The organism is Tautonia sp. JC769 (assembly GCF_040717455.1).
GTDB lineage: Bacteria > Planctomycetota > Planctomycetia > Isosphaerales > Isosphaeraceae > Tautonia.
In genome coordinates this window covers 1-57,671 of record NZ_JBFEFH010000002.1, presented here as the reverse complement: position 1 = coordinate 57,671, position 57,671 = coordinate 1, and the positions used below count along the sequence as shown (strand labels likewise).

The following is a 57,671-nucleotide window of genomic DNA, read 5'->3' as shown; positions in this document are numbered from 1 at the left end:
AGCCACCAGATTTACAGTCTGGCCCCTTTGACCGCTTGGGTAACCACCCGATCGTCGTTTTAAGTCGTCGTCGTTTTGAGTCGTCTCTGCTCTGCGAGTCTGGGCTGCGTGCGAATGTTCGATGTTTCGACCGACCCGGATCGCCTCGACGCGATCCGGCAGAGCTGGCGGTGAGAGTCGAACTCACAACCTACGGTTTACAAGACCGTTGCTCTGCCAGTTGAGCTACGCCAGCGAGATTCCGGGCAGCGGAAAAGTCAGAATTTACCGTGACTTCAGGCCGATTGCAAGCGATTTTCTCCGCTGAATCGTTGGAATCGTTCGGCCGGGCGGATCGACGGAGTTTTCTCGCCACGATTCCAGGGGGCATGGTACCGCGCCCGAGGCGGGGGGAGCAAGGGGACCCCCGCCGTTCTTTCGCGGCGGAGTCGCATCGAGGGGATCGACACCGCGCCGCGTCCCGGAGCCCGGGTCGTGCGGCCCGGCCGTCCTTGATCCGGCCGTCAATGCGAGCCGCCGGGGACGAGCGAGCGTCCCCGGCGGCAGGAAGGCGAGTCCCGGGCGAGGGTTGCGTCAGAACATGGGCAGTTCCATGCGCTCCTCGACGGCGATCCGGCGGAGCTTCTCCTGGGCCCGCGACTCGATCTGGCGGACGCGTTCCTTGGTGATGCCCAGCTCCCTGCCGAGCTGCTCGAGGGTCATCTCGCGGGTGCCGTCGAGGCCGTAGCGGGAGATCATGATCCGCCGCTCGCGGTCGTCGAGGCGGCCGAGCATCCCCTGCACGGCCTCGACGTTGCGGCGGTGGGCGACCTCGTACTCGTGCTCGTCGATCCGGCCGTCGGCGGCCGACTCGAACATCTCCTCGTGGCCGGTGACGAAGCGGTCGCGGCGGTAGTTCTCCTCGGGGATCGTGCGGGCGAAGTTCTTCATGATCGCCCAGCTCGCGTAGGTGGAGAACTTGTTGCCGCGGGCGTAGTCGAATTTCTCGACCGCGCGGATCAGGGACATGTTGCCGTCGGAGACCAGTTCGAAGAAGTTGTTGCTGGGGCCGACGTGCCGCTTGGCGATCGAGACGACCAGGCGGAGGTTGGCCCGGATGATCTGGTTCTTGACGGCCAGGGCCTCGTCCTGCAGCCGGTCGATCTCGTCGAGTTCGGCGGTCTTGGCCTTGTGCGGGTCGAGCTTCTCGCGGCGCAGGTGGGCCTTGTACTTCAGGAAGTTCATCTTCCGGAAGAGGTGGGCTTCCTGCTCTCGGGAGAGCAAGGGGACCTCGTACAGGCTGGCCAGGTACGGCGGCAAGCCCTTGGGGGCCTTGACCTTGCGGGGGGCCTTGCCGTCGGCCGGCACGGGCATCTCGGCGAGGATCTCGGCCGCGGCCTTCGGGTCGTCGAAGCTCTCGTTGTGCATGTATTCGAGCTTCGTCTCGAGCAGGCGTTCGGCGCGCAGCTCGTTCAGGACCCGATAGATGCTCGATCGGGTCCGGCCGTATTGCTTGGCCAGGACCTCCACGGAGGTCCCGGTGCGGAACTTCCGGTAGATCTGGGCCCGGGCTTCGGTGTCGAGCGGGCCGGTCGAGCTGGGGAAGATTGCTCGGTCCGGATGCTCCCGGTCGTAGGTCTTCAACGTCATGCGAATGGTCTCAGGAGAGCGGGACATCTTGCGTGCAATCCTCCGGGCGATCTCGGCGAGGCTGGCCTGCCGGACCGCAGCCATGCGGCGGGCGCGTCGGATGATCTCGTCGCGCTCCGCGTCGGACAACTGGCTGAAACGAGTCCCGCGATCGACCTGTTCGCGGTGCTCCGACACGAATCGATCCAAGCTGGATTCCAGGAAACCGACTTTGATGCGTCCTTCGACCCGGAAGTGCCGGGCCACGAGCCCCTGGCGCCGCCAGCGGTTGACGGTCCGGGTCGAGACCCTGTACCGCCGGCTCACGTCCTCGACCGTCAGGACCGGCTCGGTCGCCTCGTCGACGGGCTGGCCGACGGTGCGCGACAGGTCTTCGACGTAGAGCCGGAGATCATGTCGGACGTCGCGGCCGCTGATCGTCAGCAAGGAGGACGAATCGGCCCGGTAGCCGGTGATCCGGTAGCAGAGGAATTCGAACGGGTAGACCTTGCCGCCTTCGATCTCGGCCAGCAGCCGCTCGGCGCGGTCCAGTTGTTCCAGCCGACGCTCCCGGGTGGCCGAGCGCGTCTGCTGTTCCATCAACTGCCGCAGTGCTGGGTGGCGATAGGGCTGGCTCATCCGTGCTTCGCTCCCGGGCTCACGACGAATCCCGGTTGAGGACTGTTCTCACAACGTTGCGGACGACTGTAATAGTTCGGACGCTTTCGGCCGTGACGAAGGTTCCGTCTGTTCATCTTTTCGTCGAAACCGGGCATTGAGTTCGGCCTTCACCCTGGATTCTTCCCGAAGAACCCTCTGTTGTGTCTCTAGAGTTCGGAGTGGGGAATGGGGGGCGAAGTTCGCCCTCTCACCTCGATGTCAAGGCTGAACCGACTCCCGCATCCGTCCGCAAACGACGTACCCGTGACCGGATGGGGCGGGGCGTTGGAAGAGGATCGCGGGCTTAAGTCATCCATTTTCCGGGAGTTGCGTGATCCGATCGCCGCGGGTCGGGCGGGGCTCGGGCCGGCTTGCGACGCAGATTGGCATGAAGGGGATGTCGATTTGACATCTTCGGAAAGAACCTTCCCCGGATGCATCGCGATCGGGGGGGACGCCGCGGCGTCCGGCTCCTACCTATTCGAGCCTCCCTGCGGCTTTGCGGCAAAAATCCGGAAAATTTTCGGGAAACGACGGTCTTGCGGTCGAAATTCGAAGACAAAGGGGAAATGCGATCACGTTCGGCGCGTCGTTTTCGTGGTTGACTCGTCTCCGCCCGCTGCAGAGCGTGGGGGGATGGTCCGTTCCTGGAGGCGGGAGGAGAGTGATCGGGATGCGAAGCAGGCACCGGCTCGGCGGGCTCTCGGTGGCGGCTCTGATGCTGGGGACGGCCTGGTCCTTCGGGGCTCGGGCGGCCGAGGAGGGGCCGGTTGCGCTGGTCGAGCGCCTGGAGGTCGGGGATCGGCTGCGGGTGCTGGCCACCCTCGACGCCGAGGGACGCTACCGCCCCGGTGAGGCGACGGAAGACACCCCCGTGACCCCGATCGAGCTGACCGTCTCCACCCGGATCGAGTCGAGGGATCAGGTGCTCGCGGTCGATGCCGAGGGCCTCCCGGCCCGCCTCTGGCGCCAGGTCGGGCGGGCGAGCGTGGAGATCGGCGGGCCGGAACCGATCCGGCCGCAGACGATCACCCTGCGGCCCGAGGTCTCGTCGTTGGTCGTCGATCGAGCCGGCGGACCGGGCGGCCGGGTCGTCGCGGCCAGCCCCCAGGGTCCGTTGACGCGGGCCGAGCTGGACCTGGTGCACATGCCCGCCGACCCGATCGGCGTGCCTGCCTTGCTGCCCGAGGCCGGGGCCGAGGTCGCTCCCGGCGACCGCTGGCCCGTGCCCGACGCGGTTGCCCGGTCCATCAGCGGCTACGACGTGCTGGCCTCGAACACGGTCGAGGCCACGCTGCGGTCGGTGGACGACGAGTCGGCCGAGGTCGAGCTGGCCGGGGCGATCGCCGGCGCCGTCCTGGGAGGCCAGGGGGAGATGACGATCACCGGGTCCTTCCGGTTCGATCGCCGGGCCGGCCGGGTCAGCCTGGTGACGATCGAGCGCGACGAGCGCCGGGAACCGGGGCCGGTCGAGGCGGGCCTGGAGTTCCGCAGCACGATCTCGATCGAGCGGGGCGAGGCGGCCGATGAGGACGCCGGCGCATCGCCGCCGACGGTCCCCGAGGCGATCCCCGACGACTGGCTCCTGCTTCGTTACGCCTCTCCCGACGGGCGCTACACGCTGCAGCACGACCGGGCCTGGCACCTGTTCTCGGAAGACGATCAGCAGGTCGTCTTGCGGCGGGTCGAGGCGGGCACGGTGGTCGTGCAGGCCAATCTCGTGGCCGGGCCGACCGTCGAGCCGGGCGCGCAGCCGAAGGCCGAGCGATTCCGGGACGACGTGAAGAAGGCGCTCGGCGATCGGTTCGACCGGATGATCGACGCCGGGGCCGTGACCGCCCCCGAGGGGGAGTTCCGCTACCGCCTGGCCCTGGCAGGCCGGCAGGGGGAAGAGCCGATCGTCTGGTACTATTACCTTGTCTCGGACGCGAAGGGCCGTCAGGTGGTGGCGATCTTCACGCTCCGGGCGTCGCAGGTCGATCGCTTTGGCCGGCGCGATCAACGGATGATCGGTTCGTTGCGCTGGTTGCCGGGGCGCCCTTGAGGGTCGGCAGTCGATCCGGACGGCGCCGTGACGAGGCACTCCGGCCGATCCTCTCGTGGGTTCTCGCACGGTTTCGATGCAATCCGCCATTGTTTCCCGATGTTCTGATGGCCTATGCTCAATTTTGATCATGAATGGTCGGCACGCGTGTTTCACAATCACGCCCCTTCGGCCTGCGGTTGAGCGGGTGTTCGCGTGGGAAGAGGGGCGAGGCGAGGCGGATCGAATCGGATCGGATCACCCGGCGAGGTGCCTCGGCGTCTCGCCCGCACTGGTTTCTTTCTCTCGGGTGTTTGTGCGTTGATCCCGGATCGTCGGGGGTCGCCAGATCATCAAAGAACCGGCCCGGGCCCGGGCCGGAGGAGATGGGACATGAGGAGCAGGACGACCATGCCGGCGCCAGGCCGACGAGCCTTCCGACGAGCACTCATCGGGATCGCCGCCCTGACGCTCGCCCCGGCCTTCGAGCCGGCATCGGCGAGGGCCTGGCAGGCCGGGGCCGCACGCCCGGCGCCGCCGATCGAGTCGGGCAGGCCCGCCCCGCCGCTCGACCGCGGCCGACCGGAGTCGGCCCCGCCGGGGTTCTCGGACCGCCCGGCCCCCGGGGTGGGCGATCCCGGCCGGGACACCGGGCGGCGCTATCGGTTCATCGAAAGCTACGCACAGCCCGATGCCAACGACAGCGGGATCGGCCCGTATCAGGTCGCCTTCGTCGAGAACCTCGACCGGTCGTTCGAGCAGCCCGGCCAGGCTCCCGAGCGGACGCAACTGGTCGCTCGGGCCATCGTGGTCGAACGGCCGGCGCGGGTGGGAGGCGTCGAGAATCGGACCGTCTCGGCCCTGGTCCGGTACTACCAGACGGTCCAGCTGACGAAGGATGGCGTGCCCGACACGTCGGCCGACGGGCCGGCCGGGCTGGCCGGTCAGACCCTCTGGCTCCAGGATGACGGCCGGCCGGCGCCGACGATCCTGACCCTGCCGGGGTCGGCCCCGTTGAATCAGGAGCAATTCGGCTTCGCGGCCATTCAGCAGGTCGACCTGCCGAAGCTGGGGGGCCTGCTCTCGGTGCTGCACCAGGGGGTCGGTTCGAGCTGGAACGTCCCCCGAGACGCCGCCGAAGCCCTGGTGGGTGACGTGATCCTCGACGGCTCCCTGGTGGCGACCTTCGAGGAACTCCTCCCCCCGACCGAGACCGACCAGAACTCCCGGGCGGTCATCCGGGTCAGCGGCCGGGTGCAACTGGTCAGCGCCACGACGGCCGTCAACGCCCAGCTCGAATTCGCCTTCGTCGACCCGGAAACCACGCTCGACGGGCCGCAAGGGGGCGGGCAGGTCAACAGGCTCGAACCCCGGATGATCGACGCGCAGGGGTCGATCAACCGCCTCCTGCTCGCCCAGCGCGACGTGGTCGAATTCCCGGACGCGACGGGCCGGATCGGCATGCGGGCGACCCAGCTCCGCGAGCTGAACCTGGAGCGACGGCGGACCGTGCCGGCCGACCTGATCCCGCCGTTTCCGAACCCGCCCCTCGAACCGAACCGTCAGAATTCCTGGGTCGTCTTCCTCGACCCCGACGACCGCTTCCAGTTCGAGCACCCGCAGGATTACCGCCCCGCCCCGGCCGACGAACAGGCCGGCGAGGACGTCGTCTTGCAGCGCGTCCGGACGGACGGCGTGCCGGATCACATGACCTTCGTCTTCCATCCCCGGGGAGAGGTGCCGCCCGAACTGCGCCCCGACCCGTTCGTCCAGCGGATGGTCGAAGGGTGGCGGTCGATCCCCCCGCCGGGCGTCCAGGTCGGCCAGGGCTCCGAAGGCTGGCTGCCCGAACCGGAGTGGGGAGGCAAGCGGGTTTACCGGCTGGAACTCCCCCTGACCTACTCGCCCGAAGCCTTCGCCGTGCAGGATGCCGGCCGGGCCTATTCCTCCGCCTATCTGGTGCAACTGCCCAACGGCTCGGCCCTGGAGCTGATGAGCCTGACGGAGGGTTCCCCCGCCGAGTTCCGCGAACAGGTCGAGGAGATTCTCCGGTCGTTCCGGGTCGATCCCCCCTCCCCTGCGGCCCCCCGGGCGGGCGTCCCCGCTCGACGGCCGGGCGCGAACGCCACGCCGGCCCCGGCATCGGTCCCGGAGCCGGAGCCGGAGCCGGAGCCTGGAGCGGAACCTGGACCAGGGGCGGACGTTCCCCCCGTCCAGCCCGGGACAGGCATCCCGCCGGTCGAGCCGGAAGAAACACCGGCCCCGCCGCCGACCCTCGACCCCGACCCTTCGCGTCGGCCGCCCCCGCCGCCGATCGACTGATCTCCTGCCCTGCCCTTGTCCCGTCCCGTCCTGTTTTGGGGCGGGGCGAACGCCAGGGCCGAGCACGACCTCGGGGCGGGTCAGTCGGGTTCAACCGGCGCCGACCCCGCCTCCGGGGCGAGGCCCGGCCGGGTCGATCCTGGCCAGCTCGACGGCGATCTGGGCCGCCAGCGAAGCATTGGCGACGATCAGGGCGGAGTTGGCCGATTGGCTCATGCCGTCGGTCGCTTCGTGAATCCGACCGAGGAGAAACGGGGTCAGCCGCTTGCCGCGGATTCCCAGTCGGTCGGCCTCCGCCAGGGCGTCTTCGAGCGCGGCGTTCATGCGTGCTTCATCCGGCGCGTCCGGCTCGGGAACCTGCTGCGCCAGGACCACCGCGCAGGGCAAGGCGAGCCGTCGGTGCGTCGCGACGACCCGGGCGGCCTCGGCCGGGCTCTCGACCCGGTGCTCCAGCGGCAGGCCGGTGGTCCGGCTCGTGAAGCCGGGCAGCTCGTCGGTCCGATAGCCGAGGATCGGCACCCCTCGCGTCTCCAGCGATTCGAGGGTGGCGGGCAGGTCGAGGACCGTCTTGGCCCCGGAGCAGACGACCAAGGCGCCGTCGGCCCGGGCCAGTTCGTCGAGATCCGTCGACACGTCGAAACTTTCGGCCGCCTTGCGGTGTACTCCTCCAAGGCCCCCGGTCGCGAACACGCCGATGCCCGCCGACCGGGCGATCCGGAGCGTCGCCGAGACGGTGGTCGCGGCACTTTGGCCCCGGGCGAGCACGGGGCCGAGGTCACGGCGACCGGCCTTCAGCACGTCGCCGAGGTCACGGCGACCGGCCTTCAGCACGTCGCCGGCCTGGGCCAGGCGGGTCAGTTCGGTGTCACTCAGGCCGATCCGGACCCTGCCGTCGAGCACGGCGATCGTCGCCGGGACCGCCCCGGCGTCGCGCACGGCCTGTTCCGACCGCCTGGCGGTCTCCAGGTTCGAGGGCCAGGGAAGCCCATGGGCGATCAGGGTCGATTCCAGTGCCACCACGGGATGACCGAGCCGCATGGCGTGGGCGATGTCGGGGGCGATCGCCTCATTGAATGCATTCATTGCTTTGCTCGCATAACTTCATGCAGTCATTGGAAATCGGCGGTGCCGGCGAAAAACTTCCGGGCGATTTTCGGGGTGATTCCGTAGGATAGAAGAGGACACATTTCGCCGAGACCGAGACGGGGTGTCGTCACTTCACCTCACCAGGCGTCGAACCAACTTCGTGGATGTGGAATGGATTCTGCATCATGGACTGATTCGAATCATGAGTTGAATGGACCCAGTCGCGTGAGTGCTGTACCCCGAACCATGCCGGAACGATCCACCAGTTTTCGAGTGGTGCTCGAGATCGTCGAGGGGCCCCGGGCGGGCCGGTCGTTCGTGGTCGATCGCGCGGAGCCGTTCGTGGTGGGCCGTTCGCTCCTGGTCGACGGCTCCGTGCCCGAGGACGGCTCGCTCTCGCGCGACCACTTCGAGCTGCGCGTCACCAACGGCGGCGACCTGATGCTCCGCGACCTCCGGAGCACCAACGGCACGTTCGTCAACGATCGGGCCGTCGAGCGGTCTCGGCTGGTCCATGGTGACCGGATCATGGCCGGAGAGACCGTCTTCCAGGTCCAGATCGAGTCCTCGGGCGGCCTGCCGGGCCTGCTCCGGCCAGACGAGGTGGGCACGGCCGAGCACGACCGCCCGCAGATCTCCTTCGCCCCGATCGTCTGCGGCGGCTGCGGCGTCTCGGCCCCCCAGGGCACCCTGGTCGCCCAGGATCCGCACGACGGGGCCGGGCCGGAGTCGGTCTACTGGCTCTGCGACAACTGCCGGGCCGAGATGGCCATGACCCCCCAGCCCGTGCCGCACTACAAGACCCTCCGCGAGCTGGGACGCGGCGCGATGGGGGTCGTCTACCTCGCCCAGCACCAGCGGACCGGCCGCAAGGTCGCCCTGAAGCTGATCGTGCCCGAGTCGGCCGCCGCCCGATCGGCCATCGACCGCTTCCTCCGCGAGATGTCGGTCATCAGCAAGCTGAAGCACCCGAACATCGTCGAATGGCTGGAACAGGGGACCACCTCCGGACGCTTCTGGTTCGCCATGGAGTATGTCGACGGCAGCAACCTCGAGGCCGTCGCCCGAGACGCCCAGGGCCAGTACCCGATCGACCAGGGCTGCCGGATGGCCGCCCAGATCCTCAAGGGGCTGGACCATGCGCATCGTCACGGCTTCGTCCACCGGGACATCAAGCCGGAGAACATCCTGATCGGCCGCAACCCGAGCGGCCTGCTCTCGGTCAAGATCTCCGACTTCGGCCTGGCCAAGAGCTACCGGAGCATCGGCCTCTCGGGCCTGACCTTCTCCGGCGAGATGCGCGGCACGATCCCCTTCATGCCCCCCGAGCAGATGCTCGACTTCAAGACCGTCAAGCCCTCGGGAGACATCTACGCCACCACGGCGACGCTCTATTTCCTGCTCACCGGTCAGTTTATTCACGATCACGTGGGCGAAGGAATTGACGTGGTGCAACTGGTCCTGGAGCAGGCCCCCATCCCCATCCGGGAACGCCGCCCCGAAATCCCCCCGCAACTGGCCGCCGTCATCGACCGCGGCCTCTCCCGAGACCCGGCCGACCGCTTCCCCAGCGCCTCGGCCCTTCGCCAGGCGCTGCGGCCTTTTTGCTGAGGCCCGTCCCCTCGACGGGGGCACGCCCCTCGCCCCTCGGCGGGAACGGGCGTGCCGACCCGCCGGGCCGGCTCAGGCCGTGGCGGCGTCCGCGTCCTCCTCGGATCGGGGGGGCACGACGACCCGGACCGCGGCGGCCTGCAGGTGGACCTCGACCGGGGTCTCGCCGATGATCTCGCCGTCGGCCTGCACCGGGAGCGGGTTCGAGGCGCGGACCATGGCGATCGTCACGCGATGCCTGGCCTTGAAATACCGGGTGCTCGGGTCGCGTCGGGGCTCGCCTCGGAGCACGTTGATCCCCAGCCGGATCGAGTCGAGCAGCGACCGCACCCGCAGGACGCAGACGGTCAGCTCGCCGTCGTCGGGGTGGATGTCGGGCCCCCACTGGAAGGGAGGCTGGCCGAATGTGCCGACGTTCGCCACCAGCACCTCGGAGGCCCGGACCATTCGGGGCGCGTTGTCGTCGATCGTCAGCAGGAACCGCCTCGGCTGGAACCCCGACAGCCCCTTGGCGGCCGTCCAGAGGTACGCGATCCTCCCGAGCCGCTGCTTCGACTCGGTGTCGGTGTCCCGGATCATCAGGCTGTCCAGCCCGACGCCGACCTGGGTGAAAAAGGGGCGATCGCCGACCCGCATCACGTCGAGTGTGGCGGAGTCGCGCGACCGGGTCAGCAGGGCGCAGGCTTCGTCCGGGTCGAGCGGCAGCCCCAGCTCACGGGCCAGCACATTGGCCGTGCCGAGCGGGAGAATTCCCATCGGGACGTCCGAACCGATCAGTCCGTCGGCCACCGCCGCGACGGTGCCGTCTCCGCCGGCGGCCACGACGAGCCCGGCCCCCTCGTCGATCGCCTCCTTGACGAGCTGTTTGACGTCATGCCCGGCATCGAGCACGTGGATGGTGCAGGAGCCTTGCTCCTCGTCGCCGAAATGCCGGCAGAGAATCTCCCGGACCTCGGCCGCGAAACTCCCCGAGTGCGGGTTCAAGACGACGAAGACCCGACCGATCCGAAGTAGCGTATCAGGGTTCATGGATGAACGTCCCTCCTGGGGGCCGCTTCATCAGCAAGCACCGTGCCGAGGCCGGGATTTCCCCGGTCAGCGTGCCCCTGCCGGGGTCTCCTCGATTACGAGCCGGATGTCGGACACGACCGACTCAGGATCAAGAAACTGGAGGTTGTAGATTTCCCGCTGCCGGCCGTTCGGGTCGACCAGGAAAATCCGGGACGGGTGGTCGAGCGTGCCGCTGGGGCCGATCCTCGCCCACATGTCCCACGAGGCGATGACCTCGGCCACCTGCTTCGGGTCGCCCGTCAGGAAGTGCCAGCCCGAAGGATCGGCGCCGAAGATCTCGGAGTATCGGCTGAGGATCTCCGGCCGATCGGTCTTGGGGTCGAGCGAGATGGACACCAGGGCGACGCGGTCTCCCCAAAGCCCGACCCGTTTCAGCTCCTCCTGCACGCGGTACATCGTGTGGGTGGTGGCCGGGCAAGAGCCGTTACAGGTGGTGTACACGAAGCTCACCAGGGCGGCCTTCCCCTCTGATTGCAGGTCGGCCAGGCGGAACGGCTGCTCGGTGCGGGCCTCGACCAGCACCGTCTCCGGCGCCGGGCCGATGTCCGCCAGCCGGGAGTCGCCTTGCAGGGCCGCCGCGCCGCCGAACCAGGCAGTCCACGGACTCATCACGAGCAAGGCAGCGGTGAAGACCATGATCCGTTCACTCCTCTTGAAGTCGCATTGCCGTGATTTGTCGTCGTTGAAACGTATCAGTTAATCAACATGTCGTGGCCTCGGGCCGCTCCCGTTGGGAATTTGGTCAGATCGACATCGAAAAAAGGGTCGACCTTCATACCATCCGGGCCGATCCGAACAAGTCGAACGCAGAAGTTCCCCGATCGGTCGAGGGTCGAGAGCAAGGAGTTGGTCACATACATGCGCTTGCCGTCGCCGGTCAGGTGCATCATGTTCGGCTGGACGCAGGGGACGACTGTGCTGGTCAGGACCAGGTTTTCCGGGTCGGAGACGTCCCACTGCTGGATCTCATCGCCGCCGAAGCACGAGACGTACAGGAAGCGGTCGTCGGGGCTCTGCCTCAGGTCGGCCGGCAAGGCGGCGGTGTCGGCTACCTTCCGGGTTTCGTAGGTGCCGTCGCCCAGCCCCTTGAACAGATAGATCGAGTTGTCGAGCGCGCAGTTCGTGAACCCGTAATTATTTTCCGGTTTCAAGGACCAACGCACTTCCAGCGGGGCGAGCCCGGCCTCGACGACCTGGATCGGCTCCCGCTCCTTGAAATCCCAGACGATGAGCTGATTGCCGAAGTCGCTCAGGCTCATCTCGGGGAACGGCTTCCCATAATTGCGCAGGGGAGTGAAGGCGCTTGACACCATGCGGTTGAACTCGGTCTTCACGGCCACGTCGTAGCCGTACGGCGATTCCTCGGGCTGGTCGATCCGGCGGATGAACCGGCCGTCATTCGTGAATTCGGCCATCCCGGCGGGCAGGCCGCCATCCGCCGCCCCCAGGAAGGTCAACAGCATGCGTCCGGGCAGGGCGTAATAGGTATGCGGACCCGAAAGGCCCGTCTGCCCCGTCACGTCCTCCAGCACGGTCTCAATTCGAGGGGCGGCCGGGTCGGTCGCCACGTCGATGATCCAGATCCGGCTCGAGAACAGGCCGCCGGCCCAGATGCGCGTCCGGTCGTCGGTGAACCCCCAGTGGTGCGTCTCGTTCCCCTTCGAGCCGAGGTCGAGCTGGTGGAGAATCGTCCCGTAGTTCGGGCTGGTCTGGTCAACATCAATGGTGATGATGAAGTCGTTGTCCGCCGCGTCGGCATCCACGCAGAAGACATAGAGGTACTTTTCCGGCCGATCGAGCCGTGTGACGTACGGAGACAGGCACGTCTCGGCGCCGGCGACCGAGGCGATCAGCACGATCGCCAGCGTTCGGACGACCTGCACGCAGGGGAGAGCGATTCGAAGACGCATCTGCGGAATCCTCCTGGGCAAGACCGCCTTTGAAAACGGCCTCTGCGGTTCAAAATGGGTCAAGCGTTTGGGCCACCGTGTTCCGATGGGATAATGGCAATCGAATCGAGCCAGCGGCGAAAGGCCTCGGCCTCCCCGCCTCGCAGGATGGTCGCCTTCTCGGTGCTGAAGAAAATTTCGACGTCAATGCCCGTGTCGCGAACTTCCGTGATCATGTCCAGATTCAAGTAGCTTCCGCCGATCTTGACCAGAGTCATCCGATCACCTCCGATCGAGGTTCACGGCCTCTCTCCGACCGGATTCCGAGGGGGGCCTGTTCGGTCGAAGGAGCCGGGAACACGGTGCCTCACCTTACCACAATCACTCCGTTGCGGGGATCGGCCCGGCCCCCTCGGCCGCCCGGCAAACGTGGACCTCGGCCTCGGTGCCCGTCCGCCGGCGGTATGCCTCGCCGACCGAGGCGGCGAAGTCGTCGGCCCGGTCGGACACGACCAGATTGACCGTGCAGCCTGCCCAGCCCGCCCCGCACAGCTTGCCCCCCAGGAATCCGGGCGCGGCCTCGGCCGATTCGATCAACGTATTCAAAGGCGGCGAACTATTCTCGAAGTCGTCTCGGCTCGACGCGTGCGAGGCCGACATCAGGCGTCCCAGCGCCGCCAGGTCGCCACGCCGCAGCGCCTCGACCCCCTGGCGGACTCGCTCGTTCTCGGCCAGGACATGCCGGGCACGACGAAAGCCGATCGGGTCCAGCCGGTCTCGGTACGCATTCAGGTCGGCCAGCGTCACATCCCGCAGCGACGCCACCGGCGGCGGTTCCCGGTACGGATCGGACAGTGACGACGCCGGCGGATGCTCTCGGAAGTACGTGACGATGCGCTCACATTCCTCCCGGCGCCGGTTGTACATGCCGTCCGCCAGCCGCCTCGAGGTCTTCGAGTCGCAGACGACGATCGCCGGGGCGGGATCGCCCAGCGCGACCCGTTCGAATTCAAGCGAGCAACAGTCAAGCATCACGGCATGGCCGCGCTTGCCCATCAACGTGCAAACGAAATCGAGCAAGCCCGAGGCCACCCCGACGGTCTGGTTCTCGGCCTCGCGCAGGGCCTGGGCCAGGGCCATCCGGCTCGCGTCGTCGAGCGCCGCGTTGGCCCCCCCCTGCCCCTCGGCGAACAGCCCGGCGTCGAGCAAGAACACCGCGATCGCCCCCTCCAGGCTCGCCGAGCTGGAAAGGCCCGCGCCGAGCGGGACATTGCCGGCGATGGTCGCCTCAAACGCCGAACGCAGCGGCCCGAATCGAGCCGTCATCGCCTGGACGACCCCTCGCAGGTATCGTCCCCAGACACCGGGCGGATCGCTCACCTCCTCGGCGATCGGCAGGCCGTACAGATCGTCGAATGCCTCGGAGTAAATCCAGGATTCCTGCCCTCGGGTCGGCCGGCCGGCCACCACGGTCGACCGGTCGATCGCCGCGGCCAGCACCAGGCCGTTGTTGTGATCGGTGTGGTTGCCCAGCAGCTCGACGCGGCCCGGGGCCATGCCGATGCTCGTCGGCTCCGCGCCGAATCGCTCGCGGAAGGCGGCCCGGGCACGATCAATCGGGGCGGCGGAAGCGGTCATCGTCGGGGGCCCTCGGAATGGGAAGATCGGATCATCTCGCGTTGGTCGGGACGCGACCAGCCTCGGCTGCGGAGTCTCCCGTCCCCCCGGTCGATCTTCGGCGGTAGCTCCTCTCCATCGTCGGCCCATCGTCGGCCCGTCGCCGTGGTGTCAGTGTGACGCGGCGACAGGGTGCGGTGATCGGGGACCGGAAGGTGGACGCGACCCGGCCCGGGCTTCCCCACAGCCTCGCCGATCGTCGATCGATTGTACCTTACCTTGAGGTCGTCGGCCTCGCTCGGCTCTGAATCTCGATCGGTCTCGCGTGCGTGTCGAGATGGTCGGCCTCCCTCTCACGCCCCGCGGCCCCTCGCTCCCCCGCTCGCGGGAGCAGGCCATGGGATGAGGGGCTGGCTTCGCCTGCGGAGGTCGCGTCAACCCAGCAGAGGCCGCAGGAACGACGCCGGCAAGCGATCGTGGACCACCTCGGCCGGGCCGGAGAAGGTGAGCTGAGGCAGCGTTGCCAGGCCATCGCCTCCGACGGCACGGTGGACTCGACCCATGAGGGTCGCCCGACGTGCGACCGTCACCAGGCGCAGGGCAAGGGCGTCGCCGTTCGGTCGGCGTTGGAGTTCCAGCAAGCCGTGACTCATCGCCAGGGCCACCCGGTCGCCGTCGGCTTCTCGAGCGTGAAGGGTCCGCCCGGCGGAAATCAGGCCGACGAAGTCGCCGCCGGGGACGAAGTCCCCATCGCCGTCGATCGGGGCGCCGTCGGGCGTGGTCAAACCTCCCGAGCGGACCGTCACCCGGAGCGTCCTGCCCGGTGGGATCGGCCGATGGGTCTCAAGCGTGACGGTCCAGGTATTCGGGTCGTAGCTCACCGATCGCAGCGGGACCGTCCGCGCGCGGCCATTCGGATGGACGAGCTCCAGGCGGTAATTGCCCGGATCGGCGGCCCGGGCCGGTTCGAGGTCCGTCCCGATTGCCAGCGCCACGCGACGCGGGGCACGCCGGGGCAGATCCGGCAGGCTCATGGTGATGAAGGCCGCGCCGGCGTCCCTTGCGACCGTGAAACGGGCGACCGATGTGGAGTCGACGAGGTCGATGTTGGGGGATCGTACCCAGAAGTGAATCTCGAAGGGGCCAGGCTGTTCCGCCCGCACGATGGCCGTGACCGTCGCGGAAGCCCCCACCGGCAGATCGCCCAGCTCAATGGAGCCGTCGGGTTGAACCGTGCCGCGGTCGGTGGTGATCGAACTCAGCCCGATCCCCATGACATACGAGAGGTTCGAGGAGACGACGACCGAACGGGCGATCGCCGGGCCGCGATTGGTGACGTTGTATTCGATCGTCACGGACTCACCGACCCTCGGTTGATCGGGAGAAACGGTGATCTCCCGCTCCAGTTCCGCCGGGTCCACCATGACACTGGCCGTGGCCTCGTCGTTCCGGAACAGGTCGAAGACATCGGACTCGGCCCGGAAGGTCGCCTCGAACCATTGGGGGCCGTACCAGCTCTCCTCGGACGGGGGCGGGACCCGGACCGTCACGGTCGCCGAGACCTCGGCTTCGAGCTCCAGCGTGCCCACGTCGAAGATCAGGTTGGTGCCGTCAATCGCCACGGTCCCCTGGGTCGTCGAGGTCGAGACGACGACGGCCGGATCGGCAGGGAGGTTCGAATACCGGAAGTTCGGCAGCGGGACGATCACCTTGGTCCCCGTGGCGGGACCGGGCCCGTTGTTCCGAACCGTGGCCGCGAACGTGACCTCATCCCCCGATTGCACCTCAGCCGCATCGACCGAGGCCGTGACCACCAGGTTCGCGAACGTCGCCAGTGCGGCCGGGTTGGGCGAGAATTCCGACGTGCCGAACCGGGGATGACTCGCCGTCGCGGTGACCACCATCCCCGGCGGAGGAGCGGTCGGCACAACCACGTTGAAGATGGCATGCCCCTCGGCGTTGCTCGAAACCTCGGCCGTGCCGAGGAACATCCGGCCCTCTCCAAACCCCGAGGGGTCGCCCGCATCCGCGAAAAATTCGAGTTGGAACGTCAGGTTCGCCTCCGCGAGCAGGATGCCCTGGACCCGGAACCCCTCCGGGACCGCCTCGGCCTCCGTCAGCAGGGGGTAAGACATTTCCCAGACCGGGTCGGTGATCTGCGACGGCCCAGGGTCGTAGGTATGGCTGATTCCCTGCCACTCGTTCTCGAAAATGGCGTTCCGTGAGACGAGGGCCCTGCCCTGGACCCCCGCGTTGCCGTTGAACGCGATGACGTTGGCGGCCCCGGGCTCGGCCCCCCCGATCGCATTGCCGCCCATCCCGAGAGCATACGCTTGAATCCCGGGGCCGCCGTTGCCCAGCGGTCCGCTGCCCGAGGCGTCGGTCCCGATCAGGTTCCCCTGGACCACGTTCATCTCGGCATCATCGAAGAAGAAACGTCCTATCATGACATATTGAATCGAGATGCCATGGCCCTCGTTCCCCGAGATGAGATTCCGCGCCTCCGGGGTCGTTCCGCCGATGATGTTGCGGTCTCCCCCAGCGATCCGGATCCCGTAACCGTTCCCCTCCGTCTCAGGGGCCACGCGGGCACCGACGATGTTCCCCTCGATCCGGTTCTCGGCCCCACTGACGGTGATGGCCTCGCCCGAGAAGCCGTGGAAGGCCAGGCCTCGGACGACGCTCCCCGAACCGCCCAGCAAGAGCCCTCCCCCCCAGGAGATGGCGCCGCCGTCCAGGATGATCCGGATGTCGGCATCGAAGCCGTCCTCGCTGGCGTTGGGCCGGGCACCGGGCTGAGTATAGCCGTCGAGGATCACCGGGCCATCAAGGGCCGGCAGCGGCAAGGTCGGCGTGATCGCGTGCGGGCCTTCGCCGGAAATGTCGAACCGGATCTCGTCGGCCCCGGGGGAAGTATTGGCCTGCTCCAGGGCCTCCCGCAACGAGCCGGGCCCGTCGTCGTCCGTGTTCGAGACGGTCAAGGTCGCCAGCAGTCGGCGCGGTTCGAGATGGTCGAAGGCCGCCGCCGGTCGGCGTCGGCGCGATCGGCGTGGGCGTCTCGTGTCACTCATGGGAAGGCCCCCGCTGCCCCGTGCGGAATGACGCGATCGGGGAACACCCGACGACCGCGTCTCTTCAAGCATAAGGGATGACAGATGCTGGTCAAGCATCGACAGGATGCCCTTCCTTGAAGCCGCCCGTCGGCCGGTCGATTGCCCCGCACCGCCCATTCCCTCGCGTGGGAGGGGCGTGGTACAATCGGAGGGGTTCGACAAATTCTGTTTCGTTGTTTTCTGGATGAGACCCGTGCCCTGTTCCGGGGCCGACGGGCGGGGGAGCGAGGGGCGATGCCGACCTCAGGAAAACCGATCCGGCGTATTGCGATCTCGACCGGGGGGGGCGACGCACCGGGGCTGAACGCGGTGATCCGCGCGGCGGTCGTTTCGGCCTTGAATCGCGGGTGGGAGTGTGTCGGCATCCGGGACGGGTACGACGGGGTGCTGACCCCCGAGCGGTTCCCGGAAGGCGGCCTGATCCCGCTGACGGCCGACCGCGTCCGCGGCATCACCCACCTCGGCGGCACGATCCTGGGGACCACGAACAAGAACAGCCCCCTGACGTACCCGACCGTGCAGCCGGACGGCTCGGTCGTGCCGGTCGACCGCTCCGCCGAGCTGGCCGAGCGGCTGGGAGAGAACGTCGATGCCGTCATCGCCATCGGCGGCGACGGGTCGATGGGGATCGCCCACGCCCTGAGCCGCCACGGCCTCCGCGTGGTGGGCGTGCCGAAGACGATCGACAACGACCTGGACGGCACGGTCCTGACCTTCGGGTTCCTCACCGCCGTCGACTTCGCCACCGAATGCCTCGACCGCCTGCACTCGACGGCCGAGGCGCACGAGCGGGTCATCGTCGTCGAGGTCATGGGCCGCTACGCCGGCTGGATCGCCATGAGCGCGGGCATCGCCGCCACCGCCGACGCGATCCTCATCCCCGAGATCCCGTTCGACCTGGCGCCGGTGGCCCGCAAGATCGCCGAGCGCGATCGGATCGGCCGCCGCTTCTCCATCGTGGTCGTGGCCGAGGGGGCATATCCGAAGGGGGGCGAGGTCTCGCTCGTCCCCGGAGAACCGGGGCGCGTCGAGCGACTGGGCGGGATGGGCGAGAAGGTCGCCGAGGGGCTCCGGGCCGCGACCGGCAAGGACGTCCGGACCGTCGTGCTGGGCCACCTGCTCCGCGGCGGCACCCCGGTCCCGATGGACCGCCTGCTGGCCCTCCGCTTCGGCGCGGCCGCCGTCCGGACCCTGGCCGACGGCCAGCACGGCGTCATGGTCGCCCTCGACCCCCCCGAGGTCAAGTACGTCCCGCTCGACGTCGCCACCCACCGGATGAAAGCCGTCCCGCTGGACTGCGACACGATCCTGACCGGCCGCGACATGGGCATCTCATTCGGCGACTGACCCCGCTCGAGGAACTCGCCGGTCCGATCCGTCCCCGCCCGGCGCCTCGGGCCGCGCGATCGAGGCCGGTCAGCCCACTCCCGGGGCACCGACACCGGCGAGAGTCCTCAGGGTCAAGGACTCTCGCCGGTCGCCGGACTGCGCTACCGGGGCTGCAAAGCGAAGCAAACTCACAGGCGCTCGACACTCATGCAATGACGCACACGGTACAGCGTGACTCGCGACAACCATCGTTCGCGAGTCACGTGCATTCTGACAGGTGGCTGTCGCCGTCGTCAACAAGGAAGAAACCAACACGTCAATTTTTCATTATGCTTAATTCGGCGGGCTCGGGCGATGGGGCCATGTATGGCAAAAGCGAATGGCGTATGGTGATTTGATCATTCGGGCTGCGCGAGATGGCGGGGCGGGGCGGGTTCCGGGCGGCGAGCGGAGGGGGGGAACGGACGGCCCCCGCGTCCCCGATCGGTGAGAGCGAGGGGGGACGCGGGGGCGTTGCGTGATCGGTCGACGGGCGCGGGGCCGGATCAGGCGACGGCGGTGGCCGTGGCGGCCTGCCTCAGGGCCTCGGCCTTGTCGGTCTTCTCCCAGGTGAATTCCGGCTCGGACCGGCCGAAGTGGCCGCCGGCGGCGGTCTTGCGGAAGATCGGCCGACGCAGTTCGAGGTGCGCGATGATCCCCGAGGGGGTCAGCGGGAAGTGCTCGCGGATCAGGGCCTCGATCTGGTCGTGCGGGATCGTCCCGGTGCCGAACGTGTCCACGTGGACGCTCACCGGGGCGCTGACGCCGATGGCGTAGGCGAGCTGGACCTCGCATTTCTTGGCCAGGCCGGCGGCCACCACGTTCTTGGCGGCGTAGCGGGCCATGTAGGCGGCCGAGCGGTCGACCTTCGTCGAGTCCTTGCCGCTGAAGGCCCCGCCGCCGTGGCGGCCGGCGCCGCCGTAGGTGTCGACGATGATCTTCCGGCCGGTCAGGCCGGCGTCGCCGTGCGGGCCGCCGACGATGAACTGGCCGGTCGGGTTGATGTGGTAGGTGATCTCCCCCTTGACCATGTCCTTCGGCAAGACCGGCTCGATGATCTCCTTGATCACCGCCTCGCGGATCTGCTCCTGGGTGACGCCGGGGTCGTGCTGGGTGGAGACGACGACGGTGTCGATCCGGACCGGGCGGCCGTCGTCGTATTCGACCGTGACCTGGCTCTTGTTGTCCGGGCGGAGCCAGGGGATCGTGCCGTCCTGGCGCAGCTCGGTCAGGCGGTTCAGGACGCGGTGGGCCAGGGCGATCGGCAGGGGCATCAGCTCGGGCGTCTCGTCGCAGGCGTAGCCGAACATCAGGCCCTGGTCGCCGGCGCCGATCTCCTTGCCCTTGGCCGAGTCCTCGTTGACGCCCATGGCGATGTCGGGCGACTGCTTGCCCAGGGCGACCATCACGCCGCAGGTGTCGGCGTCGAAGCCCATGGCGCTGGACGTGTAGCCGATCTCCCGGACGACCTGCCGGACGATGCCCGGGTAGTCCACGACGGCCGTCGTCGTGATCTCGCCGGCCAGGACGACCAGCCCGGTCGTCACCAGGGTCTCGCAGGCGACCCGGGCGTTCGGGTCCTGCTCGAGGATCGCGTCGAGGATGCCGTCGGAGATCTGGTCGGCCATCTTGTCGGGATGGCCCATCGAGACCGATTCACTGGTGAACAGATAGCGGTTGTTCTGGGACACGGGCAGACCTCTCCTGCGGTCGGGTGACGGGGCCGGGGGACCGGATCAGACCTCCAACGGGGCCATCAGGCCAGCGTCCCCCCTTCGGGAGCTGCAAACTCCGTTTCGAGGGGCGAGTCTATCAAGGCCCCCGCCGCGCTGTAAAGCCAAGCCAGCGTTGATCGTGGGCCGGCCGACGCGGGACCGGGCGAGAAACTCGCCGATTTTCTCTGGACATTCTCGGTACACCCGTTCATACTTCGGCCGTCCCTTTCTGTTCGCGTGTTCAGTGGTGGCCGCGAGCCGGGGGACCAACGGTCGAGAACCACGAGCGGAGGACCAGCCAGTGCGACAGAAGACGCGACGGGTTCCCATCCTGGCGGTGTGGATGGTCGTGGCGGTTCCGGCGTTCGGACACACTCAGGAGGACTTTGAGGCCATGCTCCCACAACCGACGGCCGAGCATCGCAAGCTGACCGCAGAGGTCGGCACCTGGGACGCGACGATCACCTCGTCCATGAACGGCCCCGGCCAGCCCCCGACGGTCTCGAAGGGGGTCGAGACGAACCGGATGATGGGCGAACTCTGGCTCATCAGCGAGTTCGAGGGGGATTTCGGCGGCATGCCCTTCCAGGGGCACAGCCAGATCGGTTTCGACCCGAAGGCCGGCCATTACGTCATGAGCTGGGTCGACACGATGAACCCGAGGCTCGCGACGCACGCCGGATCCTACGACCCCGACTCGAAGACCTTCACCTTCCAGGGCAAGGCCTTCGACCCGATGCTCGACAAGGAGGTCGACCAGAAGACCACCAGCACCCTCACCGACAAGGATCACAAGGTCTTCACCCTCTTCATGAAGGCGCCCGAATACGGCGACGACTGGGTCGAGTTCATGAAGATCGAGTACACCCGGCGCCAGGAGTGACCGGGAGCCCCCCTCACCCCTCGGCCTCGTGCCCGAGCCGGTCAGGATCGCCCGGCGATCGCCGGGCGATCCGAAGGACCCCGGCCCACTCGAGTGGGCCCGGGGCTCGTCGGGGGTGTCGCGTCCCCAGGGGCATTCTCCGACTTGTCAGAGAGCGTCGATCCGGAGGCGTCGTTGCCCTCCTGCGAACCGGTCACTCCGGTGTCAGGAGAGCCTGAGGAGACCGACGATCGCCAGGAATATCCCGAACAGGACCATCAAGGGGCCGAGGACCTTGACGATTGCGCCGTACTGCTGATGCCACACATCCCACCGAAAGTCTGTTCCGGGCTCCTTGCCGACGACTCGATAGCTCACCAGTGTCAGGTAGACCCCCGCGACGATCGGGATGGCCGCTTCGACGATGACGGCGAAGAGATCGGGATTCCGCAGGATCGATTCGAAGACCGATTGCGTGTTCATTGATTTTCGGCGTCTCGGTTCCGGTCGCGGCGATACCAGGTCCAGAGCAGGCGGAGGGTGGTGGCGTCGAGCATCGCCTGGGAGGTCGGATAGGTGCTCGGCTCGGCCTCGGGGGTGGGCTGGCCGATCAGGGCCCGGGTCGAGTCGGTGATGGTGGCGGCGTCGGCCCGGGCGACCAGCTCGGCGAGGAAGATCGGGAAGTTCTCGGCGGCCGACGGGAGCAGCCGGTCGCCGAGGTCGCTGTAGTTCATCTGGTCGGCGACGATCCGGAAGGCGATCTGAGGGTCGGTCCGGACCAGGTGCAGCTCGGTGACGGGGTCGCGGGGGACTCGCTTCGATCGCCGGGGCCGTGGTGCCTTCGGGCCCCGGAGGATCATGGCGTTGAGGCCCGAGGCGACGGCGTTGGCCCAGCCGATCCCCTGGGGGTCGCGGAACTCGTCGTCGGCGGCGATCCGGCCGCCGTGGACCAGCTCCAGCTTCGACCAGGGGACGTAGTGGGCCGGCTCGCCCCGGAGCCCGCTGATGCTGAGTCCATCGGGCTGGATGGCCGCGCGGTGGACCGACCGGGCGGGGACGAGCTTGGGCACGGTGTCGACGCGGCGGGCCTCGGCGGCGATTCCCTGCTCGTACAGGGCGTCGAGCAGCTCGCGGACCTCCCCCTCGGCCAGGGGCCAGGGCAGGATGCCGGGGGCGCGTCTGACCCACTGCATCGCCTCGGTCGGGTGCAGGCCCATGACCCCCCGGAACAGCTCGCGCAGGGCGACCGGGTCGGCGGGGGCGTCGAAGAGGATCAGGCGGTAATCGGTTTCCGGCATGAGTTTCGATCGCCTGGGCGATCCCCCGATCGGCGTGCGGGTCGATTGGAATTGAGCTTACGCCCTCGACCGCATGGTGGCCAGGGGTGACGGCTCTGCAACACGAAGGGCCAGCACCTCGACGCGGGCGGAGCGAGGGGGTAAAGTCCCGGATCGAGGCCGGCCCGCGCCGCGGGGACGGCGAGGCGATCGGGACGGCAGACGGCACCGAGCTTCAGCGAAACCACACAAGGCTGGGCGACTCATGGCGATGGCGATCTCCGCTCGGATCAGGCGAATCCTGGGTTCGATCGGGCCGGGCTTGATTATCGCGTCGGTCTGCCTGGGGCCGGGCAGCGTGACGACGGCCTCGAAGATCGGGGCCGAGTATGGGTATGCCTTGATCTGGGTCGTGGTCTGCGCCGCGGCGGCCATGATGATGTACACGGTGATGGGGGCCCGCTTCGGGGCGACGCAGGCCCGGTCGTTCCTGCAGGCGGTGGCCGAGCGCTACGGCCGATGGTTCGCGATCCTGATCGGCCTGGCCGCCTTCCTGATGTCGGCCAGCTTCCAGTTCGGCAACAACCTCGGGGTGACGACCGCGACGGCGAGCGTGACGGACAACTGGGCCTCGCGGAGCCTCTCGGCCGCGATCGGCCGGCCGGTGGCCGAGGAGCAGATCTGGCCGTTCGTCTTCACCGGGACGGCGATCCTGATGGTCGCCTTCACGAAGAACCTGTACCGCCTGATCGAGCGGGTGATGATCGTCCTGGTGCTGGTGATGATCGCCGCCTTCTTCACCAACCTGGTGGTCGCCCGGCCGGACCTGGGCGAGGCGGCCGCGGGCCTGGTGCCCCGCCTGCCGGAAGGCGAAGGCTCGATCACGGTGATGGCGGCGATGGTGGGGACGACCTTCGTCTTGCATGCCTGCCTCTATCAGTCGTACCTGGTGCAGTCGAAGGGGTGGCGGCTGCCGGACGTCCGCAAGAGCCTGATCGACTCGGTGGTGGGGATTACCTTGCTCTCGACCATCAGCATCCTGATCATCCTGACCTCGGCGGCGGCCCTGCGGCCCCGGGGGATCGTGATCCAGGACGCCTCGGAGATGGCCCTGCAACTGGAGGCGACCTTCGGGCCGATGGCCAAGTTCATCTTCTGCCTGGGGTTCTGGTCGGCGGCCTTCTCGTCGATCCCGGTCAATGCCCTGGTCGGGGGCGGCCTGCTGGCCGACGGCCTGGGGCTCGGCTCGCGGATGGACCAGCCGTGGCCGAGGCGGTTCGCGCTGCTGATCATGGTCATCGGCATGCTCATCGCCACCCAGCCGCAGGAGAACCGGGCCAATGCCCTGGTGGTGGCCCAGGCGGCGACGATGCTGGCGATGCCGGCGGTCGGGATCGGCATGTTCCTGATCCTCAACGATCGGTCGGTCATGGGGCGGTTCGCGAACTCGTGGCGGCAGAACATCGTGGCGGGCTTCGGGTTGCTGCTGGTGGTGGTGCTCTCGGTGGCGACCTACGGGCGGCTGATCGACCAGATCGGCAAGGTCCGGGAGCAGTGGCGGACGACTTCCGAGCCGGTCGAGGCCCCGGTCGAGGGCGAGCCGCCCCCGGCGGGAGAATCGGACTAGACGCGGGGGGCATTTCCTGGCAGCATCCGCCGATCCCCTCTGGAGGAGGCGGCGTTCGTCCGCCCGACGCTTCGTCGATGTTGGTTTGACGTCTGGATCAATCGACCCGCGCCGAGCCGAGCCGGACCGGTGCGAGGCGGGCGGGTCGATGGGGGGCGAGTCTCCATGCAGCGGTGCCCGATTCGACCTGGCCTGGCGGCCGCGTTCGCCTGCCTCGTGCTGGCCCTGAGTGCCTCGGGGTGCAACGCCCTGGGGCTCGGCAAGAACAAGGACGGCGCCGACCAGCCGACCTTCTACGACGAGTTCTTCAGCGGCAAGGACGAGGCCGACGCCATCGCCTCCTCTCGCGAGTCCGACCCGGCCGCCCCGGCCCGGATGCACCGGCGGAACCGACTGCCGGGCGGCCTGAGCCCCGAGGCGAGGGAGATCGAGCGGGGTTCGTTCAACATCTACTGATCCTCCTGCGGCGGTGGGTGTGAGGGACAATTCTGGGGCCTTCGGGAGCGTGCCGGGATGTTCGGTCTTCGCCTGCCGAAGGGGTTCCGATGGGGGCGGGCGGCCGATCGGCCCTGGAACCAGTGGTTCGGCGACCGGGGGGAGCGGGCCGCGTCTCGGTTCCTGCGCCGGAAGGGGATGCGAGTCCTCTGCCGGAGCTACCGGACCCCCCGGGGCGAGATCGACCTGGTCGCCCGGGACGGCGACACGCTGGTCTTCGTCGAGGTCAAGACCCGCCGCCGGGGCCAGCCCGCCGAGGCGGTGACGCCGGCCAAGCAGGAGCGGATCACCCGGGCCTCGCTCCAGTTCCTCAAGTGGCATGGCCTGCTCGACGCGGCTCGTCCGGTCCCGTGCCGGTTCGACATCGTGGCGATCGTCTGGCCCGACGGACTCGGCCGGCCGACCATCGAGCACTTCCCCGACGCCTTCGACGCGGTCGGTCCTCGCGGCCAGTTCTTCGCGTAGTGCGCCCGATCGGGTGCTCCTGGTGCGCATCCGGGGGTTGGCGGAAGCTGTTGTTTGTTCGGAGTTTGCGATGATTTTGGCGATTCGTTTCGGGAATTGCGCCGGGCGTTGACTCTGCCTGCCGGGCTGGTCCATGTGCCCGTAAGTCCGGGGCGTGATCCTCCGGGCAGGGGCGGGGACCGATCCGGCACGGAACCCATCGCGTTCGCGAGTCGGGGAAGGCATTGGGCCGCAGCCGGCCGGCAGTGCTCGGGCGGTCGAGCCACCCGGAGATTACGGGTGTGCGCCCGCTCGGTGCGCTTGCCGAGATGGGTGAAAGTTCCTGGTGTGTTTGGGTTTGAGTCAAAACAAGCGATTCGTTTCGGGAATACTCTGTCTGCGTCTCGCGTGGCGACCTACCGGGGGATCTCACCTGCCGAGGGGGGCGCAGACCCGCTCCTCAACACGGGTGGTTTTTCGAGGGTGGCCCTGGTCGGCGAGCAACCGAGGGCGGCCCTGAACGCTTCCGTTGAAACAGGGTGCAGGAGTCGGACGACGCGGTACGCGGCTCGGTGCGTCGGGCGATGCGCAGCGGGTGCGCTCCGGGCGTTTGGTGCAAGGTGTTGTCAAAGAGCGATTTCTGGCGATTTTTCGTGTTCGTTTCGGGAATTGGCCCGGTGAGGGGCGCACTCAATTTCGGGTGTGAGGGGAGCAGGAAGCTAACCGGGCCAGTGGGGTTCGGGACACACTGATACTCTCGGGGAATTGGGCAGGTTCAGTCACTTTGAGCGCCGAGATTTTTGAGAATGGGGGGAGGGCGCTGGTTTCTGGTTCGGGAGGGCGGGGGGACGTACAATCGGCCTCGGTCGGTCGATCGGCCCGAGCGGGTCGGGGCAGTTCAAGGCCCCGGGTCGGAGGGACGGGCGGCCGAGGTGATCGGGGCGGGTCTGACGGAATCGAAGGATCGGCCCCGCTGGAGCGTTCCGGGTCAAGCCAAGCGATGACGCAACGTCTCGCAGCGCAAGACACCAGAAGACAACACGACACGACACAACAGTCGGGAGACGACAACGATGATGCGCAACTCGATGATTCGCCCGGTGCTGGCCGCCGTCGCGGGTGCCCTGGTCATGGCGGCGGTGCTGTCGGTGACCGGACAGTCGGAGGCCGAGCCGGTGACGGCGGTCGCCGCCGCGCCGCTGGCTCACATGGTCTTCTTCACGCTGGCGAACCGATCGGAGGCGAACGCGCAGAAGCTAGTGGACGCCTGCCATCAGTACCTCGACGGCCACGACGGGACCGTCTATTTCTCCGTCGGCACCCGCGCCGAGGAGTTCGACCGGGACGTGAACGCCACCGATTTCGATGTGGCGTTGCACCTGGTCTTCGAGGACAAGGCCGCGCACGACACCTATCAGGAGCACCCGCGGCACCAGGAATTCATCGAGAAGAACAGTGAGATGTGGTCGAGCGTCCGGGTGTACGACTCGTACGTCGCCGGGTCGTCGGGCCGCTGATTCTTGCACGCGCGGGGGCGGTCGAGGCGCGAGGCGCCGGGCCGCTCCGTTCTCGCGGGCCTTGCCCGGCTCCGGCTCCCTTGAGGTGGGGAGCGAGGGGTTACCGGCTGGATCGCGAGGCGTGACATTTGGGCAGCGGACCCCCTCACCCGGCCTTCGGCCACCCTCTCCCCCGGAGGGGGCGAGGGTAGAGAGTGCCCCCCTCTCCCCCGAGTCGGGGGAGAGGGCCGGGGTGAGGGGGCCAGGGCGAGGACGAAATGCCTCGGCCCGCGAGCTGGCCGGGGACCCCCTCACCCGGCCTGGCGGCCACCCTCTCCCCGCGAGCGGGAGAGAGGGTTGGGAACGGAGGGCCCTTGGTCAGGCGATCCGGGAGGCGGGGCGAGCGGGTTACAGGTCCGACCGGCCGGGACCTGAGAGCAGCAGGTCGACGCCGAGCGCCGAGGGGCCGCCGCCGGCGCGTCGGGCGGCGAGGGAGGTGCCGGAGGGGGAAGGCAGGGTGATGACCTGCGTGAAGTTCGTGCCGGCGAAGCCGCCGCCGGCGAGGAAGGCCGGGGCGATGCCGGGCCCGGGGCGGGATTGGAGGCCGCCGGGGGCGCGGCCGACGAGCGTGAGCAGGTACGATTGGCCGGGGGCGACCGGGGCAATCGGGGTGATGGACAGCATCCGGGCCACCTCGTCGTACGAGACGGAGGCGAGCGGGATGGGGGCGGCCCCGGTTGTGGTGGGGACGAGGCTGAAGTTGGCCAGGTTGAGCGTGCGGGCGGCATCGCGGCTGAGGTAGCCGTTGATGCGGACGTCGATCCGCGTCAGGGCGCCGGTGGCGGGGTTGATGATGGGGGTGACCCGCTCGACGAACGGACCGGCGGCAATCGAGCGGGTACGGGTCTGGGCGCTGAGGTTGCCTCGGATGTCGTTGCTTGGGGCAATCGTGTTCGCGCCGTCAACCACCTGATTGAGGAACAGGCCCGAGCCGAGTCCGTTCGGGTCGGCGAAGCCGTTGCCGACGGTGCCGATCGCGCCGTTGATGTCGGGGCCGATGCGATTGCCGCTGACTTGATTGTTCACGGCGTTGAATGCGGTGATGTTCAAACCGACCTGGGAGTTGCCGCTGATCAGGTTGTCGCGGACGGTGTTGCCGGGGGCGTCGCTGATGAAGATCCCCTGGAAGTTCGGCAGGCGGGCGGTCCCGGCGGCGTTGGTCCCGACGCGGTTGCCGGCGACGATGTTCCCGGTGCTGACGGCGCCGACGGCCGGGGCATAGGGGACGATCTGGGGGCCGGTCGGGGTGGCGACGGTGACGGCGTTGATCGTGTCGGCGTTGAGGATCTGGAGGCCGACCTCGCGGTTGCCCGAGAGCAGGTTGCCGCCGCCGTTGGCGTCGGTGAACGAGCCGAGGCCGATCTGGTTGCCGCTCGCGCCGTAGATGAAGATCCCCTGGCGGTTGCCGAGGGCGGCGTTGCCGGTCACATCGGTGCCGATGAAGTTGCCCGCTACGACGTTGCCCGAGGCCGGGGCGCGGGGCTCGTCGAAGGCGATGCTGGTCAGGCGGACGCCGACTTCGAGGTTGCCGGAGATCAGGTTGCGCGCCGCCGGGCCGGTGCCGCCGATCGTGTTGTTCGAGGCGTTCATGATGATGACGCCGTCGCTGTTGGGCACGGCGGCCGAGCCGTCGCGATTGGTGCCGATCCGGTTCCCCTGAACAACATTGCCGGAGGACTGGCCTCGGATGTAGATGCCGATGCGGTTGCCGGAGATGACGTTCCCCTGGCCGGCGCCGGTGCCGCCGATGGTGGTGTTCGAGGCGCCGTCGGCGATGACGATGCCGTCGTTGCGGGGGTCGAACGTCTGGCGGTCGCTCGCGCCGGGGGAGCCGTCGCCGGGGGTGGTGGGCAGGCCGGTCTGCACGTTGCCGGCGCGGGGGTCGAGGGACCGGGAGCCGGTGCGGTCGGTGCCGATGAAGCTGCCGGTGACGCGGTTGCCGGCGCTGCCGGGGCCGTCGATCCGGACGTTCCCCCGGCCGTCGACGACGCCGTTGGCGGCGATGACGGAATTGAGCACGGTGTTGCCCGGGGCGTTCAGGAGCAGGACGCCGACCAGGCGATTGCCGAGGGCGGCGTCTCCGGCGGCGTTGGTGCCGATGAAGCTGTCGGCGATCACGTTGCCGGTGCCGCCGACCAGGGCGACCCCGAACCCGAGATTGCCCGAGACGATATTCCCCTGCAAGCCGACGTTCGACGGGCCGGCGACGATCACGCCGCTCCCTCGGTTCGACACGATGGCCGATCCGTCGCGGTTGGTGCCGATGAAGTTGCCGATCAGGACGGTGTTCGACGCCTGGGAGATGGCCATCACGCCGTTGCCGAGGTTGCCGGAGATGACGTTGCGCTCCAGGCGGTTCGACGCGGCATTGTCGAGGAAGACGCCGTCGCGCTGGTTGGCGATGGCGAAGGCGCCGGTGCGGTCGGTGCCGATGAGGTTGTCGACCAGGGTGTTGTTGGTGGAGCCGTCGCGCAGCTCGACGCCGAACAGGCGGTTGCCGGACAGGACATTGCCCGACAGGGTGTTGTTTTGGGAGGCGAGGACCATCACCCCGTGCAGGGTGTTCGGCCGGGCGGCGGTGCCCTGGCGATTGGTGCCGATGAGGTTGCCGGACAGGAAGGTGCCCGAGGTCGCGGCCAGGGCGACGCCGAAGCCGCGGTTGCCGCCGATGGCGTTGGAGTCGAGCGTGGTGTTATTGGCGTTGACGATGAGGACGCCGCTGAGGTTCGCTCGGGCGAGCGAGCCGGTCGGGCCGGCCAGGCCGATGAGGTTGCCGGAGAGGGTGTTCCCGTTCGCCCCGTTGAGGATGACGACGCCGTCGTTGCGGTTGCCGGAGATGACGTTCCCGGCCAGGACGTTGCTGGGGGCGACGTCGAGGAGGACCCCTCGGGCGTTGCCGAGGCCGTCGCGGCCGGCCTCGTCGGTGCCGATGAGGTTGCCGTCGATCAGGTTGCCGGTGGCGGCCGCGCCGATGACCTGGAGGCCGTCTCCGGAGTGGCCGGCGATGAGGTTGCCGTCCTCGACCCGGTTGTTCGGGGCGTTGAGGATGACCAGGCCGACCTGCTGCGTGCCGAGGCTGGCCGTGCCGGCGAGGTTCGGGCCGATGAGGTTGCCCGAGACGACGTTCTCGGTGGCGGAGCCGCCGGCGATCGTCAGGCCGAAGACGCCGTTTCCGGAGATCAGGTTCGACCGGCCGCCGATCGTGTTGCGGGCCGAGTCGGAGATGCGGACGCCGGTCCCGGCATTGCCTCGGGCCGACGTGCCCCCGACATTGGCGCCGATGACGTTGCCCGAGACGAGGTTTTCAAATGCCCCGGCGGCGAGGACGACGCCGTCGCCGCCGTTGCCCGAGATGAGGTTGCCGGAGCCGGTCGCGTCTCCGCCGACGCGATTGGCCGAGGCCCCGTTGAGGATCGCCACGCCGTGGGAGGCGTTGCCGAGGGCGGCGTCTCCGGTGGCGTCGAGGCCGATCACGTTGCCGAAGATCTGGGTGTTCGAGGTGCCGGCCCCTTGCAGGACGATGCCCGAGCCGCCGTTGCCGGAGATGATGTTGCCGTCGGCCGGGAGCACGCCGCCGATGGTGGTGTTGGCGGCGTTGGTCAGGAGGATGCCGCCGCCGAGGTTGGCTCGGGCACTGAGGCCGAGGTCGTCGGTGCCGATCCGGCTCGATCGGATCAGGTTGTTCGAGGCACCGGGGCCGACCAGGGCGATCCCCGCTCCCGCATTGCTGGAGACGACGTTGCCGGTCAGGGTGTTGGCCGGGGAGCCGTCGACCCGGATGCCGTCGCCGCCGTTGGGGACGGCCGTCGCGCCGACCGGGCCGAGGCCGATGAAGTTGCCGGTCACGAGCGTGTTGGTGGTGCCGCCGCCAGTCAGGTGGACGCCGTGGCTGATGTTGCCTGAGACGATGTTGCCCGCCCCGATCGTGTTGCCCGCCGCCTGGCTGACCCGGATGCCGACGGCGTTGCCGATCGGGGCCAGGCCGGTGACGCTCGTGCCGACGAAGTTGCCGAGGACGGTGTTGCCGGTGACCGCCGGGCCCTGGAGCAGGATGCCCGGCCCGGCGTTGCCGGAGACGAGGTTGCCGCGCCTCAGGCCGGCGGGGGTGGCGTTCACATTGCCGATCGTGTTGCCGGTGAGGTTGCCGGCGGCGTTGGAGTCGCCGATCAGGGCGATGCCCGCCCCGGCGTTGCCGATCGCCGAGGAGCCCGAAGGATTCGTGCCGACGAAGTTGCCCGAGATCAGGTTGCCGGAGCTGGCGGCGTTGTTGCCGCCCGGCTCGTTCAGGAGGGTCGTCAGGCGGATGCCGTCGCCGCCGTTGCCGGAGACGAGGTTGCCGGAGCGGAGCGCCCCGGGATTGACGCTGACGTTCTCGCCGCCGATGGTGTTGTTCGAGGCCCCTTCGAGCAGGATGCCGTGCAGGGTGTTGCCGATCGCGGCCGAACCGGCGGCGTTGGTGCCGACGAAGTTGCCGAGGATCGCGTTGTTCGAGGTCGGCCCGCCGTAGAGCAGGATGCCGTTGCGGCCGTTGCCCGAGATCAGGTTGCCCGCGGTCCGGACCCCGCTGGTGGCGTTCACGCCGCCGATCGTGTTGTTGATGGCGCCGAGGAACTGGGGGGTGCCGCCGACGTTGACCGGCCCGGCATCGAGCCGGACGCCGTTCTCGACGTTGGGCACGGCGGCCGTGCCGTTGAAATTCGTGCCGATCAGGTTCCCCTGGACGATGTTCCCGGAGGAGGTGCGCTCCAGCTCGATGCCGTCGCTGCCGTTGCCGGAGATCAGGTTGCCGGCCCCGGCCGCTGCGCCGCCGATGGTGTTGTTCTGGCCGCCGTTGACCTCGATGCCGTCTTCCTGGTTCGGGATGGCGGCCGTTCCCGAGGCGTTCGTGCCGATCCGGTTCCCCTGGATGACGTTGTTCGCGGCGCCGGCGCCGGTGAGCAGGATGCCGTCGCCCCGGTTGCCGGAGACGAGGTTGCCCATGCCGGCGCTCGTGCCGCCGATGGTGTTGGAGGTAGCGTTGTTGATCTCGATGCCGGTGTCGATGTTCTCCCGGGCGGTCGTCCCGGTGACGTCGACGCCGACGAAGTTGCCGGCCACGACGTTGCCGGTGGTGCCCGGCCCCTGGATGCGGATGCCGTCGCCGCCGTTGTGGGCGATCAGGTTGCCGGCCGAGAGAACAAAGGGAGTGGCGTTCGCACCGCCGATGGTGTTATTGACGGTGGCCTGCTGGAGCCGGATGCCGAGGAACTCGTTCCGCAACGGGTTCACGCCATCGACCGCCGTGCCGATCCGGTTGGCGGCGATCAGGTTCCCATTGCCTGCGCGGACCTCGACGCCGTTGATGCCGTTGCCGGAGATCAGGTTGCCGAGGTTCGCCGTCAGGCCGCCGATCGAATGGCCCGAGCCGCCGACGATCTGCACGCCGTGGCCGTCGACGCCGAGGTTTTCGTCGCGCATGGCGACCGTGCCGGTGCGGTCGGTGCCGATGAAATTCCCCTGCACGACGACGTTCTGGGCGCTGTCGAGCAGGACGTTGTCGGTGTCATTGCCGGCGATGACGTTGCCGATGGAACCGAGCACGAAGGGGGCCGAGAGCGGGCCGCCGATCCGGGCGTTGCTCGCGCCGTTGGCCACGACGACGCCGCCGCCGAGGTTCGGCTCGGCGGTCGTCCCGGCGGCATCGACGCCGATGTGGTTGCCCTGGAGGATCGCCCCCGTCGCGGCGGCGCCGGTGATCAGGACGCCCGGCCCCCGGCTGCCGATGACGGCGAAGGACTGGATCGTCACGTCCGGCCCGGTGATCCGGATCGTGTTGTTGGCCACGCGGTCGCCGTCGATCGTCAGGACGGGGCGATCCGAGAAGCCGGCGCCGGTCGAGCCGTCGAGGACCACGGGCGCGACCAGGTCGGGCAGGCTGCCGACCAGGACGATCGACCCGCTCAGGCCGTTGAAGACGATCCGGTCGTCGTCGCCGAAGGTGCCGGTGGTGTTGGCCAGGACGTCGAGATTGGCCGAGCCCCCGGCATTGACGGCCTCGATCGCCGATCGCAGGCTGACCTGCCCGGGGATCGGGACGAGCGTATCGAGCAGGGTCGTGACCTGGATCGTCGCCAGCAGGGCCCGCCGCTCCATCGGCTCGACGCTCAACCGACGCCCCCGTGCCCCGCGACGGCGGAATGACGCCCGGACCGCTCGACCACCCTGTCGACTCATCGCTGTTTCCTCAATCGGTGCAACCGCTCGTGGTGTGCCGGGTTCCCGTCCCTTGTGGCCCGTCGAGCACGGTTCCTCCGCGCCCAACCGCCGGGATTGCCTGGGAATCGGTGGCCGATCAACGCTACCATCCAGTCATGCGCGAACGCAAGGTGTCCGGTGAGCGGACCTGGCTCGGGTGCGCGGGCGACAGTCTCTCATGTCCGAATCGCTTTCGCAAGTGCCCCAGGTTAACGGAAGGCGGGGGATTGGGGCGGGGCGGGTCAGGCAGAGGATTGAGGGGGGATTGAGGTGATGGCATTGCGCCAGAAGGTAGGGACGGCGTCCCAGGCCCGTTGGTAGGTGGCATCGAGGGGCACGGGGACGTAGATGGCCTCGGAGAGGAACAGGGGCATCTCGGGCAAGGGGCGGCCGACGGCGACGGGTTCGAGGAAGACCTCGCCCACGGGGCCGCCGATGTAGGAGACGCAGGCGAGGGGCTCATCCGCGGTCAGGGGGAAGTCGCCGGGGCTGCCTTCCTCCCAGATCACCTGGTGGATGCCGTGCGGGTCGCGGGGGCCGGGCGGGAAGAGGTCGACGATCAGCAGGTGGATGCCGGCGTGGAGGGCGTCTCTCACCTTGCGGACGAAGGCGTCGATGGCGTACCGGCTGCTCTTGTTGCCCGGTGAGACGAGTTCGACCATGGCCACGACGCGGTGATCGCTCGAATGGCGCACGACCACCGCCTTCGCCTTGCGGGCGAGGAGGTCGTCTTCTCGACCGGCATGAAAGCGGACGCGAGGCGGCCGGGTGGCGAGGGCCAGTCCCCCCTCCTGGCCCGGCTCCGGGAGCGGATCCCGGGGCGTGGGACGCTCCAGGGTGAGGACGTCGGGACCCATGCCCCCGGCAATCTGCTCGGCCATGGCGTAGTAGCCGTCCGGCAGGAGCCCGTCATTCAGGGCTCGCTTGATCGTCGAGATCCATTCGTGGTGGAAGTCGTGGAAGGTTCCCGCCGGGACGCGGGTCCAGTCGTGGATCGGCATGGCGGAAGGGGTCCTCGACACGGCTCGGCAACGGGGAGGGTGAGCGGAGTTCACCCTCCCCCGAGGATACCCGATCGATCAGCGATCAGTCATCGCCGTCCGCGTCGTCCTCGTCTTCATCGTCGTCCTCGTCTTCATCGTCGTCGTCCTCGAACTCGACGTGGATGAGCTTGCGATTCTTGAGGCCGGTGCCGTGGGCGCCGGCGAGGTGGGCGGGATAGGGGGTCTCGGCCCCCTTGGCATAATGCCAGAGGATGCGATTGAGGGTGTCCTCGTCGGCGCGGTCGAAGAGGGAGAAGTCCTGGGCGAGGCTGGCCTCGGCCCAGACCCGCTGGCCGGGGGGGAGCTGGCTGACGGGCTTGTTCAGCTCGTCGAGCGGGATGGTGACGGGGAGCGCGGTGTAGGGGGTGAGGTCGGGCTCGTCGGTGAAGCACTCGGTCATCAGGGGGGACATGGCGTCCATCTGATTCATGGGGGGCAGGCCGAGGATGCGCTCCATGGTGTGCAGGACGGAGGTCTGGTTGTAGAACTCGCTGACGACGGCCCCTCGCCTGGTGTAGGGGGAGGCGACGAGGCAGAGCGATCGGTGGCCGTCGATGTGATCGAAGCCGTTCTGCGGGTCGTCTTCGATCACGAAGACACACGTCTTCGGCCAGAAGCGGCTGGCGCTGATCCCCTCGACGATCCGGCCGAGGGCCAGGTCGTTGTCGGCCATGTGGGCGTTCGGTGTGGGCATGCCGGGGGTGGTGCCCGAGCCGTGATCCTGGGGCAGGAAGATCATCACGAAGTTGGGGAAGTCGCCGTTTTCCTCGAACTCGGCCAGCTCCTTGAGGAAGCGGTCGGCGCGGAGGACTTCGGGGATCTTCATGTTCCAGCCGGGGAAGCTGGGGCTGGAATAGCGGCGGAGGGTGTCGATCCCGATGTTCTGGGTGAACGTGATCTCGTTCGCGCCGTTGAGGAAGTCCTCATAGATCTGCGTGAAGGTGGCGTCGGCCGGGACGGGCTCGGCGTAGTCCATCTCGCCGTAGTTGCGGAAGGTCAGGCCGCGCAGCAGGACGTTGTCCCAGATGAACCCGGTCGAGGCGTAGGTGATCGGGTCGTCGCCGAAGGTGTAGCTGCGGGTGAAGCCGCCGAAGGCCTTCTCGAGGTGGTCGGTCACGTACCCCTCGGTCGACCAGGAGTGGCCGTCGGCCGAGAGGACGCCGTTGCAGTAGAAGTTGTCGAGCAGGGCGAACTGCTCGGCCAGGGCGTGGTGATTGGGCGTGACCTCGCGGCCGAAGATGCAGAGGTTCGGGTCCCCTTCCCCCTGGGGGAGGTCGCCGAAGACCTGATCATACGTGCGATTTTCCTTGATGATGTAGACGACGTGCTCGAAGACCGAGGGCTCTCCCAGCCGCTCGGGGACCGGGCGGGGGGCGACGTCGGCCCGGACCTGCTCGCGTTCCCAGGCGCGGAGGGTCTGGGGGACTCGGGCGTCTTCGAGGACCTGCGCGGTCCACTCGGCCAGGGTGGCATCGTCGGCCGGCTCGACCTTCTGAACGGTGCCGAGGTAGGCGTAGACCGATCGGCCTTTCGCCGGGTCTTCCGGCTCGCTGCGGGAGCCGAGCCCCTTGACGTTGGCGATGAACAACGAGCCGTCGGGGCCGAGTGCCAGGCCGCCGGGGTACCAGGCCGCCGGGATGAAGCCGAGCACCTCGCCGCCGGTCCGCTCGCCATTCAAGGAGACGACGGCCACGGCGTTGTTGCCGCCGTTGGCGACGTAGAGCGTCCGGCCGTCTGCGGAGAGGGCCAAGGCGTTCGAGGCGCTGCCGAAGGGCAAGGTGGGGTCGGGGCGGACGAGGATCTCGCCGACCTCGGCGAAGGCGCCGTCCGAGACGTCGAGGATGCCGACGGTGTCGGAATTGGCATTGGCGACGTAGAGGCGGCCGGCCTCGGGGTCGAGGACGAGGTCGCTCGGGTGCAGGCCGGTGGCGACCTCGACGGTCATGGCCCCTTGTTCCAGGTCGACCTTGCCCACGGTCCCGCTCTTGGCGACGCCGCGGTCGTCGACGAGCACGGGGGTGCCGGACGACGGGGCGGTCAGTTCGCCATCAACCGGGCGTCGGCCCCCCCAGTTGGAGACATAGAGGGCCGTGCCGCCGGGATCGAGCTGGACGTCGAAGGGGGCGACGCCGACGGGGATCTCGCGGACGATCTCGCCGCTGGCCAGGTCGACCTGGCCGACCGCGTTGTTGCGGGAGAGGGCGACGTAGGCAATCGTCTCGTCGTCGTTCAGGGCGATCCCGCAGGCGTGCGAAGGGCCCTCGCCGTCGGGACCGGGCAGGGCGATGGTGCGCGACCAGGCGAAGGAGCCGTCGTCGGCCAGGGTGGCTTCATAAAGGTGGCTTTGCGCCGAGGTGGCCCAGAATCGTCGGCCGTCCCGGGAGATGGCGATGCCGTGCATCGAGCCGCCGCCGTCGGGGAAGCGGAGTTGCTGGCTGATCTGCCAGGTCCGGGCGTCGATGACCAGCACGCCGCGGTTGTCCTTGGCGACGACCCGGGAGCCGTCGGGCGAGACGGCCACGTCGACCGGCCGGCCGGGATACTCGACCGACTCCCCGGCGGGCCGGATCCGCTGCCGGGTCGTGACCAGGGTGGCGCCGGAGGCGTCGTCTTGCCCGACCCTCGGGGTCGGGTCCTGGGCACTCGCCCAGGACGGGGGGAGGAGGCAGGCCGCCAGGACGGCCAGACCGATCAGTGAGCATGGACGGGACACGAGCAATCCCCTCGGGGTGAAGACGTTTGAGGACGAGGTGGGCCCACTCCGAGCCCGCCGCGAGCACCCCCCGGGACCCCTGGACCAGAGGGTCGACCGGGGACGCCGGGCCACATTCTGCCACGCCAGGCCACGCATTGCTCCGGATTTCTTCTCGTCCCGCACGGGCGAGGTTCGGGATCCGGGGAGCTGGCGCCCGGCTCCCGGCGAGGCCCGATGCCGGAAGGTCGGCGTGGGGGGCCCGACCGACGCGATCGGAACGCATTTCGATCGAAAAGGACCCACCGGGGCACGCGCCGGGTGCTACGGTTTGGGGAGAGCCAATCGGGGCGAGTCGGGCCCCGCATACTGATTCGATCGGCCTGGCCGTGTGAGGAGGGACGGCGCCGCTCAGGGTCTTGACTGATCGGGGAGTCTTCGGATGATGCAGCGAGCCCCCCTGCTCCGCCGTGCCATCGGCCCGGCCGCGTTGCTGTTGCTATTGCTGCTGCTCGGGCTGACGCCCGGGGCCTTCGGGCAGTCGTCGCCGAGCGCGAGCTTCCGCAGCGGGTTCTTCGGGCCGTTCGACGGCTACGGGGCGATCTGGGCCTATCCGTCCGACTTCAGCAACGGGCCGTCGCCGTATTACTCGCCGATCTTCAATTCGATGGCCGCCAGCCGCCCGTCGCCGACCCTGGAACCGAGCCCCTATTACCGATCGCCGTTGGATCTGCTCCGGTTCAATCGGCCCGAATCGCCCAGGCGGTTCGGTCGGATCTTCGGCAAGCGGTGATCGGCCAGGAAAGGCCGGAATCGCTCGTCCGCGGGGGGGCCGTTGACCGATCGAGGGGGGGGACGTACTGTTCTGCGTCGGTCTGAGAAAAGGGCCTGGGCGATCGCGCCGCGCCCGGACCGAGGGCTCGAAGGAGAGGTTTGCCCGCACCATGGCCACGATGATCGACCACGGCCCGGTCCGCAACGGGACGCTCGGCTCCTACCGTTATCGAGAGCACGAGCTGACCGTGACCCGAGGAGAGCCCCTGCCCCTGGGCGCCAACCGCACGCAAGGGGGCGTGAATTTCGTCTTGATCTGCCGGCACGCGCACTCGGTCAGCCTGGTGCTCTGCGAGATCTGCAACGGTTCGATCCTGGCGGAGATCCCGCTCGACCCGAGGCTGAACCGGACGGGGGACCACTGGCACGTCCGGGTCGAGGGCCTCAACGGCGACTTCTGCTACGGCTATCGGGTCGACGGCCCGAAGGGCGGCCCGCACCGCTACGACCCGTCGAAGATCCTGATCGACCCGGCCTGCCGGGCGCTCTCGTGCGGCACGGCCTGGGGCCAGACCGGCACCACGCCCCGGCTGAGCCTGACGATGCCGTCGGACTACGACCGGATCAACGACCTGCACCCGCGCATCCCGCTCGAAGACTCGATCCTCTACGAGCTGCACGTGCGAGGCTTCACGGCGAATCCGAATTCGGGGGCCCGCCACCCGGGCACCTTCGCCGCCCTGTCGGAGAAGATCGCGTACCTGAAGGACCTGGGGATCACCGGGGTCGAGCTACTGCCGATCGACGAGTTCGACGAGAACGATTGCCCCTTCGTCAATCCGTACACCGGCCAGCGGAACCGCAATTTCTGGGGATACAACACCATCGCCTACGCCGCGCCGAAGGCGGCGTATGCCAGCAACCCGGAGCGGACCGCCCCCTGGGAGGAATTCCGCCGGATGGTCCGCGCCTTCCACGACGCCGGGCTCGAGGTGGTGCTCGACGTCGTCTTCAACCACACGGCCGAGGGGGGCGAGGGCGGCCCGACCTACAGCTTCCGGGGGCTGGACAACGAGCTGTACTACCTGGTCGACGAGCAGGGGCGCTATCACAACTTCACCGGTTGCGGCAACACGGTCAACAGCAATCACCCGGTGGTGCGCAACCTGATCCTCGCCTGCCTGCGGAACCTGGTGGCCGAGTCGCACGTCGACGGCTTCCGGTTCGACCTGGCGTCGGTCCTCGGGCGCGACAAGAAGGGGAACGTGCTGATCGAGCCGCCGGTGGTGGAGATGATCAGCGAGGACCCGTTGCTCCGCGACACGAAGCTGATCGCCGAGCCGTGGGACGCGGCCGGGTTGTACCAGGTCGGCAGCTTCCCGGGCGGGGCGCGCTGGTCGGAGTGGAACGGCCACTACCGCGACGACGTGCGGCGCTTCTGGAAGGGGGACTGCGGCCAGGTGGACCTGCTCGCCACCCGGCTCTGCGGCAGCCAGGACCTGTACGCCGACCGCGGCCCGTTGCACTCGGTGAACCTGATCACCTGCCACGACGGCTTCACGCTGCACGACCTCGTCTCGTACAACCAGAAGCACAACCTGGCCAACGGCGAGGACAACCGCGACGGCCACAACGACAACGCCTCGTGGAACTGCGGCGCCGAGGGGCCGACGGAGGATTCGGCCGTGTTGTCGCTGCGGGCCCGCCAGGCCCGCAACCTGATCGCCACGTTGATGGTGAGCCAGGGGGTGCCGATGATCCTGGGGGGGGACGAGTTCCTCCGGACCCAGGGGGGGAACAACAACGCCTGGTGCCAGGACAACGAGACGAGCTGGGTCGACTGGTCGTTGCTGGAGGAGCACGCCGACTTCCACCGGTTCGTCAAGCAGATGATCGCCCTGCGGAAGCGGCACCCGGCCCTGCGGCGTCGGACCTTCCTGAAGCGGGCGGCCGGGTTCCCGCCCGACGTCGTCTGGCACGGGGTCCGGCCCGGCGAGCCCGACTTCGGCTACGACAGCCACACGCTCGCCCTGGCCCTCGACGGCCGCCGCTGCGACCGTCCGGGCGTGATCGACCGCGACATCTACATCGCGTTCAACGCCTACTGGCAGCCACTCTCGTTCACGATCCCGGCCTCCCCCTCGGGCCGTCCCTGGCGGCGGGCCGTGGACACCTCGCTCCCCTCGCCCGACGACGCGGTGGGCCTGGATGAAGGGCCGATCGTCCCCATCATGAAGCCGTACCGCGTGACGGGCCGGTCGATGGTGATCCTCGTCTCGGAGGAGTGAGCGGTCGAGCGGCGGCGACGCCCGGGGATGGGCGGTTTCGAATGAACTGATGTGGGCGCTCGGTGATTGATCCGGGCGGGCCGGGCGGCTAAGGTGAATCGCTCAACGGGAACCCCGGGGCGAGATCCGGTCGCCCGGTTTTTTTTCGGGATGAACCTCCAAGGGAGACACCCTTCGATGACTGAGTTGAAGAACCTGCGGACCTGGGTCGGCGCCCTGGTCGTCGGCGGCTGTGTGGCCCTCGTCGGCGGCTGCGGCGGCGGCGGCGGCGAGGCCGACGAGGCTCCTCCCGAGCCGGCGACCGTCGAGGAAGCCAAGAGCGCGACGATCGACGTGATGGAAGGGATGCCCAAGGACATGCAATCGCCGGGCGTCGCGCCCGTGCGCTGATGAGCGTTGGGCAGAGGTCGGAAACGCACACGAGCCGCCCCCGGGACGCATGGTCCCGGGGCGGCTCGTGGCGGTCTTGGACCGAAGCGTGTTCACTTCAGGCCGAAGGGGCGATGCCGGGTCGGCTTACCACTGGTCGGCCGAGACGACCTCGCCGCCGTCCCGGGTGCCGAGGGCGAGCCAGATGTCCTGGTTGATCGTGTCCTTGATGAAGCGGACCGAGCCGTCGGCCAGCATCACGTTCACGCCGCCGGGGTGGTTGCTGCGCGGGGTGAAGAAGCCGTAGCCGGTGGAGACGCCGCCCCAGGGGGAGCAGTCGCTGTGCTGGCTGTTGGGGGTCAGGTTGAAGTTGAAGACGGTCTGGTTGTAGTTCGCGGAGGCCCAGTGGAAGCCGGACCAGTCGAACGTCGAGTTCGGGTTGGCGATCGCGAACTGGTTGCACTGCTCGATGGCGGTGGGCAGGGCCTGGCGGTCGGCCGGGTTCTGCATCACGAAGGTCGGGAAGTTGGTGTGGATGGGCACGGCGTTGAAGATGTCGCTGCGCGTGCGCTTGACCTGGTCGCCGTCGCCCCGGAGCCGCTCGGCGATGGCGATGGTGTTGGTCGTGCCGTCGCGGATCGCCCCGATGGTGGCGCTGTACTGGCCGCTGGTCGGCCGGCCGAGGGCACCGTGGCCCGACGGGCGGCTCCACCAGTCGAAGTTCGTGCCGTTGGAGAGCAGGTAGTTGTTGCGGCCCCGGCCCTCGTCGCTCGGGCAGAGGAAGGTGTTGATGACCGCGGACACGCCGGTCAACTGGATCGGGTCGACCGGGGTCGGGAACCCGGTGAACGGGTGGAAGCCCCAGTCGAAGTTGAGCGTGTTCTGGATGGCCGTCTGCTCCATGTAGGGGAGCATCAGGGCGTGACCGCTGAAGTTCGACCACTCGTGCTGCGCGGGGAAGTCGTCGAACTTGTACATGGTGACCCCCTGCGTCCAGGGGAAGCACTGATTGGCGGAATGATAATTGTGGATGGCGAGGCCGAACTGCTTGAGATTATTCGAGCATTGCGCCCGGCGAGCCGCTTCTCGGGCCGCCTGGACCGCGGGAAGAAGTAGGGCAATCAGGACGCCGATGATTGCAATCACCACCAGCAATTCAATCAACGTGAAACCCCTCGCGGGTTTCGAGACCGACTTGGAGTGATGCATTTATCCCCCCTTGAGATTGTTTTCGAGACCCCATTCGAAACACGGCCATCCACATGAATCGGCACAGAACACCGACTGAGAAGATGAGGCTTGTGGATTCCCGTGTATAAGTCACTACATCACGCCTCGCTCACGTCCGCAAGGAGAAATTTGTCAACACTCCGTGCGAGCGTCAAGGCGTGGCGGGGTGGATCGGATCGGGGCGGCGGGCCGGGGGGGCCCGCGCGGCTTCGCGGGCTGCGACGCTCGAAGGGGTGACGCGATAAGGGGGTTGAGGCGTTTCCAGGTCGCCGGGAGGCCCGCGGCGTGCGCGATCGACTCGGCGGAAACGCGGGCGTGAAGATCCGAGGAAAATTGGACACAAATTTTCGGAATAAATTTGAAACCAGCGGGGCAGTCCGCCCCGAACGGGGAGGATCGTCGTGCAGTCACACCGTTGATTCGCCCGGGAAACGCGGCGGAAAAGCCTTGCATGGACACCCCGGGGACCTCATGTTACAGTGAAGTTCTTCCGAAGTTGAGCGATGGTTGAACATCTGCGAGGCTCCATCGGCTCAAACGTAAGAGGGGTGTCGTGGTGCTGAGTTTTCAAGATTCTGGTGGGCGAGTCCCTGCGCCGTGCTCGGGCCCGAACCGTCGCGAGGTGTTGCGGGCGGGGGCGTTGGCGCTGGGCGGGCTGTCTCTGCCGGCGTTCTTCCGGGCCCGATCGGCCGCGGCGGCATCGCCCGCCCGGACGACCACGGGCCGGGCGAAGGCGTGCATCCTGGTCTTCGCCTGGGGGGGCCCGAGCCAGCTGGAGACGCTCGACCTGAAGCCCGAGGCCCCGGACGAGATCCGGGGCGAGTTCCGGCCGATCGCCACGTCGGTGCCGGGCATCCAGATCAGCGAGCACTTCCCGATGCTGGCCGAGCGGATGGATCGCCTGGCGATCATCCGGTCGATGACGCACGACGACGCGGCCCACCTGTCGAGCGTGCATCACCAGCAGACCGGGCACCTGGCCCCCCGGCCGAAGTCGGACGCCGACGGCCCGTCGCCGGCCGACTGGCCGCACCTGGGATCGTTGATCGCCCGGGTCCAGCCGCGGTCGGGCTCCCTGCCGGCGTCGGTTATCATGCCCTGGACGGTCGCGCACCCGGCGGCCCCGGGCGGCAAGGCCCCGGGGCAGCACGGCGGCTGGCTCGGCAAGGCCTACGACCCCTTCCTCCTGCCCGGCGACCCGAACGCCGACGGGTTCCGCGTCGAGGGGCTCGACCTGCCCGAGGGCCTGGCCCCGGAGCGGCTCCAGTCGCGTCGGGGCTTGCTGTCGAGCGTCGATCGCGGGGCCGCCGGGCCCCCGGCCTGGAATGGGATTCAGGCCCGGGCGTTCGACGCCCTGCTCTCGGCCGAGGCCCGGGGCGCCTTCCAGATCGACCGCGAGGACCCGACGACCCGCGACCGCTACGGGCGGCACATCCACGGCCAGTGCCTCTTGATGGCCCGCCGGCTGGTCGAGTCCGGCGTCCCCCTGGTGACGGTCAACTGGCACGACGACCGGCAGAACTACTGGGACACGCACGTCGACAACTTCAACCACCTGAAGAACCGCCTGATGCCCCCGACCGACCGCGGCCTGTCGGCCCTGCTCGACGACCTGGCGGCGCGGGGCATGCTCGACGAAACCCTGGTCGTCTGGGTCGGCGAGTTCGGCCGCAACCCCCGCATCACCCGCGCCAACGCCGGCCGAGAGCACTGGCCCCGCTGCTACTCGGCCCTGCTGGCCGGCGGCGGCGTGCAGGGGGGCCTCATCCACGGCTCGTCCGACCGCTGGGCCGCCTACCCCGCCTCCGACCCGGTCGGCCCGGCCGACCTGGCCGCGACGATCCTCCACGCCCTGGGCATCGACCCGGGGACCGAAGTGGTCGACCCCGTCGGGCGCCCGATGCCCATCAATCGCGGGGCCCCCGTCACCGCGATCCTGGCGTGAGATGGCCCGGATTGCGCGATTCGCCACCCCCCCCCCCCCGGAATGCGGGTTTCGGCATGGCTTTTGCATCGGTGTTGCTCCCTCGTACGGGAGATGTGTTTCACGCGCGAACGCGTTGAACCGTCTTGAACCGGTCACGATTTTTCGATATGATTGATGGGAGCAACGGGTCATGACTCTTCTCAAGTGGGCATTGGTGGCGCTGGTCGTCGCGGTGATCGCCGGGATTCTTGGGTTCAGTGGCGTGGCCGAAGGGGCCGCGACTGTCGCTAAGGTACTGGTGGGGATCTTCCTGGTCCTCGCGTTGATCCTGGGGGTCCTGGGCGTCACCGTCTACAAGAAAGTGACCTGATCGGCCCGGGGCCGGCCGCATCGAATCCGAGCGAGCACGCGGGCCCCGATCCCGGCGCGAACGATCCGATTCGGGCCGGGATCGAGGCCGATTTCCCCACCCCTGCCCTGGAGGGTTCCCGACCATGCGACCGCGACGACCTCGACCGTGTTCCCGGGGATCAGCGGCGGCCGGCGGCGGCCTGGATCGTCGGGCCTTCCTGGCGGCCTCGGCCGCCGGGGCCACCCTGATCGGCGGCGGTGCCGGCCCGATCGGGGCCGGGGCGTCGGCGGCGGCCCCCGGCGCGAAGGTGCTGGGCGAGGGGCACCGCTTCCCCGGGGCCCATCCGGGTCGGGTGGTGGAGGTGAAGGACCCGGCCGCGGTCATCGACGGCGAGCCGGTGATCGACGCCGTCCGCATCATGATGGCCAAAGGTATGACCGGCTTGACGGGCATCGACGAGCCGGTCGAGGCCTGGCGCTCGATGTTCGAGCCGGGCGACGTGGTCGGCATCAAGGTCAACCCCGTCGGCCAGCCGCACGCGATCAGCAACCACGCGACGGTCCACGCGATCGTCGAGGGGCTGGAATCGGCCGGCATCCCCCGGCGCGACATCGTCATCTTCGACCGCTACAAGGACCAGTTCATCCAGGCCGGCTACCTGGAGAACCTGCCCGACGGCTGCCGGTGGGACTGGGCCGTCGACTCGTACGACGAGGCGCAGCTCGACATCGCCCGGTACGACCCCGACGTCTTCGCCACGCTCGACATCGTGCACGCCCGGCCCGGCATCCACGACCCGAAGGATGATCGCACGCGCCGATCGCACGTGGCGAAGGTCGTGTCGAAAAAAATCAACAAGATGATCTGCATCCCTGTGCTGAAAGACCACGGCTCGGGCGGGGTGACGCTGGCGCTCAAGAACATGAGCCACGGCCTGGTGAACAACGTCTCGCGGAGCCACGGCACGCACGACACGAATACGTGCAATCTGTTCATCCCTGCGATCTGCTCGCTGCCGGCGATCCAGGAGAAGGGTGTCTTGCAGATCCTCGACGGCCTGAACGCCGTCTATCACCGAGGTCCAGGCGCCGTCAAGCGTTACGTCTGGTCGTACGGTGCCCTGTTCTTCGCGACCGACCCGGTGGCGATGGACCGGGTCTGCGGGGAAATCGTCGACGCCAAGCGCGTGGCCGAGGGGATGCCCCCGGTCGCCGAGACGGGCCGGGCGGGCAAGGATCCGACCGGCACCGAGGCGTTCGACTATCGCCAGCCCCAGCACATTGCCGGGGCCGGTGCGCTCGGCCTGGGCGTTTTCGCCCGGGACGCCATTGACCACCGTGCCTATAATCTCACAGGATCATGAGAAGAATCCGTCATCTGGTTGCTTCTCAACAGGAGGAAGTGTTCGTGCGAAGCTTGAGGTTGTTCCTGACTGCCCTGGTCCTCGCGGGGGCTTCCCTCGCGTTGGGTGTTGGTTGCTCCGGCGGAGGGACGCAGATTCCCCTGGCCGACGTGCCGCCCACGCCGCCTCCCGCGGATCCGTCCCAGTCGCCGGCGAATGCTCCCCCCCCTGGATCGCGTAGCCCGGATGTCTTGCCTGACTGAGTGACCCGCCCTCGGGTCGCTCGGCTGTTGACCAGCCTCGGTCAATGGCCATCCGGTCTGCCGTTTCAATCGACTGGCTCACTGCCAGTGGCTTGCGGACCCGCCCCCGGCATCCCTTCCGCCGGGCCGACTCCGGGATTCGTCTCCGAGTCGGCGTTTCCGCATGTCTGACGAACTTCCGCCCGGGTCGTGCACGGGTGTTATTCGAGGAGAAGACTGAGGCGTTTTGCGCCCAGGATCCCTCTCTTGAGAACCCCGGGGGTTCGATCGTCCCTTCTTCATGGCTTCATTCTCGAAACGCGAGGAGTCCGCATGATTTCCGCTTCCAACCAACCGTCGGGCCGTCGGCCTCGCGGTTTTACGCTCATCGAACTGCTGGTCGTGATCGCTATTATCGGCGTCCTGATCGCCCTGCTGCTCCCGGCCGTCCAGGCGGCTCGCGAGGCGGCCCGTCGGGCCCAGTGCTCGAACAACATGAAGCAGATCGGCCTGGCGCTTCATAATTATCACAGCACGCACAACGTCTTCCCGATGGGAAGCGCCCAGACCCGGAATATGGCCAATCCGGCCGAGATCCGCAACGGCTGGGGCAACTGGAGTGCCCAGTCGATGTTGCTGGCCTTCCTGGAACAGCAGCCGGTCTACAACGCCATCAACTTCGGCATCCCCAACGCCAGTGGAGGTGGCGAGGGTCAGGAACTGAACACCACGGCGGTGACGACGCAGATCAACGCCTTCCAGTGCCCGTCGGCGCCCCGCTATCCCGGCTCCTGGCACGGCCGCCCGTCGGCCCACACCAATTACTTCGCCTCGCTCGGCGCGAGCATGAACCAGTACACCCACCAGCAATCGCGGCCCAATGGCCTCTTCGAGGTCGGCGGCACGGCGTATGGCGAGCGAGATGTGCTTGACGGCACCTCAAACACGGTTGCCTTCGGTGAGTGGCGGACCGGCGATGGCAATGACACCAGGTTCTCGGTCCCGCAGGACATCGTGGTGAATAATTCGCACCCTTCGGGCGTTGGTGGGAACAACCCCGCGGAGAATGATCCGCGACTGAACATGCCGTTCGGCGGCGGGTCGCTCAACGAGTGGCTGACCCAGTGTGCCGGTATCGCCCAATCGTCGTTGCCAAATGCGCCGCAACACCGAAGCTTCCTCGGTCAGATGTGGGCGCAGGGCCTGATCTCGCGGACGCTTGGCAACATGCTCGTGCCGCCCAACTCGAACTTCCCCAACTGCGGCCATGTGCTCTGGGGTGGTGACAGCGACGGCACCTACGGCAACTTTAGCGCCCACAGCTACCACCCGGGCGGTGCGAACATGCTGTTTGGCGACGGTTCGGTCCGCTTCGTCAAGGACACGACCAACCAGGTCGTGATCTGGAGCATCGGCACCCGGGACGGCGGCGAGGTCATCTCGGCCGACCAGCTCTGATCGACCCCTGTTGACTCGACCGGCAGACTCTCGGCACGACTTTGTTGTGTGACCGCGGGCCTGCCGGTTCCCGTCGAACTGGGAGATTCTGTCTGAACCGAACCGGGGCCGGTCCTGCCGTGGAAAACACGCAGGACCGGCCTCGGTTCTTTTCTTTGCACCGTGGACGATCGGCAGATTGCCGAAGGCGAGCCGAATGCCACGGGGGCTCAGCCCTGGCGGTTGAGACGTCGGAACGCGACGATCCCGACGAGGCATCCGGCCAGCTCGGCGGCGAGCAAGGCGAAGAAGAGCCCGTCCGAGACGCCGTCGGCGACGATGCCGAAAATCCGACCGGACGCCGCACCGCCGAGGGCCGCCGCCTGGGCGAACAGCCCCGGCCCGAACCATCGCGGTCGCGAGGCCGACACGGCGAAGAAGAGGGCGAACCCCAGTTCCAGCCCGCCGTAGAAGCCCCGGATCTCCGCGCGAGCGACCGGGCCGGTCAGCTCGACGCCGAGCCCCGTGATCCCCTCGGGCCGGAGCAGGAGCCAGAGCCCGAAGCCCCCGAACACCATCGCGGTCAGCACGAGCGAGATCCGGGCGAGCCGCATTGGGGAGTGCCCTCCTCAGCGTTGAGGGTTCGAGCAATTCCGAGGCTATCTTGTAGGGTCCGCTGTGAGGACCTCCCCGAATTCGAAGCTCCGCGCGACTGCCCCGACACAACGTCAAACAGACCTCCCCGACTCCGAAGGCCCGCACAGCGGACCCTACACAATTGGGATCGAGCCGCATCTGATCGTCGAGGCGGGGGCTCCCGATTGCCCGCTTCGGATCGGCACGATCCCGGCCAACCGGGGCAAGGTGCTCGCCAGGCAGGCGGCCTCAGCTCGTGATGCCCTTGGTCAGGTGCATGAAGGCGGTTTCGAGGTTGATCTCGTCCTCGCGGAAGAGGGTCAGCTCGAAGCCGTTCTCGATCAGGCGCTGGGCGAGGAAGCCGTAGGTGATCACCTCGGGCTTCATCTTCACGACGAGGAAGGTGTGGTCGTTCAGGTCGGTCTTCTGATCGACCGACTCGATCTCGGGCTGCTTCTCGAGGAAGTCGGCGGCGTCGATCATGCGGTCCGAGACGGTGATGTTCAGGACGATGTCGGTGCGGACCTGCTTCATCACGTCGGAGACGGCGCCGTTGACGAGCAACTGCCCCTGCTCGATGATGCCGATCTTGTTGCAGATGTCGGCCAGCTCGGGGAGGATGTGGCTGGAGACGAGGATCGTCTTGCCCATCGCCCGCAATTCCTTGAGCAGGGCCCGGATCTCGATCCGGGCGCGGGGGTCGAGGCCCGAGGCCGGCTCGTCGAGCAACAGCACCTGCGGGTCGTGCAGCAGGACGCGGGCCAGGCCGAGGCGCTGGGTCATCCCCCGGGAGAGGCTGGTGACGAGGGCGTCTCGCTTGTAGGTCAGGTCGACCAGTTCGAGCACCTCCTCGCAGATCTTCTTGCGGGCCGGGCCGGAGATCCGGTAGGCGGCGGCGAAGAATTCGAGGTACTCGATGACCTTCATGTCGTCGTAGACGCCGAAGAAGTCGGGCATGTAGCCGATGGCGCGGCGGATCTCCTTCGAGCCGTTGTAGATCGAGTGGCCGCAGACGTACGCCTCGCCCCAGGTCGGGTTGAGCAGGGTGGCGAGGATGCGCATGGTCGTGGTCTTGCCCGCGCCGTTCGGGCCGATGAAGCCGTAGACGTCCCCCTGGTTGAGGGTCAGGTTCAGGCGATTCAGGGCGTAGAGGTCGCCGTACATCTTGGTCAGGTCGCGGGTCTCGATCATCGGCGGGGCCTCTCAGACGAGGTGGGGCGTTGAGTTGTGGGCTTTCGAAATCGGGTCGGATCGATCATTCCGACCGAGGGCGAGACGCTGTTCAAATCAAGAAGGACAAGGGGCCGAGACGGGCTGAGCCGCGCTTAGTCGTCCAGCGGGCTCGGCAGCAGGACGCGGAGGACGGTCGATCGCTCCTGCGTGGCGGTCGTCGGTTCCTCGCCGTCGAGCACCAGGGCCGACGACGGGCCGTCGAGTTCGGCCAGGAGGATCGGCCGCCCCAGGTCGAGCTGGGCCGAGAGGTCGAGGTGGCCGAGCACCAGGTTCGACTTCTGCCCGCGCTGGCGGCGGCTCGACCGGGCGAAGCTGAGCGACCGGATCAGGTCGGCCCGGGAGACCGTGACCGCGGCGTCGGGGTTGTAGGTGTAGATCTGGTTGAAGCCCCGGGCGATCTGGTCGAGGTATCCGGTCAGGTTCCGGTTGCTGGCCGAGGCGATCCGGACGGTCTCGCCGGGGGCGATCGGCTGGTCGAACAGGTAGACGTCGCCGGCGTAGGCGATGAGCACCTGATTCATCGTCCGGCCGAGGCGGTTGGTGATCGTGCCGTCGAGCCGATTGCCGCCCAGGTCGGTCAGCTCGGCGTCGAGGGCCGCGGGCATGTCGTCGAACCAGGTCCCCATGAACGCCCGGGTCGTCCAGATCGGCACCCGGACCCCGGCCAGGCCGGAGGGCGGGGCGCTGGACATCGGGTCGTTCGGCGACTGGTAGGAATAGCCGGCGCTGGTCAGGGCCATCCCCCCGGTGTTCCCCATGCCGCCGAAGGTGCGCTCGGCCGTGCCGAACCAGGTGGTGATGACCTCGTCGACCTGGCTCGGGGGCACCGGTTCGGCCGCGTCGGGGCCTTCGGTGTCGATCGGCAGGGGCAGGACGGTCACGTCGTAGTCGCGGTTCTGGGGGCTGAACAGGGTGGCGAAGCTCGTCCCCCGGGCGAGGTAGCGGCCGCCGTCGCCGAACCCCTGGTCGATGTCGACCACGTCGACCCGGTTGATCCGCAGGTCGGTCCCCTTCACCGCGTAGGCCGTGGCGTAGGCGATCAGGCTGACGGCCACCACGATCGCCGGGAAGGTGATCCAGGTCAGCTCCATCCGCTTGAGGACCCGCTTCAGGAAGAAGTAATCGCCGGGGCCGATCAGCAGGATGTAGACGAAGACGAAGGCCGCGACCCAGCCGAACGGGACGAGCCGGACCCCCTGGAACTGTTCGAGCGAGCGGTGCAGGTAGCTCGACAGGTCGCGGACCTCTCCCGAGTAGAAGGCGCCCGAGGTATTCGACTCGCTGAGCAACGCCTCCCGGCCGCCGAGGTCGAGCACGCGGGCCCAGAAGGCGTCGCGGTCGCGCCATTCGGTGAAGGGGCGTTCGTCGACGCTCAGGCCGACCACCGTGACGCGGCCGAGGCCGTAAGGGCCCCGGACGATCACCGGGCCGCCGACCGATCGGCCGTCGAGGAGGACGCGCGCCCCTCGGCCCGAGACCGGCTCGAAGCTCGTGACCGAGACGGGCCGCTCGGGCGTGGTGATCGGCGCATTCGAGCCGACGAACGACTCGACCGTGCCCAGGTCGGCCGTCTCGGTGCGCTCGGCGGGCAAGGCGGGCAGCACCCCGGCCAGCACGCTATCGGGATCCGACACCGTTTGCCAGCGGGCGAAGCCGCCGGCCAGCACGAGATGGCCGCCGTTGCGGACCCACTGCAACAGCGGCTGGCTGCGGAAATCCTGCAGGCCTTCGAGCGTCCCGGGGTCGTTCAGGTCGAGCACCAGGGCCTCGACCGCGTCGTAGCCGTACCAGCGGTCAGGAATGCCCTCGGGGACGCGGAGGCGAGCCACGATCAGCCGGGCGTCCTGCAACGGGTCGGTCGAGCGGAACTCGGCCATGCTCGGCAGCAGCTCGACGCCGCCCGGATTGCCGATGACCGCCAGGACGATCTGCTCGGGGTCGAGCCAGGAGACGTTGTCCTCGGTCTCGACCGCGAGGAGCCGGCCCGACTCGTCGCGGGCCTCGACCCGGAAGGTCACGGCCGTGTCGCCGGGGCGGACGTAGGTCGAGAACGAGGCGGGCGATCGGGCCGGGACCTCGACCCGCCGCCGGACGGTCGTCGGCACGCCGCCGTCGTCGGGCACGATCACCCGGAGCTCGCCGACGAACCGCTCGGGGCCGCCCTGCAAATCGACGCGAACCGGCGTCCAGGTGCCGATCTTGTACGCCTGGTCGGCCCGGTCTTCGGCCAGGCCGACCCGGATGTTCTCGATCGTCACGGGCGGCTCGGATTGCCGGGCGACGGCCGTGCGGCCCCCTCGCTCCAGCCCGGCCAGAGCCGCCAGCGCGACCAGGGCCGCCAGCATCGGGCGGACTCGGAACGATGACCTCATGGTGCCTCTCCGCGGTCGCTGCATGTCACCTGGGGCGGGTTCGGGCGGATCTGGGGATGATGAGATGAGACGCCGTTCGGCCCCCGCCCGGCCCCCGCTCTCCGACACGCAACGACCGCGGCCCTCTGGGCTTGGGAACCGGGCCGGGCTCGCGGTGGCGTCGTCGGGGCGTCCAAGGGGCATTCCGAGCGTCGAGGTGAACCAGATCGAATCGAATCGAATCGAATGAGATCAGATCGAATCTCTTGCCCGGGGGACGAATCCCCCCGGGGACGGAGGCGAGAGCGAAGGAGCGATCGAGTCGGGGGGAGTCGGCGTCTCAGGGCTTCTCCGACGGGTCGCACCGGCACGGGTCGGCGCCGCAACCGGGGCAGCCCTGGCCGTACTTGCGTCGGACCGCGGCGTCGAGGTCGATCCCTCGGAGATTGGCCAGGGTCGCCAGCCAGGCGAGCACATCGGCCATCTCCAGGGCGAGATCCTCGTCGCTGCCGCTGCGAAGCGCCTCGGCCAGCTCGCCGAACTCGGCGGTCAGCCAGAGGAACGTCGCGGCGTCGCCGCGCGCGGCATCCTTGGCCCCGTAGAGCGAGGCGATCCGACGCTGCAACGCGCCGAGCGTCATCCCTCCGGCGGAAGATTCGCTCATCACAGCACAATGTTAAAGGGCGGGGCCGGGAATTGCCAGACCCGGACCGGCCATTGCCGTGGTCGGCCCGGGAAGGTTCAAACACGCCCTCGATCAGGGGATCGCGTTGCCGACGACCAGGAAGCGGTCGGGCGGGAACGGGTTCGCGACCGAGAACCGGCTCGTGCCGACGAAGTCGCCCAGGTCGAGGAACGGCCCGGCCAGCGACCGGTTGATCCGGAAGACGCTGCCGACGTCGACCAGCACGCCGCCGTCGATCCGGGCCCCCCGGCCGCCGAGGCCGGTGCCCGAGGCCGGCTGGTCGATCAGGCCCAGGTCGCGGCCGATCTCGACGCTCGCGCCGTCGGTCATCGTCAGGTAGCCGCCGACGTTCAGGACGTTCAGGTCGAGGCCGGTGCGGATGCCCGTGTCCGGCCCCGCCAGGTGGGCCGTGCGGAGGATCTCGAGCTGGTTCAGGGTGCCCGCCACGTTGATCGCGGCCCCCGGCTCCATCTCGGCCAGCGCGATCCGGTCGACGGTGGCGTCGCCCCGGACGATCATCGGGCCGCTGAGCTTGGCCGTGTTGTAGCCGAAGATGCCGTTGATCGGGCCGTACACGTCGAGCAGCCCGACGTTCAGCATCCCGTCGCCGAACGCCTTGAACGGCCCGAACGTGTGGGCCCCGCGGGGCACCCGGACCCGGGTCAGCGGGACGATGTCGAGCTGGCTCAGCGTGTTCGTCCCCCGCACGACCAGGCCGATCCGGCCGTCGGGCAGCGAGGTCGAGGTCACGGCCCCCTCGCCGGTCAGCTGCACGCGGTAGCGCTCGCCGTCGGTGTCGGTGACGGTCACGGCGCTGCCGGCCGCGGTCACGAAGCGCTGGACAGCCCCCCGGGTGCCGATGCCCAGTTGCTGCGCGAGCAGGGCCCGCTGCTGCAGGAAGCGGGCGCCCGGGGTCAGGGTGGACATGAGTTGCCGCGATTCGAGCGCGTCGCCGATGGCCGGTCGGTACGATCGTCGAGCCGGCCGACCCGTCCTGTTGCCTCGCGTGTTCATCGTCCCGCTTCCTCCGTGAATTGGTCGGGTGCGTGCTCGCAGCCTCCGGCCACGCTCGTCGAACGAGACGACGCGCCGTCTCCGAAGGACCACACGTCCTCCAAGATCGGCACGCCCTCGCCGCCCGATCGGGCCGGATCGCGGCCGGTTTGGCCCGGTGATCGGCCTGTGATGGTCTTGCCGGTCCTGGTGTCGAAGGGCTGGTCGATCGGGGATTCGCGCGCGGCCCTGCGATCGAGCCGATTGGGGCGAGGCGGCGGCTCGTGTCGATAAGGGGGATCGCTCGGGTCGGTGCCGGTGCCGGTGCCGGTGGCCGTGTCGGTCCATCGTGGCCATCGAAGGGAGGGGATTCGGGCATGCTTCGGCGGCGAGTGAGCCCGAGGTCAACGGTGGCGGCTCTGGGGATGGCCCTGCTCGCGTACCGGCTCGGCTTCCATCAGGGCATGCCCCGCAATGCCGGGGCGGTGTCGGCCGGGTTCGGGCGGAGAATCGCCCGACTGCCGTTCAGACCGATGTTCATGGCCTCATTCGACCACGCCTCGGGCAACCGCCGGCCGGGGGCGGGGGACATCGAGACCTTCAACCAGCTCTTCCCGCTCGGGCACACGTCCCTCGGCGTGATGGACATTTTATTGGAGTGTTTTTGGAGTGTCGGGCCGGATGTGCCGATCATGGGGGTATGTCCGGCGCCGGCGGCCCCGATGCGAGGCCCGGCCGGGGCCTCGCATCGCACTCGCAGGGATGAGGGCCGCGCATGACCGGGGGGATTGCCGCTCCTGGCACGATTGGCCGGGGCATCATCCTGAGCCTCATCCCCATCGGGATCGCTTCCTGCCCCGTCGACGCCCAGGAGCCATCGGCTCCGGCGTTGGGCGTGCCGCCGGTCGAATCGGCCCCGGCCGCCTCGGAGCCGTCGATCGCGGAGTTGCAGGCCCAGGTCGCGGAACTGCAAGACCTGGTCCGGGCCAGCCTCTCGCGCCAGCAGGACCTGGAAGAGTGCTTGATCGAGCTGCAAGGGGCCAGGCCGGGCGACGACGCGGTGATCCCCGCCCAGGCCCCTGCCCCGAGCGGCACGGCGTCGTTCTCGTCGGTCCTGCCCGGAGGCCCGCCGGCCGGCTTCGGCGGGGCTCCCCCCGGTCCCCTGTCCGGCCCGGGGTCGGGGACCGATGCGCAGGGCCGATCGCTCATGCCGCCCGGCTATCCGGGGGCGTCGATGGCCGACATGCCGGCCCCTCCCCTGAACCTCGGCGGCAAGACGAAGTTCGGGCCGGGGTTCCAGATCAGCTCCGAAGATGATGAGTACGTCATCCAGTTCCACAACCTGACCCAGGTCGATGGCCGCTTCTACCAGCAAGGCGGGCAGGTCTATTCGAGGGACACCTTCGGCGTCCCCCGGCAGTGGTTCATCTTCAATGGGCAGCTCACCCGGCCGTTCGAGTATTACGTGGCCATCAACCAGGGCTTCGACAACCTGAACCTGCTCGACGCCTTCCTCAACATCCGGTTCGACGACCGGTTTCAGGTCCGGGTCGGGCGCTACAAGACGCCGTTCACCTATGAATTCTACTCGCTCCCCATCAACGGCCTGATCACCCCCGAGCGGTCGCAGTTCTTCAACAACTTCGGCCTGAACCGAGACGTGGGCGTGATGGCCTGGGGCAGCTTCCTGGACAAGCGCATCGAGTACGCCGCCGGCATCTTCAACGGCAGCCGGAACGCCTTCATCGACTCCGACAACGGCAAGGACGTGGCCGCCTACCTCAACACCCGGCCGTTCGCCTTCACCGACTCGCAAGCCTTGCAGAACTTCAGCATCGGCGGGTCGCTCAACGCCGGGCACCAGGTCGAGCCGAGGGTCCCGCGCGTCCTCCGCCTGAACGTGCCGACCTCCGCCAACGCGGCCATCGGCACCCCCTTCCTCATCTTCAACGACGGGGTGCTCGAATCCGGCGAACGGGCCCTCTGGTCGCTGCACATGGCCTGGTACTACCGCCAGCTCTCGCTGATCGGCGAGTGGCAGAGCGGCTACGAGACCTATGCCTTCGCCCAGACCCCGCTCGAGCGGACCCGATCGCCGGTGCAGAGCTACTACGTCGCCGCCGGCTACTTCCTGACCGGCGAGGAGGTGACGGGCCGAGGGGTCGTCGCGCCCCTGCGGCCCTTCGACCTCCGCCGGGGCCGCCGGGGCCCCGGGGCGCTCGAACTGGCCTTCCGCTACAACTACCTCAACGTCGGCGACGAGGTCTTCACCGGGGGCTTCGCCGACCCGAACCTCTGGACCGACGAAGTGACCTCGATCGACCTGGGCCTGAACTGGTACATGACCCAGTACATCAAGGTCTTCGCCGGCTGGCAGCACAGCATCTTCGGCAGCCCGGTCCTGCTCCGGGCCGAGCCGTTCGAGCAGCTCCAGTTGACCAGCGACCTCTTCTGGTTCCGGTTCCAGGTCTATTTCTGACCGGGTCCGGAGACCTCGGTTTCGCCCTCGGGAGCCTCGGTTTCGCCCTCGGGAGACTCGGCCGGACCGTCGATCCCCGCCGCGGCGAGCGCCTTCTCCCGCTTGGCCTTCAGGGCGTCAGGGTCCTCGGGTTCGAGGCCGAGCGCGACCTCGAACTCGCGGGCGGCCTCGGCGTGGCGGCCGAGCCCGGCGTAGGCGTCGCCCAGGACCGCATGGGCGGTCACGTCGTTGACATCAATGTAGAGGCATTCCTCGGCCCATCGGACGGCCTGCTCGAAGTCCTCTCGGGCCAGGTGACGCTCGGCCAGGACCTTGCGGACGGACAGGTCGTCCGGGTCGTTCTCGGCCAGGCGGGCGAGGTCACCGAGGAAGGCGTCCACGTCCCCTTGACGCAGGTGCACGCGGGCCAGGCCGGCGAGCCACTTCGAGTTCAAGGGGTCGTCGCGGCGGGCCAGCTCGTAGAGCCGGGCGGCCTCCTCCAGATCCCCGTCCTTCATGGTCAGCTCGGCCAGCAGGTCCACCACGCGCTCGTTCGGCCGGTCCTCGTCGACGGCGGGGCGGAGCAGGTCGAGGGCCTTCGCCTCGTCGCCGATGAGCATCATCACGCGGGCCATCACGTAGGAGGCGAGCGGCTGGTGCGGTTCCAGTTCGAGCGCCTTCTCGGCATAAGGGCGGGCGCTCTTGTAGTCGCGCCGGGCGAAGTACTCGTAGGCGACCTTCGCGTTCAGCTCGGCGTTCTCGGGCTCCTTCCGGGTGTCGAGCAGGAGCCGGGAGAAGGAGACCGATTCCTCGTCCTCGACCCGGGTCCGGATCGTCTCGACCACCGCGTCGAGGTGGGCGAGATACCCCTCCTCGAAGTCCTCGACCGGCACGCCGAAGGTCGATTCGACGGCCTCCTTGGTCGTCATGCCCAGGCGGTAGGCTTCCAGGAGGTCGGCCAGGGCCCCCTCCCCGAACCGCTCGACCATGTATCGGGCATAAAGCTGGGCCTGGCAGTAGGCCAGTTGCCGCTCGTCCGGCTCCCTCGGGCGGATGAAGCCGAGGTTGATCGTCTCCAGGTCCAACAGGTCCCGCTTCGGCACCCGATCGACGAGGATTTTGTTCCAGGCCTGCGGCCGGGGCCCCCCTTCGCTCTCGACGGCCAGGGCCTCGGTATACCAGTGGGGAATATTGAAATTCGTCTGTTGCAAGGTGATCACGTGAGCGACTTCGTGCGTGAGCACCCTTGCCCAGTTGAACGCCTGCCGGGTCGCCGCCGGGCTGGCCAGGGCCACCACCTTGCCGGTGCAGGCGCCGACCGTCGGGATGAACGGCAGGGCCGTCGTCCGCCCGCTGAACTTCTCGTGATCCTTCATGATCTGGATCGAGGTCTTCCCCGGCGGCTCGAAGCCGAAGCGCTCGACCAGCTCAGGGTGGACCTTCTCCAGGTAATCGGCCATGTACCGGCCGAGCAGGAGATCCTGCGTCGGGTCGACCAGGACGATGTAATGATCGGTCTCGATCGCCTCGTACGAGGCCATGTGATCGAGCACCTTCATCATGTTGTCGGCCCGGACGTTGAACGGGTCGGCGTCGAAGGCCGTGTCGAACAGGGCGCGGGCCTCGGGCTCGCGGCCGATCTGCATGTAGAGCATCCCCAGCCCGACCTTCGGCCCGGCCGCGGCGGGGTCGGCCGCCATCGCCTCCAGGAAGGCCCGCTCGGCCGGATGGTACTTGCGTCGGTCGGCGAGGCGATCGCCCAATGCCTCGTAGAAGGCCACCGGCCGGGGGTTATCGCGCAGCGCCGCCGCCTCGGCCGCCGCCACGCCGATCGGCTGCACCAGCAATTGATACGACGCCGCCAGGCGGGCCAGCGCGTCCTGATCGCGCGGGTTCAGCGCCACCGCCTTCTTCGACGCCTCCAGCGCGTCGGTGAACCGCTCGTCCGAGATGTTCAGATCCGCCAGCAAGACCAGTGCGGGCGCGTACGACGGGTTGATCTCCAGCGCCGATTCGGCCTTCGACCGGCCGTCGCTCAGGGCGTAGTTGTCCAGGTCGATCCGGCCGAGCGTCACCAGGACCTCGGCGGCGCTCGGGTTGATGAGCAAGGCGCGGTTCAGCTCGCGACGGGCATTGCCCTGCTGATAGCCGTCGAAGAACAGTTCCCCTTGCAGCCAGGCTGCCTGCCAGGCGCGGGGGTCGACCCGCAACGCGCCTTCATACAGTTCGTTGATCACGTCGTTGAGCGATTGCGCCAGGTCTTCGCCCCGGGCCGTGGCCCGGTAGTAGCGCTGGGCGGCCTGGCCGATGAGGATCAGGGCGTCGGGGTCGCGCCGGGCTTCCTTGTTGCGGGCGTTGAAGTCCCGGATGAACCAGCGATACGCCTCGAGCGCCTCCTTCGCTTCCCCCCTCGCGTCGTGCAGGAGGGCCGCGACCCACCGGGCTCGCCGGCACAAGGTGTCGGCCTCCAGCGCCCGGGCGACGAGGTCGTCGGCCGCGTCCCACTGTCCCCGCTGGAACTGCAACTCGGCGAGCATGCCGAGCACCTCGGCATCCGGCTCCTCGCCCGCCGCCTGCACCCGAGCGTCGAGGCCCTCGACCGCCTCGTCGACGCGCCCCATGCTCCGCAGGCAATCGGCCTTCTGCAGCGCGATCCGGGCGGCCTCGCCCGGGTCGGCCGGTTCGAGGGCCTCGAGCCGTTCCAGGGCCCTTGCATAGCGGCCGGTCTGCCAGTCGCGGCGGGCCTCTTCCAGCTCGTCGGCCCGGGCGGAGGCCCCGCCGACGAGAGACCCGGTACCCACTCCGATGATGAGGAACACGAAGATCCGAAGCCGCATGGTCGCCCTCTCCGTGGGTGCTCGTCCGCAAGGGTTGGTGCTTTCCGCGACGGCCGAGGGTGTGTCTGGCCGCGCACGTCGTCCGACCCTTCCACCTTACCACCGTCGGCTCAGTTCGTACCAGGGTCGTCAGCGCGGGGTTCGAGCGAGCCGGCCGGGCGCGGAGCGGCTCAGGATCGCGTCATCCCGTGCGATCGGCCGGTG

39 protein-coding genes and 2 tRNA genes (1 of these 41 running past the window's edge) are annotated in these 57,671 nt (G+C 68.5%); 18 read left to right on the top strand and 23 right to left on the bottom strand.

Annotation, left to right across the window (positions count from 1 at the left end; genetic code table 11):
- The 3 genes from AB1L88_RS02685 to AB1L88_RS02675 form a co-directional block, all read right to left on the bottom strand.
- Nucleotides 1-49 (bottom strand) — tRNA-Tyr (locus AB1L88_RS02685); it reaches 33 nt to the left of the window's first position.
- 113 nt (nucleotides 50-162) lie between these two features.
- Nucleotides 163-235 (bottom strand) — tRNA-Thr (locus AB1L88_RS02680).
- A gap of 338 nt (nucleotides 236-573) precedes the next feature.
- Entirely contained in the window at nucleotides 574-2,247 is a 1,674-nt protein-coding gene (locus AB1L88_RS02675; RefSeq protein WP_367095089.1) for a sigma-70 family RNA polymerase sigma factor, read from the bottom strand.
- 694 nt (nucleotides 2,248-2,941) lie between these two features.
- On the opposite strand from AB1L88_RS02675, the gene AB1L88_RS02670 reads away from it, so the two are divergent.
- Together AB1L88_RS02670 and AB1L88_RS02665 are read left to right on the top strand one after the other, a co-directional pair.
- A complete protein-coding gene (locus AB1L88_RS02670) occupies nucleotides 2,942-4,312 on the top strand; it encodes a hypothetical protein (protein ID WP_367095088.1) in 1,371 nt (456 codons plus the stop codon).
- Between the two features lie 372 nt (nucleotides 4,313-4,684).
- Nucleotides 4,685-6,613: a hypothetical protein gene (locus AB1L88_RS02665; protein WP_367095087.1), complete on the top strand. Its 1,929-nt coding sequence runs from the start codon at nucleotides 4,685-4,687 to the stop codon at nucleotides 6,611-6,613.
- Between the two features lie 90 nt (nucleotides 6,614-6,703).
- Here AB1L88_RS02665 and AB1L88_RS02660 read toward each other — a convergent pair whose 3' ends face one another.
- The gene (locus tag AB1L88_RS02660; RefSeq protein WP_367095086.1) at nucleotides 6,704-7,696 is read right to left on the bottom strand and encodes a pseudouridine-5'-phosphate glycosidase; all 993 of its coding nucleotides are present in this window, start codon (nucleotides 7,694-7,696) and stop codon (nucleotides 6,704-6,706) included.
- Between the two features lie 228 nt (nucleotides 7,697-7,924).
- On the opposite strand from AB1L88_RS02660, the gene AB1L88_RS02655 reads away from it, so the two are divergent.
- Entirely contained in the window at nucleotides 7,925-9,310 is a 1,386-nt protein-coding gene (locus AB1L88_RS02655; RefSeq protein WP_367095085.1) for an FHA domain-containing serine/threonine-protein kinase, read from the top strand.
- Nucleotides 9,311-9,382: 72 nt separating this feature from the next.
- Here AB1L88_RS02655 and AB1L88_RS02650 read toward each other — a convergent pair whose 3' ends face one another.
- The 6 genes from AB1L88_RS02650 to AB1L88_RS02625 form a co-directional block, all read right to left on the bottom strand.
- Complete coding sequence (locus tag AB1L88_RS02650) at nucleotides 9,383-10,339, bottom strand: diacylglycerol kinase family protein (protein WP_367095084.1); 957 nt, start codon at nucleotides 10,337-10,339, stop codon at nucleotides 9,383-9,385.
- Nucleotides 10,340-10,405: 66 nt separating this feature from the next.
- On the bottom strand, nucleotides 10,406-11,017 hold the full coding sequence (locus AB1L88_RS02645; RefSeq protein WP_367095083.1) for an SCO family protein: 612 nt from the start codon (nucleotides 11,015-11,017) through the stop codon (nucleotides 10,406-10,408).
- A 56-nt stretch (nucleotides 11,018-11,073) separates the two neighbouring features.
- On the bottom strand, nucleotides 11,074-12,291 hold the full coding sequence (locus tag AB1L88_RS02640; protein WP_367095082.1) for a selenium-binding protein SBP56-related protein: 1,218 nt from the start codon (nucleotides 12,289-12,291) through the stop codon (nucleotides 11,074-11,076).
- 59 nt (nucleotides 12,292-12,350) lie between these two features.
- The gene (locus tag AB1L88_RS02635) at nucleotides 12,351-12,548 is read right to left on the bottom strand and encodes a hypothetical protein (protein WP_367095081.1); all 198 of its coding nucleotides are present in this window, start codon (nucleotides 12,546-12,548) and stop codon (nucleotides 12,351-12,353) included.
- A 103-nt stretch (nucleotides 12,549-12,651) separates the two neighbouring features.
- Nucleotides 12,652-13,908: a galactokinase gene (gene galK / locus AB1L88_RS02630; protein ID WP_367095080.1), complete on the bottom strand. Its 1,257-nt coding sequence runs from the start codon at nucleotides 13,906-13,908 to the stop codon at nucleotides 12,652-12,654.
- 413 nt (nucleotides 13,909-14,321) lie between these two features.
- On the bottom strand, nucleotides 14,322-16,958 hold the full coding sequence (locus tag AB1L88_RS02625; RefSeq protein WP_367095079.1) for a hypothetical protein: 2,637 nt from the start codon (nucleotides 16,956-16,958) through the stop codon (nucleotides 14,322-14,324).
- 276 nt (nucleotides 16,959-17,234) lie between these two features.
- Between AB1L88_RS02625 and AB1L88_RS02620 the strand changes: the two genes are divergently transcribed.
- Nucleotides 17,235-18,347: an ATP-dependent 6-phosphofructokinase gene (locus tag AB1L88_RS02620; protein ID WP_367095078.1), complete on the top strand. Its 1,113-nt coding sequence runs from the start codon at nucleotides 17,235-17,237 to the stop codon at nucleotides 18,345-18,347.
- Between the two features lie 527 nt (nucleotides 18,348-18,874).
- Here the strand turns inward: AB1L88_RS02620 and metK are convergent.
- On the bottom strand, nucleotides 18,875-20,059 hold the full coding sequence (gene metK / locus AB1L88_RS02615; RefSeq protein WP_367095077.1) for a methionine adenosyltransferase: 1,185 nt from the start codon (nucleotides 20,057-20,059) through the stop codon (nucleotides 18,875-18,877).
- 418 nt (nucleotides 20,060-20,477) lie between these two features.
- Between metK and AB1L88_RS02610 the strand changes: the two genes are divergently transcribed.
- Nucleotides 20,478-20,966 (top strand): DUF1579 domain-containing protein, encoded by a 489-nt coding sequence (locus AB1L88_RS02610; RefSeq protein WP_367095076.1) that lies wholly within the window; start codon nucleotides 20,478-20,480, stop codon nucleotides 20,964-20,966.
- A gap of 204 nt (nucleotides 20,967-21,170) precedes the next feature.
- Here AB1L88_RS02610 and AB1L88_RS02605 read toward each other — a convergent pair whose 3' ends face one another.
- Both AB1L88_RS02605 and AB1L88_RS02600 read right to left on the bottom strand, forming a co-directional pair.
- Nucleotides 21,171-21,428, bottom strand: coding sequence for a hypothetical protein (locus tag AB1L88_RS02605; protein ID WP_367095075.1), 258 nt, complete (start codon nucleotides 21,426-21,428; stop codon nucleotides 21,171-21,173).
- Nucleotides 21,425-22,243, bottom strand: a complete 819-nt coding sequence (locus AB1L88_RS02600) for a hypothetical protein (RefSeq protein ID WP_367095074.1) — start codon at nucleotides 22,241-22,243, stop codon at nucleotides 21,425-21,427. Before AB1L88_RS02600 ends, AB1L88_RS02605 begins: the two co-directional genes overlap by 4 nt.
- Before the next feature lie 301 nt (nucleotides 22,244-22,544).
- Between AB1L88_RS02600 and AB1L88_RS02595 the strand changes: the two genes are divergently transcribed.
- From AB1L88_RS02595 to AB1L88_RS02580, 4 genes are all read left to right on the top strand, one after another.
- Nucleotides 22,545-23,849: an Nramp family divalent metal transporter gene (locus tag AB1L88_RS02595; RefSeq protein ID WP_367095073.1), complete on the top strand. Its 1,305-nt coding sequence runs from the start codon at nucleotides 22,545-22,547 to the stop codon at nucleotides 23,847-23,849.
- Between the two features lie 165 nt (nucleotides 23,850-24,014).
- Nucleotides 24,015-24,305 (top strand): hypothetical protein, encoded by a 291-nt coding sequence (locus AB1L88_RS02590; protein WP_367095072.1) that lies wholly within the window; start codon nucleotides 24,015-24,017, stop codon nucleotides 24,303-24,305.
- Between the two features lie 57 nt (nucleotides 24,306-24,362).
- A complete protein-coding gene (locus AB1L88_RS02585; protein ID WP_367095071.1) occupies nucleotides 24,363-24,809 on the top strand; it encodes a YraN family protein in 447 nt (148 codons plus the stop codon).
- A 1,052-nt stretch (nucleotides 24,810-25,861) separates the two neighbouring features.
- Nucleotides 25,862-26,305, top strand: a complete 444-nt coding sequence (locus tag AB1L88_RS02580; RefSeq protein ID WP_367095070.1) for a Dabb family protein — start codon at nucleotides 25,862-25,864, stop codon at nucleotides 26,303-26,305.
- Between the two features lie 387 nt (nucleotides 26,306-26,692).
- Here AB1L88_RS02580 and AB1L88_RS02575 read toward each other — a convergent pair whose 3' ends face one another.
- The 3 genes from AB1L88_RS02575 to AB1L88_RS02565 form a co-directional block, all read right to left on the bottom strand.
- The gene (locus AB1L88_RS02575) at nucleotides 26,693-32,557 is read right to left on the bottom strand and encodes a right-handed parallel beta-helix repeat-containing protein (RefSeq protein WP_367095069.1); all 5,865 of its coding nucleotides are present in this window, start codon (nucleotides 32,555-32,557) and stop codon (nucleotides 26,693-26,695) included.
- A gap of 263 nt (nucleotides 32,558-32,820) precedes the next feature.
- Nucleotides 32,821-33,579, bottom strand: a complete 759-nt coding sequence (locus tag AB1L88_RS02570) for a DUF4058 family protein (protein ID WP_367095068.1) — start codon at nucleotides 33,577-33,579, stop codon at nucleotides 32,821-32,823.
- Between the two features lie 85 nt (nucleotides 33,580-33,664).
- Nucleotides 33,665-36,334 (bottom strand): bifunctional YncE family protein/alkaline phosphatase family protein, encoded by a 2,670-nt coding sequence (locus AB1L88_RS02565; RefSeq protein WP_367095067.1) that lies wholly within the window; start codon nucleotides 36,332-36,334, stop codon nucleotides 33,665-33,667.
- Between the two features lie 421 nt (nucleotides 36,335-36,755).
- Here AB1L88_RS02565 and AB1L88_RS02560 point away from each other — a divergent pair, with 421 nt between their 5' ends.
- From AB1L88_RS02560 to AB1L88_RS02550, 3 genes are all read left to right on the top strand, one after another.
- Nucleotides 36,756-37,106 carry a hypothetical protein gene (locus AB1L88_RS02560; RefSeq protein ID WP_367095066.1) on the top strand — a complete coding sequence of 117 codons (351 nt, stop codon included), beginning with the start codon at nucleotides 36,756-36,758 and terminating at the stop codon, nucleotides 37,104-37,106.
- 151 nt (nucleotides 37,107-37,257) lie between these two features.
- Complete coding sequence (gene glgX, locus AB1L88_RS02555) at nucleotides 37,258-39,375, top strand: glycogen debranching protein GlgX (protein ID WP_367095065.1); 2,118 nt, start codon at nucleotides 37,258-37,260, stop codon at nucleotides 39,373-39,375.
- 177 nt (nucleotides 39,376-39,552) lie between these two features.
- A complete protein-coding gene (locus tag AB1L88_RS02550) occupies nucleotides 39,553-39,765 on the top strand; it encodes a hypothetical protein (RefSeq protein ID WP_367095064.1) in 213 nt (70 codons plus the stop codon).
- A gap of 126 nt (nucleotides 39,766-39,891) precedes the next feature.
- Here the strand turns inward: AB1L88_RS02550 and AB1L88_RS02545 are convergent, their stop codons facing one another.
- Complete coding sequence (locus tag AB1L88_RS02545; protein ID WP_367095063.1) at nucleotides 39,892-40,953, bottom strand: DUF1559 domain-containing protein; 1,062 nt, start codon at nucleotides 40,951-40,953, stop codon at nucleotides 39,892-39,894.
- A gap of 643 nt (nucleotides 40,954-41,596) precedes the next feature.
- Between AB1L88_RS02545 and AB1L88_RS02540 the strand changes: the two genes are divergently transcribed.
- The 4 genes from AB1L88_RS02540 (at nucleotide 41,597) to AB1L88_RS02525 (ending at nucleotide 46,295) form a co-directional block, all read left to right on the top strand.
- Nucleotides 41,597-42,919 carry a DUF1501 domain-containing protein gene (locus tag AB1L88_RS02540; protein WP_367095062.1) on the top strand — a complete coding sequence of 441 codons (1,323 nt, stop codon included), beginning with the start codon at nucleotides 41,597-41,599 and terminating at the stop codon, nucleotides 42,917-42,919.
- Nucleotides 42,920-43,091: 172 nt separating this feature from the next.
- Nucleotides 43,092-43,271: a DUF1328 domain-containing protein gene (locus AB1L88_RS02535; RefSeq protein ID WP_367095061.1), complete on the top strand. Its 180-nt coding sequence runs from the start codon at nucleotides 43,092-43,094 to the stop codon at nucleotides 43,269-43,271.
- 124 nt (nucleotides 43,272-43,395) lie between these two features.
- Nucleotides 43,396-44,616, top strand: coding sequence for a DUF362 domain-containing protein (locus tag AB1L88_RS02530; protein ID WP_367095060.1), 1,221 nt, complete (start codon nucleotides 43,396-43,398; stop codon nucleotides 44,614-44,616).
- Nucleotides 44,617-45,170: 554 nt separating this feature from the next.
- Nucleotides 45,171-46,295 carry a DUF1559 domain-containing protein gene (locus AB1L88_RS02525; RefSeq protein WP_367095059.1) on the top strand — a complete coding sequence of 375 codons (1,125 nt, stop codon included), beginning with the start codon at nucleotides 45,171-45,173 and terminating at the stop codon, nucleotides 46,293-46,295.
- Nucleotides 46,296-46,504: 209 nt separating this feature from the next.
- On the opposite strand, the gene AB1L88_RS02520 is transcribed toward AB1L88_RS02525, so the two are convergent.
- The 5 genes from AB1L88_RS02520 to AB1L88_RS02500 form a co-directional block, all read right to left on the bottom strand.
- A complete protein-coding gene (locus AB1L88_RS02520) occupies nucleotides 46,505-46,888 on the bottom strand; it encodes a DUF4345 family protein (RefSeq protein ID WP_367095058.1) in 384 nt (127 codons plus the stop codon).
- A gap of 271 nt (nucleotides 46,889-47,159) precedes the next feature.
- Nucleotides 47,160-48,101, bottom strand: a complete 942-nt coding sequence (locus tag AB1L88_RS02515; protein ID WP_367095057.1) for an ABC transporter ATP-binding protein — start codon at nucleotides 48,099-48,101, stop codon at nucleotides 47,160-47,162.
- 134 nt (nucleotides 48,102-48,235) lie between these two features.
- Nucleotides 48,236-50,515 (bottom strand): hypothetical protein, encoded by a 2,280-nt coding sequence (locus AB1L88_RS02510; RefSeq protein ID WP_367095056.1) that lies wholly within the window; start codon nucleotides 50,513-50,515, stop codon nucleotides 48,236-48,238.
- A gap of 319 nt (nucleotides 50,516-50,834) precedes the next feature.
- Nucleotides 50,835-51,158, bottom strand: a complete 324-nt coding sequence (locus tag AB1L88_RS02505) for a MazG nucleotide pyrophosphohydrolase domain-containing protein (protein WP_367095055.1) — start codon at nucleotides 51,156-51,158, stop codon at nucleotides 50,835-50,837.
- Between the two features lie 93 nt (nucleotides 51,159-51,251).
- Entirely contained in the window at nucleotides 51,252-52,193 is a 942-nt protein-coding gene (locus AB1L88_RS02500; protein ID WP_367095054.1) for a hypothetical protein, read from the bottom strand.
- Between the two features lie 356 nt (nucleotides 52,194-52,549).
- Here AB1L88_RS02500 and AB1L88_RS02495 point away from each other — a divergent pair, with 356 nt between their 5' ends.
- Both AB1L88_RS02495 and AB1L88_RS02490 read left to right on the top strand, forming a co-directional pair.
- Nucleotides 52,550-52,951 (top strand): alginate export family protein, encoded by a 402-nt coding sequence (locus tag AB1L88_RS02495; protein WP_367095053.1) that lies wholly within the window; start codon nucleotides 52,550-52,552, stop codon nucleotides 52,949-52,951.
- On the top strand, nucleotides 52,948-54,651 hold the full coding sequence (locus AB1L88_RS02490; protein WP_367095052.1) for a porin: 1,704 nt from the start codon (nucleotides 52,948-52,950) through the stop codon (nucleotides 54,649-54,651). The genes AB1L88_RS02495 and AB1L88_RS02490 overlap by 4 nt, the downstream gene beginning before the upstream one ends.
- Here AB1L88_RS02490 and AB1L88_RS02485 read toward each other — a convergent pair.
- Nucleotides 54,642-57,467 (bottom strand): tetratricopeptide repeat protein, encoded by a 2,826-nt coding sequence (locus AB1L88_RS02485; RefSeq protein ID WP_367095051.1) that lies wholly within the window; start codon nucleotides 57,465-57,467, stop codon nucleotides 54,642-54,644. The two genes, AB1L88_RS02490 and AB1L88_RS02485, sit on opposite strands and share 10 nt — an antisense overlap.
- Between the last annotated feature and the right edge of the window lie 204 nt (nucleotides 57,468-57,671).

Excerpts from the sequence above, each read along its gene's own strand:
- AB1L88_RS02550 (WP_367095064.1), top strand. The coding sequence starts at position 39,553 with ATGACTGAGTTGAAGAACCTGCGGACCTGGGTCGGCGCCCTGGTCGTC.
- AB1L88_RS02530 (WP_367095060.1), top strand. The coding sequence starts at position 43,396 with ATGCGACCGCGACGACCTCGACCGTGTTCCCGGGGATCAGCGGCGGCC.
- AB1L88_RS02520 (WP_367095058.1), bottom strand. The coding sequence starts at position 46,888 with ATGCGGCTCGCCCGGATCTCGCTCGTGCTGACCGCGATGGTGTTCGGG.
- AB1L88_RS02670 (WP_367095088.1), top strand. The coding sequence starts at position 2,942 with ATGCGAAGCAGGCACCGGCTCGGCGGGCTCTCGGTGGCGGCTCTGATG.
- AB1L88_RS02645 (WP_367095083.1), bottom strand. The coding sequence starts at position 11,017 with ATGGTCTTCACCGCTGCCTTGCTCGTGATGAGTCCGTGGACTGCCTGG.
- AB1L88_RS02665 (WP_367095087.1), top strand. The coding sequence starts at position 4,685 with ATGAGGAGCAGGACGACCATGCCGGCGCCAGGCCGACGAGCCTTCCGA.
- AB1L88_RS02580 (WP_367095070.1), top strand. The coding sequence starts at position 25,862 with ATGATGCGCAACTCGATGATTCGCCCGGTGCTGGCCGCCGTCGCGGGT.
- AB1L88_RS02485 (WP_367095051.1), bottom strand. The coding sequence starts at position 57,467 with ATGCGGCTTCGGATCTTCGTGTTCCTCATCATCGGAGTGGGTACCGGG.
- AB1L88_RS02610 (WP_367095076.1), top strand. The coding sequence starts at position 20,478 with ATGCTCCCACAACCGACGGCCGAGCATCGCAAGCTGACCGCAGAGGTC.
- AB1L88_RS02545 (WP_367095063.1), bottom strand. The coding sequence starts at position 40,953 with ATGCATCACTCCAAGTCGGTCTCGAAACCCGCGAGGGGTTTCACGTTG.
- AB1L88_RS02535 (WP_367095061.1), top strand. The coding sequence starts at position 43,092 with ATGACTCTTCTCAAGTGGGCATTGGTGGCGCTGGTCGTCGCGGTGATC.
- AB1L88_RS02495 (WP_367095053.1), top strand. The coding sequence starts at position 52,550 with ATGCTTCGGCGGCGAGTGAGCCCGAGGTCAACGGTGGCGGCTCTGGGG.
- AB1L88_RS02590 (WP_367095072.1), top strand. The coding sequence starts at position 24,015 with ATGCAGCGGTGCCCGATTCGACCTGGCCTGGCGGCCGCGTTCGCCTGC.
- AB1L88_RS02640 (WP_367095082.1), bottom strand. The coding sequence starts at position 12,291 with ATGCGTCTTCGAATCGCTCTCCCCTGCGTGCAGGTCGTCCGAACGCTG.
- glgX (WP_367095065.1), top strand. The coding sequence starts at position 37,258 with ATGGCCACGATGATCGACCACGGCCCGGTCCGCAACGGGACGCTCGGC.
- AB1L88_RS02505 (WP_367095055.1), bottom strand. The coding sequence starts at position 51,158 with ATGAGCGAATCTTCCGCCGGAGGGATGACGCTCGGCGCGTTGCAGCGT.
- AB1L88_RS02570 (WP_367095068.1), bottom strand. The coding sequence starts at position 33,579 with ATGCCGATCCACGACTGGACCCGCGTCCCGGCGGGAACCTTCCACGAC.
- AB1L88_RS02605 (WP_367095075.1), bottom strand. The coding sequence starts at position 21,428 with ATGAACACGCAATCGGTCTTCGAATCGATCCTGCGGAATCCCGATCTC.
- AB1L88_RS02635 (WP_367095081.1), bottom strand. The coding sequence starts at position 12,548 with ATGACTCTGGTCAAGATCGGCGGAAGCTACTTGAATCTGGACATGATC.
- AB1L88_RS02560 (WP_367095066.1), top strand. The coding sequence starts at position 36,756 with ATGATGCAGCGAGCCCCCCTGCTCCGCCGTGCCATCGGCCCGGCCGCG.
- AB1L88_RS02515 (WP_367095057.1), bottom strand. The coding sequence starts at position 48,101 with ATGATCGAGACCCGCGACCTGACCAAGATGTACGGCGACCTCTACGCC.
- AB1L88_RS02600 (WP_367095074.1), bottom strand. The coding sequence starts at position 22,243 with ATGCCGGAAACCGATTACCGCCTGATCCTCTTCGACGCCCCCGCCGAC.
- AB1L88_RS02510 (WP_367095056.1), bottom strand. The coding sequence starts at position 50,515 with ATGAGGTCATCGTTCCGAGTCCGCCCGATGCTGGCGGCCCTGGTCGCG.
- AB1L88_RS02500 (WP_367095054.1), bottom strand. The coding sequence starts at position 52,193 with ATGAACACGCGAGGCAACAGGACGGGTCGGCCGGCTCGACGATCGTAC.
- AB1L88_RS02490 (WP_367095052.1), top strand. The coding sequence starts at position 52,948 with ATGACCGGGGGGATTGCCGCTCCTGGCACGATTGGCCGGGGCATCATC.
- AB1L88_RS02650 (WP_367095084.1), bottom strand. The coding sequence starts at position 10,339 with ATGAACCCTGATACGCTACTTCGGATCGGTCGGGTCTTCGTCGTCTTG.
- AB1L88_RS02585 (WP_367095071.1), top strand. The coding sequence starts at position 24,363 with ATGTTCGGTCTTCGCCTGCCGAAGGGGTTCCGATGGGGGCGGGCGGCC.
- galK (WP_367095080.1), bottom strand. The coding sequence starts at position 13,908 with ATGACCGCTTCCGCCGCCCCGATTGATCGTGCCCGGGCCGCCTTCCGC.
- AB1L88_RS02620 (WP_367095078.1), top strand. The coding sequence starts at position 17,235 with ATGCCGACCTCAGGAAAACCGATCCGGCGTATTGCGATCTCGACCGGG.
- AB1L88_RS02525 (WP_367095059.1), top strand. The coding sequence starts at position 45,171 with ATGATTTCCGCTTCCAACCAACCGTCGGGCCGTCGGCCTCGCGGTTTT.
- AB1L88_RS02660 (WP_367095086.1), bottom strand. The coding sequence starts at position 7,696 with ATGAATGCATTCAATGAGGCGATCGCCCCCGACATCGCCCACGCCATG.
- AB1L88_RS02675 (WP_367095089.1), bottom strand. The coding sequence starts at position 2,247 with ATGAGCCAGCCCTATCGCCACCCAGCACTGCGGCAGTTGATGGAACAG.
- AB1L88_RS02625 (WP_367095079.1), bottom strand. The coding sequence starts at position 16,958 with ATGAGTGACACGAGACGCCCACGCCGATCGCGCCGACGCCGACCGGCG.
- AB1L88_RS02575 (WP_367095069.1), bottom strand. The coding sequence starts at position 32,557 with ATGAGTCGACAGGGTGGTCGAGCGGTCCGGGCGTCATTCCGCCGTCGC.